Annotated in this window: 38 protein-coding genes (1 of these 38 running past the window's edge); 11 read left to right on the top strand and 27 right to left on the bottom strand. The window is 65.5% G+C overall.

Annotation, left to right across the window (positions count from 1 at the left end; all coding sequences use genetic code 11):
• The 5 genes from D0T12_RS31380 to D0T12_RS31360 form a co-directional block, all read left to right on the top strand.
• Positions 1-193: the end of a hypothetical protein gene (locus D0T12_RS31380; protein ID WP_117404256.1), read on the top strand. 197 nt of this gene lie to the left of the window's left edge; 193 of the gene's 390 nt are visible here — the last part of the coding sequence; its start codon lies beyond the left edge, outside the window; its stop codon occupies positions 191-193.
• An 11-nt stretch (positions 194-204) separates the two neighbouring features.
• Entirely contained in the window at positions 205-1,083 is an 879-nt protein-coding gene (locus tag D0T12_RS31375; RefSeq protein WP_117404254.1) for a hypothetical protein, read from the top strand.
• Positions 1,084-1,145: 62 nt separating this feature from the next.
• Entirely contained in the window at positions 1,146-2,015 is an 870-nt protein-coding gene (locus tag D0T12_RS31370) for an exonuclease/endonuclease/phosphatase family protein (protein WP_117404252.1), read from the top strand.
• Positions 2,012-2,917 carry a hypothetical protein gene (locus D0T12_RS31365; RefSeq protein WP_117404250.1) on the top strand — a complete coding sequence of 302 codons (906 nt, stop codon included), beginning with the start codon at positions 2,012-2,014 and terminating at the stop codon, positions 2,915-2,917. Before D0T12_RS31370 ends, D0T12_RS31365 begins: the two co-directional genes overlap by 4 nt.
• A 134-nt stretch (positions 2,918-3,051) precedes the next feature.
• Complete coding sequence (locus tag D0T12_RS31360) at positions 3,052-3,390, top strand: hypothetical protein (protein ID WP_117404248.1); 339 nt, start codon at positions 3,052-3,054, stop codon at positions 3,388-3,390.
• A 270-nt stretch (positions 3,391-3,660) separates the two neighbouring features.
• Here D0T12_RS31360 and D0T12_RS31355 read toward each other — a convergent pair whose 3' ends face one another.
• From D0T12_RS31355 to D0T12_RS31310, 11 genes are all read right to left on the bottom strand, one after another.
• Positions 3,661-5,022, bottom strand: a complete 1,362-nt coding sequence (locus D0T12_RS31355; RefSeq protein ID WP_117404246.1) for a hypothetical protein — start codon at positions 5,020-5,022, stop codon at positions 3,661-3,663.
• Between the two features lie 422 nt (positions 5,023-5,444).
• Positions 5,445-7,544 (bottom strand): thiopeptide-type bacteriocin biosynthesis protein, encoded by a 2,100-nt coding sequence (locus tag D0T12_RS31350; RefSeq protein WP_233526405.1) that lies wholly within the window; start codon positions 7,542-7,544, stop codon positions 5,445-5,447.
• A 23-nt stretch (positions 7,545-7,567) separates the two neighbouring features.
• Positions 7,568-8,809 (bottom strand): lanthionine synthetase C family protein, encoded by a 1,242-nt coding sequence (locus tag D0T12_RS31345; RefSeq protein ID WP_199487829.1) that lies wholly within the window; start codon positions 8,807-8,809, stop codon positions 7,568-7,570.
• A gap of 1 nt (position 8,810) precedes the next feature.
• Positions 8,811-11,882, bottom strand: coding sequence for a lantibiotic dehydratase (locus D0T12_RS31340; protein WP_117404242.1), 3,072 nt, complete (start codon positions 11,880-11,882; stop codon positions 8,811-8,813).
• Between the two features lie 71 nt (positions 11,883-11,953).
• Complete coding sequence (locus D0T12_RS31335) at positions 11,954-12,154, bottom strand: FxLD family lanthipeptide (protein ID WP_117404240.1); 201 nt, start codon at positions 12,152-12,154, stop codon at positions 11,954-11,956.
• Between the two features lie 14 nt (positions 12,155-12,168).
• Positions 12,169-13,464: a methyltransferase, FxLD system gene (fxlM, locus tag D0T12_RS31330; protein WP_117404238.1), complete on the bottom strand. Its 1,296-nt coding sequence runs from the start codon at positions 13,462-13,464 to the stop codon at positions 12,169-12,171.
• 191 nt (positions 13,465-13,655) lie between these two features.
• A complete protein-coding gene (locus D0T12_RS31325; RefSeq protein ID WP_117404236.1) occupies positions 13,656-13,946 on the bottom strand; it encodes a hypothetical protein in 291 nt (96 codons plus the stop codon).
• 3 nt (positions 13,947-13,949) lie between these two features.
• Positions 13,950-15,002, bottom strand: a complete 1,053-nt coding sequence (locus tag D0T12_RS31320; RefSeq protein WP_158581694.1) for an alpha/beta hydrolase — start codon at positions 15,000-15,002, stop codon at positions 13,950-13,952.
• Between the two features lie 107 nt (positions 15,003-15,109).
• Positions 15,110-15,955 carry a helix-turn-helix domain-containing protein gene (locus tag D0T12_RS31315; RefSeq protein WP_158581693.1) on the bottom strand — a complete coding sequence of 282 codons (846 nt, stop codon included), beginning with the start codon at positions 15,953-15,955 and terminating at the stop codon, positions 15,110-15,112.
• A gap of 11 nt (positions 15,956-15,966) precedes the next feature.
• Entirely contained in the window at positions 15,967-16,473 is a 507-nt protein-coding gene (locus D0T12_RS35070; RefSeq protein ID WP_147339697.1) for a DUF6879 family protein, read from the bottom strand.
• Positions 16,454-16,720 (bottom strand): hypothetical protein, encoded by a 267-nt coding sequence (locus D0T12_RS31310; RefSeq protein WP_117404232.1) that lies wholly within the window; start codon positions 16,718-16,720, stop codon positions 16,454-16,456. The genes D0T12_RS35070 and D0T12_RS31310 overlap by 20 nt, the downstream gene beginning before the upstream one ends.
• Positions 16,721-17,146: 426 nt before the next feature.
• Between D0T12_RS31310 and D0T12_RS35665 the strand changes: the two genes are divergently transcribed.
• A complete protein-coding gene (locus D0T12_RS35665; protein ID WP_158581692.1) occupies positions 17,147-18,598 on the top strand; it encodes a hypothetical protein in 1,452 nt (483 codons plus the stop codon).
• A 1,124-nt stretch (positions 18,599-19,722) separates the two neighbouring features.
• Here D0T12_RS35665 and D0T12_RS31285 read toward each other — a convergent pair.
• Genes D0T12_RS31285 through D0T12_RS31270 form a run of 4 tightly spaced genes read right to left on the bottom strand, consistent with a single transcriptional unit; the run spans position 19,723 to position 27,909 of the window.
• Positions 19,723-22,938, bottom strand: coding sequence for a type I restriction endonuclease subunit R (locus tag D0T12_RS31285; RefSeq protein ID WP_117404229.1), 3,216 nt, complete (start codon positions 22,936-22,938; stop codon positions 19,723-19,725).
• Entirely contained in the window at positions 22,935-24,158 is a 1,224-nt protein-coding gene (locus D0T12_RS31280) for a restriction endonuclease subunit S (protein WP_117404228.1), read from the bottom strand. Before D0T12_RS31280 ends, D0T12_RS31285 begins: the two co-directional genes overlap by 4 nt.
• Positions 24,151-25,785 (bottom strand): class I SAM-dependent DNA methyltransferase, encoded by a 1,635-nt coding sequence (locus D0T12_RS31275; protein WP_117404226.1) that lies wholly within the window; start codon positions 25,783-25,785, stop codon positions 24,151-24,153. Before D0T12_RS31275 ends, D0T12_RS31280 begins: the two co-directional genes overlap by 8 nt.
• Positions 25,786-25,836: 51 nt before the next feature.
• The gene (locus D0T12_RS31270) at positions 25,837-27,909 is read right to left on the bottom strand and encodes an N-6 DNA methylase (RefSeq protein WP_233526404.1); all 2,073 of its coding nucleotides are present in this window, start codon (positions 27,907-27,909) and stop codon (positions 25,837-25,839) included.
• A 388-nt stretch (positions 27,910-28,297) separates the two neighbouring features.
• On the opposite strand from D0T12_RS31270, the gene D0T12_RS31265 reads away from it, so the two are divergent.
• Positions 28,298-30,250, top strand: a complete 1,953-nt coding sequence (locus D0T12_RS31265; protein ID WP_158581691.1) for an ATP-binding protein — start codon at positions 28,298-28,300, stop codon at positions 30,248-30,250.
• A 314-nt stretch (positions 30,251-30,564) separates the two neighbouring features.
• Here D0T12_RS31265 and D0T12_RS31260 read toward each other — a convergent pair whose 3' ends face one another.
• The 5 genes from D0T12_RS31260 to D0T12_RS31240 form a co-directional block, all read right to left on the bottom strand.
• Positions 30,565-33,378 carry a pPIWI_RE module domain-containing protein gene (locus D0T12_RS31260; RefSeq protein WP_199487814.1) on the bottom strand — a complete coding sequence of 938 codons (2,814 nt, stop codon included), beginning with the start codon at positions 33,376-33,378 and terminating at the stop codon, positions 30,565-30,567.
• 38 nt (positions 33,379-33,416) lie between these two features.
• Complete coding sequence (locus D0T12_RS31255; RefSeq protein ID WP_233526403.1) at positions 33,417-36,755, bottom strand: pPIWI_RE_Z domain-containing protein; 3,339 nt, start codon at positions 36,753-36,755, stop codon at positions 33,417-33,419.
• A gap of 61 nt (positions 36,756-36,816) precedes the next feature.
• A complete protein-coding gene (locus D0T12_RS31250; RefSeq protein WP_117404460.1) occupies positions 36,817-37,953 on the bottom strand; it encodes a pPIWI_RE_Y domain-containing protein in 1,137 nt (378 codons plus the stop codon).
• An 18-nt stretch (positions 37,954-37,971) separates the two neighbouring features.
• Positions 37,972-39,381 carry a PD-(D/E)XK nuclease family protein gene (locus tag D0T12_RS31245; RefSeq protein ID WP_199487813.1) on the bottom strand — a complete coding sequence of 470 codons (1,410 nt, stop codon included), beginning with the start codon at positions 39,379-39,381 and terminating at the stop codon, positions 37,972-37,974.
• A 623-nt stretch (positions 39,382-40,004) separates the two neighbouring features.
• Positions 40,005-40,760 carry an HNH endonuclease gene (locus D0T12_RS31240; RefSeq protein WP_147339695.1) on the bottom strand — a complete coding sequence of 252 codons (756 nt, stop codon included), beginning with the start codon at positions 40,758-40,760 and terminating at the stop codon, positions 40,005-40,007.
• Positions 40,761-41,063: 303 nt separating this feature from the next.
• On the opposite strand from D0T12_RS31240, the gene D0T12_RS31235 reads away from it, so the two are divergent.
• Positions 41,064-41,768, top strand: coding sequence for an endonuclease domain-containing protein (locus D0T12_RS31235; RefSeq protein ID WP_199487812.1), 705 nt, complete (start codon positions 41,064-41,066; stop codon positions 41,766-41,768).
• 3 nt (positions 41,769-41,771) lie between these two features.
• Here the strand turns inward: D0T12_RS31235 and D0T12_RS31230 are convergent, their stop codons facing one another.
• Both D0T12_RS31230 and D0T12_RS31225 read right to left on the bottom strand, forming a co-directional pair.
• On the bottom strand, positions 41,772-42,653 hold the full coding sequence (locus D0T12_RS31230; protein ID WP_233526402.1) for a DUF2637 domain-containing protein: 882 nt from the start codon (positions 42,651-42,653) through the stop codon (positions 41,772-41,774).
• Positions 42,654-42,926: 273 nt separating this feature from the next.
• Positions 42,927-44,258: a recombinase family protein gene (locus D0T12_RS31225; RefSeq protein WP_117404456.1), complete on the bottom strand. Its 1,332-nt coding sequence runs from the start codon at positions 44,256-44,258 to the stop codon at positions 42,927-42,929.
• Positions 44,259-44,614: 356 nt separating this feature from the next.
• Between D0T12_RS31225 and D0T12_RS31220 the strand changes: the two genes are divergently transcribed.
• The gene (locus D0T12_RS31220; RefSeq protein ID WP_117404214.1) at positions 44,615-45,265 is read left to right on the top strand and encodes a type IV toxin-antitoxin system AbiEi family antitoxin domain-containing protein; all 651 of its coding nucleotides are present in this window, start codon (positions 44,615-44,617) and stop codon (positions 45,263-45,265) included.
• A complete protein-coding gene (locus tag D0T12_RS31215) occupies positions 45,234-46,016 on the top strand; it encodes a nucleotidyl transferase AbiEii/AbiGii toxin family protein (protein WP_158581690.1) in 783 nt (260 codons plus the stop codon). Before D0T12_RS31220 ends, D0T12_RS31215 begins: the two co-directional genes overlap by 32 nt.
• 99 nt (positions 46,017-46,115) lie before the next feature.
• Here D0T12_RS31215 and recD2 read toward each other — a convergent pair whose 3' ends face one another.
• From recD2 to D0T12_RS31190, 5 genes are all read right to left on the bottom strand, one after another.
• Complete coding sequence (recD2, locus tag D0T12_RS31210; protein ID WP_158581689.1) at positions 46,116-48,416, bottom strand: SF1B family DNA helicase RecD2; 2,301 nt, start codon at positions 48,414-48,416, stop codon at positions 46,116-46,118.
• A 182-nt stretch (positions 48,417-48,598) separates the two neighbouring features.
• Positions 48,599-51,415 (bottom strand): RNaseH domain-containing protein, encoded by a 2,817-nt coding sequence (locus tag D0T12_RS35660; RefSeq protein WP_158581688.1) that lies wholly within the window; start codon positions 51,413-51,415, stop codon positions 48,599-48,601.
• 25 nt (positions 51,416-51,440) lie between these two features.
• The gene (locus tag D0T12_RS31200) at positions 51,441-54,770 is read right to left on the bottom strand and encodes a hypothetical protein (RefSeq protein WP_117404208.1); all 3,330 of its coding nucleotides are present in this window, start codon (positions 54,768-54,770) and stop codon (positions 51,441-51,443) included.
• Positions 54,767-56,014, bottom strand: a complete 1,248-nt coding sequence (locus D0T12_RS31195) for a restriction endonuclease-related protein (protein WP_117404206.1) — start codon at positions 56,012-56,014, stop codon at positions 54,767-54,769. Before D0T12_RS31195 ends, D0T12_RS31200 begins: the two co-directional genes overlap by 4 nt.
• A 68-nt stretch (positions 56,015-56,082) precedes the next feature.
• Entirely contained in the window at positions 56,083-57,315 is a 1,233-nt protein-coding gene (locus tag D0T12_RS31190) for a transcriptional regulator (RefSeq protein ID WP_233526417.1), read from the bottom strand.
• 68 nt (positions 57,316-57,383) lie between these two features.
• Between D0T12_RS31190 and D0T12_RS35655 the strand changes: the two genes are divergently transcribed.
• Positions 57,384-57,548, top strand: a complete 165-nt coding sequence (locus D0T12_RS35655) for a hypothetical protein (protein ID WP_158581687.1) — start codon at positions 57,384-57,386, stop codon at positions 57,546-57,548.
• The last annotated feature ends 123 nt before the right edge of the window (positions 57,549-57,671 follow it).

Genomic DNA, 57,671 nt, shown 5'->3' with positions numbered 1-57,671 from the left:
CCTCTACCGCTACGGCGGAATGGGCGTGATCGGCAGCGACATCAACCACATCCCGCCCCGGCGACGCCGAGCCGAACTGGGAAAGCATCCTCACCTCCCGCGCCGGGCCGCAAGGGGACGGCCCGATCACGCACGCCGCTGGCTGAGCCGGCTCCTGTCCGCCGCATCGACGACGGACCCGCACCCCCATTGAAAGCCACACATATGGACCATCAAGATCCCTCACCCGGCACGCTGCTCCGGCTACGCCGGGGCGCCCACGAGTTCCTGCGCCGCTACGCCGCCAAGGCGTGGGAGCACGAACACAACGGTGAACGGTGGGATCTCGTCGTGCCGCCCGAGGTCGCCAAACTGCCCGAGCGCAAGCGCTACCGCGCCCACGCCCGCCAGGAGGCCCAGCGCCTGGCGGACGCCGCCCTCTACGACTTGGACCCCGACGCCACGCGCCACGCGGTCCAGTTCGGCGCCGCCATCCGCGAACACCGCCACCACGACGTGACCGCCCTGGTCGGCAGACCCGACGTTGTCGACACGCTGGACATCCAGCCACCCCATCCGGCGGGGTTCCTGCGCTGGCGCGACCCCGGCGGCATCAGCTACAACGCCCGCGGCGTGCCGATCACGGTCTGCCACTGGGGGCCCGCCGCCGGGCAGGGGGTCTGGATCGTGTGGTGGGCCGACAGCCGCGCCGTGATCAAGTCCTACGGCCACGAGAGCAAAGGCACGTGGGCAGAGTCGGTCCTGAGCGTCGGCAGCGCTCTGCCGTTCTTCGGGCCCCTGTGGTACAGCGACCAGCAGCTCATCTGGCCCTACCGCGACAGCACACCCGCACACGCCACCCGAAAGCCTGCGAGGCCAAGCGCTCCGGCCGGTGGCTCCGCCGCCGAGCCGATCACCGTCGACGACGACGTCATGGCTCAGCTCTACACCACGCTGGCCACCTGGTCGCTGCTGGCAGACCCGCCCCCCGGCATCCACCTCCACCAACACCCGCCCAGCGAGGCCGAACAGACCGCCGACCGCAACGCCGGCCTGACCACCCCTGCGATCACCATCGCCACCACGGTGAAGACCACGCACTGAATGCCAACCATCCACCGCCCGTCCTCCACCCGAGCGACCTCCCTGCCGGAAAGCGAACGTTCATGCCTGACAAGCCCGCCATCATCCGCGTCGGCGGATACAACCTCTTCGAGGGTGGCCTGCCCAAGCCCGCCACCGACCGCGACCAGGACGACGACTTCGGCCGTCCTCTCGACACCTCCCGCCTGCGCAAACAACTCGCGGTACTGTCGCGACTCAACCTCGACCTGCTCGGCCTCCAAGAAGCGACCTGGGGCGTGCACTCCCCCGACGTCACCAACTTCGTCTCCAGCGAACTCGGGATGTCCTGGCCCTACGTGGGCCGCTCACCCTTCTACGGCTGCGACCTGGCGGCCTTCGTCCGGCAGAGCGACCACCTCACCGTCGAAGACGTCACCCACCTGACCAGCCCGCCGTTCGTCCACAGCCTCCTCAACCTCAAGCTCCGCATCGACGGGCACCCACGGCCCATCCACTTCCTCATCGGCCACTGCGCCCCCAGCTCCCCCACCATCCGCATGGCCGAAGCCGAACTCCTCACCGTGCACCGCCACCTGGACCTGATCTACGTGGCCGACTTCAACGCCGCAGCGATCGGCGACAAACCAGATGCCCACGAGCACGATCTCGATCCCTACAAGGCGGCCAAGAAATTCGACACCAGCCCAGCCGAGGAACTCGCCGCCGCCGGCTTCCACGACATCGGCTACATCTGGGGCGACCGCACCCCGACCGTGGGACACGGCGACGACACGCTCGCCTACCGGTGCGACCGGATCTATACGACGCTGCCCACCGCGTGGATCACCGGTTTCGGAGTCGAGCGCGGCGCCGACGACCTGTCCGACCACCGCCCCGTCTGGGCCGAGCTCACCATCGGCCAAGAGCCGGGAGAAAAACACGATGGGCAGACGCACGGGAAAGCCCAATGACCGTGGATCCTCTCGACGTCGATCCGTTCGCGACCGCCGACCCAGCCGCGCGGATCGATCACCTGTATCGACTGCGCCGCGTCACCCACCGCTGCATCGTCCGCCACGGCGAAAGCCTGTGGTCTCACGAGCAGCGCTACTGCGGAAGGCTCACCGCGCCGACGAGTATCGAGAACCTCCCCGTCCCCCGACAGCCCGCAGCGATGACGGCCGACGAAGCGGCGCGGTTAACCGACGCGCACCTGTACCGCCTGGACGACGCCGCCACCGCCGCCGCCGTCATCTGCGGCGCCAGCATGGTCGACTACGCCGCCGACGTCGCCCCAGGGATCCGCCGAGGATGGACCTACGTGGAAGGGCCACCTGCCGAGGCCGGCTTGCTGCGATGGGCCGACGGCGTCGGCTACGACCGCGTCGGCGTGCCACTGACGGCTTGTCATTGGGGCCCCGCCCCCGAGGGGATATGGCTGTACTGGTGGGCCGACCACCGCACTGTCGCCCGCCACAACATGGCCCAGGCTGGCTGGACACGGCGCCAAGCCCAGCAAGCACTGCTGGATATGGGCCCGTTGACCTTCGGCGGAATCGGGACGACCCTCGCGCCCTGCCCAGACGCCGACCCGGCCACCGGCCCGGCCGCGGACGAATTCGCCGATCCGCCCGCGCATGACGCGCCGTCCTCGCAGGACCTCGCCGAACTGTTCGCGTTGACCGCGACCGTTATGGCCTCCTGGGCGCTGCTGACCACGCCCGGCGCCGCCCACCTGATCACGCACGAACCCGACCCAGGCGAGGCCGTCCGCGACCACCGCGCCGGGCTCACGCCCCGCCCCGCAACCCTGGCCACCGCGCCGATCGACACACGGCCCCTCCAACACCTGTACACCCAGGAGCAGGCGTGACCCAAGATCAAGCCCTGCAAGAGCAACATCCCCCGCGAGAGCAGGCCCTACCCGAACAGGCCGCGCGAGAGCAGGAGGCCCCGCGAGAGCAGGCTCCACAGGAGCAGGAAGCTGCGCCGGGGCAAAAGAGGGGCATGCTGACGGCATTGGACGCCTTGGCTGACCAGGCGGAGATCACGATGAAGATCGTGCGCAGCGGCCTGGACGACCTGCCCTTGTCCGGGGTCGTGGACGCGCTGGAGTTCCTGATGCACAACGTCGAGGTGCTGCATCAGATGGTATCGGCAGTGAACGAACGCGCGGCTCAGATCCGGGAACGGGAGGTCACCGAACGGCCCGCGGGGACCGCCCTGGAAACGATGGACGCGGCACTAGTGACCCTCGGCTACGGGCAAGAGACCGCGATGTCGATGCACCGCCTGCTATCACTGGGGCGCCGCGAACTGGTCCTCGTGGACGAGGGCGAAGTGTGAGGCCCCTGACCACCGACAAACGTCCTTCGAGCTCAAGCACCTGACGACAGGGCGCTCGTGTTCCCGCGAGAACAACTGGTCAAGCAATCATGGCTATCACGACGCAAGCAATCGTGCCGCCGCCCGGTTTAGGACCTTCCCCAGATCGCGCCTTGCCCCGGCGGGACGATGGGGTCGCACGGTCCGCCCCTGACGTCGCCAGGCGACGTGGACGGAAGCCCGCGGCGAGAGCGGCCCGCGCCGGATTGGTCACGCCGCCGGTCGGGCGAACTACGGCGTGCTTGTGGCCTGCTGGATCCGCAACAGGCAGGCACGGCGCATCATCTTCTCCAGGTCCACGAGGGCGACGTTCAGGCGAGCTGCGGGGGAACCGTCCAGCAGCGGGATCTGCGGGACCGGCCCAGGGTCGGCGTGAACTTCGTGATTGCGTCGCCGGTAGGAGCCTTTGGCAAGGGCCTCAATGGCGTCGGGGGCAGCGCCGAGGACGGGATCGGAGGCCAGCAGGTCGACCGCGTCCGCGGCGATCTGATCCCTTTTGGGGCTCCGGTCGGTCTTGGTGCGCCTCCGGTCGGCCCCGTGGATGAACAGCGCCTCGCCGGCGATCACCAGGTCGACCAGGCGGTCCTCGGGCTCGGCCAGGTCCCCGGCTGCCATCACCCGCCGGATCGCCATCTGCAGCGACCGGTCCCCCGTGACGCCGGGGTGCTCCAGCCGCTGCATGATGTCTTGAATCAAGGCCAGGTCGTCCGTGCTCCACAGGATCGTCGGGCGGCCCAGGTCGGGGGCCTGACTCCAACTGCGGTCGATGGTGCAACCGGGAGCGGCGTCGAAATCGTCGGGGTGCTGCATTTGCAGGTGGCGGCCCAGCGTCACCGAGCCCCCGCACACCAGCCGCAGCGCTATTAGCAGCCGCTTGGCGCATTTGTCCAGCCGAGCGGGCGGAGTCACGGCCGCGGTAGCGCCACCCGTGCAGACCGCGTGGGTGCTGAGGCGGACCAGAGCGCACTGGTAGAACCGCGACACCTCGCGGTACTGGGTGTTACCGCTGGCTTGGTCGGGCAACCCGGCTTCCACCACCGCCGACAGTTCAGCGTCGCTCATCAGCCGGATGCCGAGCCCGGCACCGAGGTCAATGGTGCGGTCGCCGGCTAGGTCGAATCCCAGCAGCGGCACCACCTGCACCAGCCGCACCGCCGGCTCCAGTAGCCCCGCCTCGATATCGGCGTAGCACTCCTGGAACACCGCGCGGTCCCACACATAGCCGCCCGCACGGGTCACCAGCGGTTCCAGCAGATGCCGATACAGCATCTCGGTCAACGACCGGTTGGTGCGGGAGAACTCAAACCCCACCAGCGTGTCCACCCGGCCTCCCAGGTCCGGGTGAGCGGCGAGCGCATCACGAAACGCCGCCATCGGCTCCAGCCGATCCCACCACCCGCCGGTCGACAACGGCAGCGGAGGACGCCACCGCCGACGCCGCACGACCACCAGCGTCTCCTGCCCGCTACGGCGCCACCCCGGACCCTTCTCCGGCACGAACACCGGCTCGGCCTCGATCGCCGCCAACGCCGTCAGCGCCGCCTGCATCACCGCCGCGGCGGCTTCCTGCACTATGGCGTACCGGATCGGCATCCTCGAACCCCTTAACTGCTCACCCACCACTCGGCACCGCCGAGGCCCGCACCGGAGGCGAACAGATCAGGATCGCAGTCTGATGCCCCACCCGCACGTGGTTTCCGCCCCCCATGCGCGCCCGCGACCATCGCTGTCAGCTCTCCCGCAGGCGTCCGGCCAAGCCCCCGGCATCTGTAGGAGCCCTGGCGTCCGAGAGCCGAGCCTCCTTGCACGAGTCGATGTGCAGGCCGAGCAGCGACCACAACGGTGGGTGATCGCATCGAGGCGACGAGGAGGGCCTGCCCGAGCATGGCCAGCGCGCCCCAGCGCCGGATCCCAATGAACAACGAACTGCACCCTATGCCGCCAGGTTCGCTCTGGTATCGAGGGGCTCCTCAGTGAATCCGCCGTAGTTGTCGTGGCGGGGAGGACTGTGGGCGTCATCTGTAGAGAGCATCTTGAAGGGCCTTACCGGCTATTTCGAGCGAACCTTTCAGATCTGCTAGAAGGTTGGGCTCGATACCTGCCTGTCCGAGAGCGGCTCGTTCTACGAGCGCTGTAAGAGTCATGCTTTGGACGGGGCGAAGGCTTTCTTTGTTGGGGTGCTTTAGTACATCTCGGGCGGCGAAGGCGTCGCCGGATCTGGACGCAGCTTGGGCGACCTCGGTGTACAGGCGGCTCGCGTGGGTGGTGTCGAGTGCGGCGGCGAGGTCGACTGCGGCCAGGCCGAGTCGGGTTTGGGTTGTGGCTCTCTTTGGGTCCGGTCGATGGATGGTGCGGCGAGTGGTGATCAGTAGCGAGGGAAGAATGCTGGGGTCCGGCCGCGCCGAAGCGAGGTCGACGAAGACGCGAAGGCAGTGCGCGGTTGCTTGGTCCCATGGGGCGCTGAGGTTGGCCGTTGGGATGGCGCAGTGTGCGGCGTCGAAGTCATCGTTCATTGTGTGGCTGATGATTGCCATCTGGGTGGCTTCATCGATTCCTTCGCCGGGCACCGCATGTTCTGCGGCATTGCTGGCTGCTCGCTGCCATTGCTGGGCGGCTACCAGGGCCCGGGTGCCGTCCTCGCGAAGGACGGTCCTGAGCCATGGGGCCACGTGGGTGCGGGCGGTAGTGGAGGTGGTGAAGCCGTCAAAGCGGACTGGTGTGCCGTGGACGTCGACATCGCCGCCGTGCTGGACCGCGCGGTGGAGTTGGCGGAGGGTTTGGTAGGCCCGTTCTGGGTTGTGGGCACGAAGGTCGAGGCGGGCGAGGTTCACGATGGGCTGGAGCGCGGCGATGGTCGTGCGGCCGGACAGTGGCCAGGCCGGCTGGAAGATCTGGAACTGTCGTTCGCACAGTTCGATCGCCAGGTCGGTGAGCGCGCAGTCGGAGGCGATGAGCGCGGCCAGGTTCCAGGCGGTGCAGGCGCGGTCGATCCGTTCTTCTGCGTCGTCTGGTTCGTGGCAGGTGGAGGCGTAGTGGTTCACCTGGCGTACGCGGTCGTGGAGGCTTATGCCGCGGGGTCTGGACTGGATGATCAGTGGGAATCGGCAGGCAATCTGGACGAGGTCGACAGGAGCGCTTGCCGGGGCTTTGATACTGCGGTGGGCTGCGGGGGGCGTGACTTCGGGTGGTGGTCCTAGGATCGCGGTCCGGGCGGCCCAGGCCAGGATGCTTTGCTGGCGGGCGGGGAGTCCGAGCCGGTTCCAGTGGAAGATGATGTGGTAGCTCAGAACGTGCCGGAGTCCTCGCTGGAGCTTTCCGGTTCGGGCACGGGAGCCGAGGTTCTGCCCGGCGAGGCGAAAGGATCCTGCCCAGTCCGCAGCGTGGGTAAGAGGTCCGTCGGCGTTGAAGAGCGCTCCGGCCTCGGAGGTGTCGGCGAGCATCAGAGTTCGAAGGCTGTCAGCCATCGCGTCGAGTTTGCGGGTGGGGACGTCGGGGGGAAGTGGTCGCTCGTGGGCGACGCGGTGCCAGACGTCGCCTTGTTCGTACCATTCCAGTCCGGCCGCGTGCATCAGTGTGCTGCATAGCAGGAGGGACAGTTCGCGGCGTCCGAGTCCGGTGTTGTTTCCGGCGAGGAGCCGCAGGATGGCTCGGCTGTCGTCGTGGAAGAGTTGGTGCGCGGCGGCCATGCCATCTTCGCCGCCGAAGGCGGCGGTCTCGGCCTCGTACACACCGGGCCACCAGCTGTGGATCGTCTTGCGCTGAGCGAGGTGGTCCAGCGCGGTTCCGATCGGGTCCTGGCGGGGGTCGGCCGCGGGGCCGGGGCGGAGGCGCAGCCTCCAACAGGGGTGCTTGCGCATGAACCACCACGTGCTGATCAGTCCTTCGGCTTCGGCTTGGTGCAGCAGCGGAGCCAGATCAGTCACGGCGTCCTTTTCGCTGGCGTCCCAGTCGGAGAAGCGGACGTAGATCTGCCGCCAGGTCGCCGCCTCCTGTTCGGAGAGGGCCTGTCGCCCGCCCAGCCGGTAGGTTTCGACGGCTTGAGCCAGGTCGGTTTGCTCCAGTCCGGCCGCGGTGGCCGTGTCGGCGAGGGACGCGCCGGCCAGGACGGCGATCACGGCTTGCTCGGTGGGTGACCCGACTAGCTGATCAGCAGGCATCTGTCCCATCCCGAAGTCGGTGCGGCGTTACTGGCGGCGGTGGTGAGAGCGAGTGCGGTGCCGGCGTTGCCTTCGAGAAATCCACTTCCCCGCGTCGCGTCGGGGCGCGCATACCGGCCGAGGCGGTCAGTCAGAGCGGGAAGGCAGGCGGCAAGCGCGGGTGCTGTGGCGTCTTGGGCTGCTCGCCAGGCGGTCTGGTAGAGCCCGGCGTGGCCGTGACAGATGCCGGGTTGGGTGATCTTGGCTTGCTGGGCCGGGTCGTGGAGGCAGCGTAGGAGCGCTTGTTCGTAGGCGTATTGAAGAGGGGGGTTTGCGGTTGCCAGGGCGGCGAGTTGACCGGCGCGGGCGATCCCGGGGGTGCCGTAGCACCAGCTCGGCCGGTGGGGGCCGAGTTGACGGGGGCGGCGGGCTCGCAGTTCGGCGAGTGTGATCCACTCTGGCCACCATGGACCCTTGTCGGAGTCCTGCCGCCATTGGTCCAGCCAGGCGGTGATGCGGTGGATGGCGTCGGCGTGGCCGTCGACCATCACGCCGCGTCGTGCGGCGTGGCTGAGCAGAGCCAACGGGCCGGTGATCCCGTGGGCGAATCCAAAGTTGCCGTGTCCGGCACGGAACTGCGGGGACTCGCGGCGGTGTGGATCGTGTCTAACCCACCAGCCAGGGACGCCGCGGCCGTCCGGCCCAGGAACGGGGTGAGTGAGGGTGACCAGATAGGTCAGCACCCGTTCCATGGCGCTGCCGGCGGGATCACGCTGCAGCAGCAGGGCGCCGATGCCCGTCAGACCGAAGAAAACGTCGTACTCGTGGAATCCGGGGAACTCTCCGCGCTCGGCCCGGGCTGCGGCTGAGTCGACACGATCATGGGCGAGTGCCGCCACATGACGGTCGACGTCAGCAAGGCCGTTCTGGTACTGCTCGGCTGACCCAGCGGCGGTGTCGAGCATGAAGGAGATGGCCGGGGCGCCGAGATAGAGGCTCGCGGTGGGGGCCGCGCTGACTTCCCCGCTGACGGCATGCGAGATCCAGGTGTGTGCGTGCCGCCAGCTTCCCCGGCCGCATCGGGCGCGTTCGATGTGAAGCAGAGCGGTCCCAGCGGCTCCTTTATGGAGGGCCTGGTTGAGCCAGGGCTGGTCGGCTGGCGAAGGTCCGGGGGTGGCGAGCAGCGCGGCGTACTGGTCCGCGGCGTCAGCCAGGTCGGAGCGGGTCACGGTGAGGGCGCTCACGTCATCGCTCCCTGTGGGAGGCCGTGTAGCGGAGGGCGCAGGCCCGTACAAGCCTGTTGGTGACTCGTTCTTGATCGACGTCAACACCGACCGCGCGATTATGGTGCAGGTGCAGCAAGGAATGGAGAACACCGAGGACATCGCGCCGTTCGTCGAACTGCTTGCGGTAGCTGGTGAGAGCGTCGGCGCGCCGACCCCATTCCCCGGTCGCTTCGAAGCCGCCGGGTAGGGCTTGCAGGTTCGCCCATTGGCGGTCGGGGTCGGCCAGGGCGAGGGCCTGGGCACGGAGCTCGGGGTCCAGGAGGCCGTGCTGTTGCGGGAGTTCCTGGATCAGCCAGCGCAGGCTCTCGCTCCGGGCGCCGGTGAGGCTGATCGCCAGATCGACCATGCTGACCGCGGCGAGCGCTTGCGGCCGGATGCCCGCCTTGGTGGCGGTGATGATCTGGGCGATGGCGGCGCGGGAATCGGCGGCGAAGACTTGTAGGGCGGCGTCCATCGCCGCGCCGTGGCCGTAGCGGCCGGTTTGGGGTTGGTAGGTGGCGAGGGTGATGTGGGAGACGAGGCGTTCGCGGCGCAGGCCGGCTGCCCAGTCACTGACCTTCTCGGCGGCGGTGCCATAGGCCGCAGGCGATGAGAGGCCAAGGTAGAGGGCGAGGTACGGATCGACCTCGGGACGCCGGATCTCGCGGTGTCGCCGGAACCACCAGGGCGGCGGGTCCTGGCCGAAGGCGTCAATGAGCTTAGCCGTGTGCTCGGTCAGCACTTCATCGAAGCGCGCCGGGTGGCCGTGGATCTGCACGTACAAAACGGACGATCGTCCAGGTAAGGCGTGGTTCTCGGGCGGGCAGCGGCGCCAATCGCCGCGCGGTCGTACGGGGCCTGTGGCCCTGGTGAAGGGGATGACGATTTCGTGAGCGCGGCCGATCCATGCCAGCTCATCAGGCGCGAAGGTCTCACGGAGTTCGAGACGACCGGCGCTCCGCAGACGCGTGCGCAGGAGCAGCCGGTGAAGCCGATGGCTCAGGTCGACCGGTTGCCGCCGATCATGATCGACCATCGCGACGTGTTCGGGCACCCGCCACCGTTCCCGCCAGGCATCGAGGCCCTTGCTCCACTCCGCTGCCGGGGCATCGTGGCCGGGTAGATCATCGGCGGACAGCAGCCACCGCGCCGGCGCGAGGATCGTGCGCCGGTAGCGGACGCGAGGCAGGAAGGGCATCTGAGCGGCGACACCGAAGTGGAACGCCTTGTATACCGCGCACCGAGAAGTGGAGACCTCGGCAAGGAACCGCGCGAGCGGAGGAGTATGGACCCCGGCTTCCAGCGCGTGCGCGACGCGCGGCTCGACACGCTGCCCGGTGGATATCCGCACGAGCTGGAACCGATCCTTGTCCGCCGTGACGGCGAGATCGACCAAAGGGATATGGTCTGGCCCGCAGGGGCGGTGCTCTCCAAGCGCGATCACCGTGGGGAGGAACTGCTGGGTTCGGGTGATGTTCTCGTTGCGGCGCCGTCGCGGCGGAAAAGTCAACTGCACGGCGACCGTGTCCGGCCCCGATAACGCGAAGCTCTGTGCAAGCAGGTCCCTGCTGTCGCCAGGCGGCAGGTGCGCGTGCCGACCGATCATGCTGCTGCCGGGCCGAGGCGTGCCAGTCACCCGCAGCACGAACCGTCCACGATTCAACGCCTCCAGCGACGCGGCGCCGACCTCCACCGCGATCTCGACCCGCGACGGCAGGCTCACCCCGGTAGCGTGGTCGGACGAGAGTCGCTCGATCACCTGGTCGGTCAAGACGATCTCGTCATCCCCGCTCATCGTGGCGTTCTGGATCAGCGCGAGCATCTGCTCCTCGCGTTCGGTCACAGCCCGGAGGGCGCGCCCCCATGGTGAGCCGAGATATTCCGCTGGCAGCCCCAGTCCGCTGTCGGCGACCAGTTCCAGGACCGGCACCACGGCGCCCGTTCCGTACCGGGCCAAGAACCGGGTGTGGTAGTCGCGCCAGGCCGGATAGCCGAACGGGTACGGCGACAACCGGTAGAGGAGGTCAACGGCGTCACGGGCTTCCCTGGCGACCTGTTCGGGAAGTTGCACTTCACAGTCCAAGAGCGTGTCGATCGCCAGTGGCGTGGAGGCCACCTGGCTTACGGTTTTCATCTCCTGCGTCACTCTCGCCCACGCAGGTTCGATCGCCGGGCTGTTCGCCGAGATCGAACGATGCACCCTGGACAAGCTGTCCACGAGGCCGTTGATCGCGGGGATGTCGTAGGCCCTTGCGGCTCGGAGCTCGCTACAGACGTGGCCGAGGGCGTCCGTGCAGGTCATGGGTGCTTGAAGGCTGCTGATCAACACGTTCTGTTGCAGCAGCCCGATCAGCATGCCCTTGATCTGTTCATTGCTAGCGGCGGGGAACTCATCGGCGAGCCGGGTTGTGAGTTCGCCGAACGGGACAGGTCGGCGAGCTGCTTCCACTGCGGCGCGCACGGGTCGGCTGTGGCGCACCGACACCTCGACGGGGGCCAGGCCCTGGGTCGCGCCGTCGGGTGCTGGCCCGGGGACGACGAACCGTCCGCCCCGCACGTACCCGGCGTTGTTAGCGATCACCGGCAACCGTCCCACCAGTTCCGGATTCTTGTGCAGGGCCGCGAGCACGTCGCCGATCCAGCTCGCATCAGCGCGGACCACCGCTTGATGGTCCGGCCCCCAGGCCACTACGGGTGAGCGACCGAACCGCGCCACAGCCACGCCCGCGAACAGGCCGAACGGGGTGGGGCGGCGGTGCCACCTCAGCAGGTACGACGCCATAGCGATCACCGCACGGCGTACCTGCCGCGGGTCGGGGTGCTCGCTGGAGGTGAGGGCGTTGACGGCCTCGATCAATGCCGGGCTCGCGGTGACCACGGCAGCGTGAATCTCGGGTCGTTGAGCGACTTGGGACAGCCAGGCGACCGCACGGGCGGCGAACCTTGGATCGTCAGGGTCGAGGTCGGCGGGCAAGTCCAGCCTGCCAGGTGCAGTGCTCGCGCGCAGCAGGGCCGCGCCCGTCCATCGGTAGTCCGCTGGTCGTGCCGCCACCTTCCCACCTCCCGGGCTCCCTCGGTGGCAGAAGGCGCCGGCACGCCCAGCGGCGTGCCGGCAGCCGCCCGTCAGGACGGGTCGTCGAACGTGGAGTTGCACGCGCTGGCGTTGCCCGAGCAGGTGTCACCGCAACCATCGTCGGTCGGGCAGTTCCCGCGGGCCGCTGGCGCGTAGGCGACGAGCACTCGCACGTCGAGGTCGAACTCGTCCTCCTCGGCAGGCCGCTCCGCGAGCGCCGTAGCGCCGCCCGAGGTCTGGCCGTGGACCATGCTGACCACTCTCCTCACTTAACGGGGGTTGCGGAACACCCCTGGCCGACCGCGGTAGTCGCCGCCTGCGGCCAGGAGATCAAGACCCGGCTATGCACCTTGTCGACGACGCGCCCGCAGGGCAGCAGGTCATCGGGCGTGCCAGCCGGGTAGATCCGGTACTGCGGGCCAGGGCCCCTACGGTGCTCCCTGCTCCAGACCCGCAACTGCTCGGCCACCGACTCGGCGAGCCGGGCGGCATCGGGACCGTAGGCGTGCACGCCGTACTCCAGCGCCTTGTGGCCGTCTTCGGTCGCCGGCCGGGTGGTCAAGTAGGCCAGGTTCCCGGCGTCGTCGACCACGGCCATCGCCGCCGAGGCGTTGCGCGGTGCGACCACGCCGGTGTCGCGGTCCTGATCCACCAGCACCATGCAGAAACCGGGGAAAGCGGTGGCCAGCCATATCTGCACGGTGTCCAGAAACTCGCCGAGACCGATGAAAGCGCCGCTCCAGACCTCGACTCGCGGGGTCTCGAACACACCCGCAAAGAGGCTGGGGTCAAGGTCGGTCCCGTCGTCGAACCGAAGGGTGACCTCGCCGTCGCGCATCACCAGCAGCATGGCCTGGTGAGCGCCCGCCCCCTGCACGGCCACGAACCCGAACATCTTGGAGGCCGTGCTGACCAGGTGGCCGTCGGCGTGCTCGAAGGTGATGACCCTGTGCAGGCCCCGGATGCGCAGGGCGGTGCTGAGGCGGCCCCCCTCGGCCAACTGCGCCGACCAGGCGGGAGGGATGTCCCACGCCCCCATCGTGACCAGGATCCGGTCGTAGGGCGCGTAGGCGGGCACGCCTTCCTCGGCGTCGCCGAGAATGACGTTCACCCATGAATACCCGGCCTTATCGAGCATCCGGCTGGCCCGGTCGGTCACTTCCGGGTCGATGTCGACCGTGGTGACCGTGCCGGACGGGCCGACGAGTTCAGCGAGCAGCGCCGCGTTGTATCCGCCACTTCCGATCTCCAGCACGTTCATGCCCGGCATGATCGCGGCCTGCTCCAGCATGAACGCCTGGACGTGCATGTCGGAGACCGAGCTCAGGGCGTTGCCCTCCTCATCCCGCTTGATGACGACCGCCCGGAACGGCTCGTAAGCCTCCTCCGGCGACACCTCAGGGATGAACAGGTGACGAGGCACCGTGCGCATCGCGTCGGCGACGGCGTCCGAGACGATCGTCCCGTTGCCGATGAGTTGATCCACGGCCCCCTCGCGCCAGGAGGCGACCTGGTCGCCGTCGGCCCCGCCGGTCTCGTTACTGTCGCTAGGCTCGGTCACGAACCCTTCCCATCTGCTGCCCGGATTCTGTCTGAGTCGATCTCGTTTGCGGACGGTCCATGCCCGACGGCTGCCTGGAGCGCTGCCGGATCTCGCCCCATCCACCAAAGCCTGTCCGAGGGGTGAAGCTTCACCTCGGTAATCGGTCTACAGGCATCCCCGGAGTGTCGGGCTATGACGTGGGCGAACATCTACCAGCAACCCCCGGCACCGGCTGCCGTGCGTTCCTTCACCCACGTGATTGCCTCATGCAGATGCTCCGCGTCGGCCGGCGCGACCGGTTCGTACAGCCACACTCGGTCACCGTCGTCGGCGCGGGGACCACAGCGCAACGTCACCGGCCGGTCTCCTTCGATGGTGAGCACGTCGCCTGCCAACTCGGAGCTGATGCCGTGCGCTCGCAGCGCGTTGTGGATGGCGCGCAGGCGGGTACGCCCGGCGACCTCGATCTGGTCCGTGCGGCGCGGGGTGTCAATGCCCATCGGTCACTCCTGGTCGGCGGCCAGTGCGGCGCACATGTCAGTGACCGCATCGACGATCAGTTCGGGTTCGTCCCACTGCACGTTGTGACCGGCGCGCTCGGCGACGATGAGCTTGGAGCTATACGACAGGCTCGCCAGATCAGCCTGAATCCGCGCCCACACCTGCGCCCGACGACGAGCGAATTCGCTGACGGTCGCGTCCCAGCAGGGGTTGCAGGCGTAGCTGTCGGAGCTAGGTGAGGCGCTCGCGGAGATCACCACCAGCGGCATGCCGCCGAAGTGGCGCCGTTCACGCCGCAGGACCTCCGTACTTAGGACAACGCGTTCCATCACATCGGCGCGCCGCATGCCGCTCGTCAGCGCGGTGAACATCTCGGTTTCCACCAGGTCCGGTGGGACCTTCCGCCGGGCCTTATCGTGCAAGGAAGTGTCCACGCCGCTCCTGGTCCGCAGCCGCACCAGCCCGCGCGGTGTCAGCAGCCTCCTGGCCACGTCCTTCCACCAGCGCACCGGCCCGTACCGCCACCAACCGAACTCTTCGACTAGCCAGTCGTTGTTCTCGCTAGGGGCGTCCACCAACACCATCCCGGCGACCTGATCCGGATGCCGGTTGGCGTAAAGGCGGACCACCTCACCGCCCAGCGAGTGCCCGACGAACAAGAACGGGCCGCCTTCGCCAGCGGTGGTGAGAGTGTCGTGCAGCTCGTCGGCGATCCGCGACGGGGACCGCCACTCCCACCACGGCGCCGCTTGGCTCCAGCCGACCCCGGCCCGGTCGTACAGGACCACGTGATGATCGGGGACAAGAGCGCGCTGCACGTGGACCCAGTGGATTCCCGGACTGCTCATGCCGGGCACGATCACGACCGTGGGTGAGCCCTCGCCCTCGGTCCACACGTGTACCCGTCGGCCGTTCACCTCGACGATCCGGCCGGGTGGAGGGAATCGGCGCCGGTCAGCGCGTTCGCTCAACACTTGAAAGGTGGCGGAGGCGACAGGACCGGCGACGCCAAAGGCAGCAGCACAAGCGAGCAGGCGGCGGGAGGCGAAGTCCACGAGACCCCTTCCTCGTTGTGTTGAACCGCGTTTCGGATCTGTTCTGACAACGAGCATTCATCCGCCGCGGCCCGCAGGTCGAGGATGTTCCACCAGATTCCACGAACTCAGAGAAGCCGTCCGTGTGCGATCTCGATCAGCGTCCGTGCCGGGTCCCCGTAGACGGCCATACGACGCAGGCTGTCGAACACCTTCAAGTAGTAGGCGATCTGATCCTTGCGCCGCGTCTCCATCGCCACCGTCCAGCAGTCCGACCGGACGACGCTCTCATCGAACATGTAGAAGCCCTCCTTGGACAGCACGGTCCGGTCTGCGCGAGGAGGGATGATCCCGAACGCCACATGCGGCATCCGCGTGACTTCGATGAGGAAATCGAACTGTGCAGCCATCACCTCAGGGCCGCCATGTCCGATGTCCAGTACGCCGGCCTCGATCACAAAGTGGAAGGTGTTGCGCCCTGTCGGTGCCGTCAGGAGCGCTTGCCGGGCCATCTTCGCCCGCGCCGCCGAACGGGCCTCCTCGACCGGGCGGCCGTGCATCCGCGCCGACGTCAGCATCGCCGCCGCCGCGAAGTCCTCGGTCTGCAGGATGCCGGGGATCGCCGTGGACTCATAGACGCGCATCAGCGCCGTCGCCGCATGCTCATCGGTGCGCTGCGACTGGATATGGACCAACCCGGCCTTCATCTCCCGCTTGTGCTCGCGGAACATCCGGCTGACCTCCCGCCGGGCGGCGATCAGCTCAGGGATCTGCTCCGGCGCATCGCACGCCTGCGCCCACGTCCAGATGTCGGGCTCCCTGATGTTCTGCAGGCCGTTCTCAATCCGGGAGATCTTCTGCGGGCTGAAGCCGGTGGCGGCGGCGAGCTGCCGCCCGTTCAGTCTGGCGTCCAGGCGCAGGTCACGGAGCCGGATGCCGAGCGCTTCACGGGCGGCAGCCTTCGGGTCGGTCATCTGAGACGGGTTCAGGCCGGCGGCGTGTAGTCCTTGTGCGGCACAGCGACCGCCCACGCCGCTTCGAATGCCTCCCGGCACCGTGCTACCAGCGCCGGGTCGTCGTCCCATTGCTGCCCGGCCGGGCCGTCGTCGCCATCGTGCAGGTTGAACATGACGAACACCCCATCGATGACGAACATGTCGTTGCCCGGCAGGAACAGGCAGGACGCCAGGCGACGGGGCAGCCAGCGGATGTCCTCCCCGGCCTCGACCAGCTGGGAGGAGAACTCATAGGCCCCGCGCATGTACTCTGATACCGGCTCGGAGATCGCCTTGATCCGGCGCATCACGACCCCCGCGGCAGCCCGCGCCGCAGTCGTCTCCACCGCCTTCTCCCGCACCGCCTCCGCCGCCTCCGGATCAGCGGCACGCCGGCCGATGTCGATGCCGTACCGATCACGCAGCTCCAGCTTCCACCTGCTCGCGGTCGCGCCCGCGACAAGCTCGTTGCGCCGCTCAGCCGAGATCGACTCCATACTTCTCCTTCGCGTAGGCGCGGACGAACATATCCACAAGATCGTCGCCTACCTCCACCCCTGCCTCGGTCGGTGAGGGCTTGCGGAGCTGGGACCGGACATGCGGGTCGTCACGCAGCTCGCCCTGCCACAACCACGTGCCTCGGTTGGTGATCTGATGGACGGCAGGGCAGGTCTCCGCGGTTTCCGACTCCGGCCCGCAGTAGTAGGACAACATGATCGGGTCGTCGTCGCTCGGGTGTTCCACAGGATTCCACCTTTCGATCGGGCAACCCGACCTTCACCCGCCAAACGCCCTCGGTCAACACCTCAGGGCCGTGCTTCGTCTTCCTTGCGTTGCCTCGTTTCTCTCGCCACAGCACGCTGGGACTGCAAGGCCCCGAATCGGAAGAAGCAATGCCGCCACCTGCGCCACGCCACGCGATCCGCATCTGATCGTGGAAGGTGGCGGAGACCCTGAACAGTTATGGGGGCTGGACCAAGACGTTCACCGATCCCCCGCTCTGCGCCCCGACTATCGACCGCCTCACCTACAACCGGGCGATCATCGATACCGGCACCGACCCCTATCGCATCGCGGAGACCCGCGGCCGGGTCGAGCACAATACCGGCAGTGTGCGGGCCGGTTCCTCAATAGTCTGGTTGAGGGCCTGTACGCCGATATCGTGTTCACGTGGCCTCTACGCTTGTGCCCGTCCACGTGGGGGCCGTCGCGCCCTCCGAGAGGTTCCCCGCCGGGCCCTCAGGAGGGGATTTCCTCGGCAATCCCCACCCCCCGTCCACGCCACCGAGGGCGAGCCCACCAGAGCCCCTGACCTTTGCCAGTCCAGAGGTCGACTGGGCAAAGCACGATCTTGAACCGCGCTGGCTAGGGCGCGAGACCAGCGACTGCGCGGCGGCGTTCGACCCGAGCATCCTTCACAGACGCGGAGCCGACGAGCAGAATCGCTTACTTGAGGGAGCCCGCCAGCGCGGCGAGGTCGCCGTGATCGTCGCCACGATCGGCGTGCCGACCGATTCGCTCGGCCGCCCGACCGTACGGGGACACGGTCCCGGCCTCAACCAGTCGATCCACGTCAGCGGCATCGAAACCAGCATCACGAGCACCAAGCTGCCCATCGGCAGTGAACCACGCCTCGTCGCCGACCTTCCTGAGGCGGAACGTGATCTCGGAAAGCGGCTGTTGTCCAAGCCCCCCGAAGGGTGGTGGGGGCTCCGATTGGCCGGCGCGACACTGCAGCCAGGAGCCGGTGGCCCCGCCGTCACGCACGAACCCGAGGGCACGCTGGTGCCGATCTTGATCGATGGGCTGGGCGTGCCGGTGGTGGCGGTGTGGGTGTCACCGGAGGAGGACCAGCGGGTCTACGTCGTCCCTTATGGGACGGACCCGGATACGGTCCTGGCGTGGCTCGTCTCGCAGGCGCTTCCCGAATACGTCCCGGGGGCGCTTCGGCGGGTCCGGTCCCCGCGGCTTACCGATCCGAGTCTGCAGACCACGGCTGAGTCGCAGGCGCGTTCTGCGCTCGATGAGCTGAAGGCCCGGTATGCCGCCGACCTCGCGAGGCTCCAGGGCGAGTTGGACGCGGCGACAGCCGAAGCCGAACCAATCCGGTACGGGCTGCTGTACGGAACGGGAGCCACGTTGGAGAAGGCCACCGCCAACGTGCTGCGTGCGGCGGGGTTTAACGTGACCGACCTCGACGAGGAGCTGGGCAGGACGGCATCGGCTGACCTGCTGGTGACGTACGGGACAGAACGACGGATGATCGAGGTCAAGGCCGCCTCAGGGAGCGCGAGCGAGAAGTTCGCGGACTCCCTGGAACGCCACCTGTCGACGTGGCCCGAGCTTCGCCCGGCCGAGCCGATCAACGGGCCGGGTGTGCTGGTGGTGAACCACCAGCACAGGCTTCATCCCGATGAGCGGACCGCCGAGGTGTTCACCCGGCCGGAATTCGTCCGAGCCCTAAGGGTCGTGGTGTTGAGCAGCCGACAGCTGTTCGACTGGTGGGCCACAGCGGACTGGGAGGCGATCCGGGCCGCCGTGCTAGGGCAGACCGCCCCGCCTTCCGTAGCCAACCCTGCGACGGCAGGCCCAGAGTGGCGGCGCTGGCTGTTCAGAAAGTAGCCCGGGATCGCCGGGCCTCTGGTGCGGCTCGTGTGAACCCGCAGTCGAATGATCGCCAGCAGGCGGCATCTCCGGTCCACGACGAAGTGGACCTAGCTGGTCCGTCCGCCCCTCAATCAGCACGAGGCCGCCTTCAGGGAGACTTCCCGTCGGCATTAGATGTATCTCTGTTCCCCTCGCCCGGGGGCGTTTCCGGCGTCAGCAATGGCCACGACGTCGGTGGTGGGCCAAACGCGCGACGACCGGCTATGACTGTCAGACTGGCGATGGCAGCGTTGGCGCCACCACCAATCACAACGCTGAAACCGAACGGTGCCACTCGACCGAGAACGAGATTCCCTGCTTCGTTCCGTACTTTGTGACGAAGTGCTCTCCCAGGATCCTATTGATCTGACGCAGCCTCGCCACCGGCATCTTGGCGACGAGCTGACGTCCCCAGTGTGTCCCGTACGTTCTGCGACCTTGGGAATGGTGGCGGGGCCGATTCCGCCGAGCATGATACCCATCACGATTGTTCGGCGGCGCTCAATCTCGTCGATTGGGACTCCGTGGACTTCTGCGATCGAAAGCATGAACAGGGCGCTTAGCTCAAGTGATGACAGAGCCTCACCTGCCAGCATTGTCCGTGCGACTCCCGTGCCGACGCCAGGCGCGGCTGCGGCTATTCCAACTGCTGCACCCTTCATGGTCAAGGCGCTGACGTGCATCCGCTCCAAATTGCAAATTACCTGTGCCGGTGTCGCCGCTAGGTTTCGCTGGCGGGCCCGCGCGATGTTCTTGCTAACCAGTGGGCTCTGGATGTCGATTGCCTTGTCCAGCAGGTCGAGGACTCGCCGCCCACGTACGGCCGCTGCCGGGACCGGTCCGTCGAGGCCACCTTTCACCATGCTTTGAACTCCTTAGATCGCGACGTCCCAACCGAGTCTCCCCACTCGACCAGCCGAGCGGATCTTGCATCAGCTATGCCCAGCCGACGACCGCGGGAAGACAGCAACAGGAGCGGCCGACCCGTTAGTCGCGCTGCCCCTCTCTACAGGGAGGGGACGCCTTCGAGTGACTGATCAACAAAGCTGGGGGGGACGAGGCATGGCCGCCTGCTACGACAAGATTCCTGCCACCTACGGCTATGTCGCACCCGGCGCCCACTGGGTCGCGAAGGTCTCCATCTGCTTGAGGACCAGGTCGATGGCCTCGCGCTCCTCCTCGGGCGGGTAATCAAACCTGGCCAAGACCCGGCGGATACGGGTGCGAAGTTTGGCCCGCACGGGCTCGCGTGAGAGCCAGTCGACAGACAGGTTTCTACGGATGTCCGCGACCAGTGCCCTGGCGATCTCCGCAAGCTTTTCGTCACCGCCCTCCATCAACTCGGCCATGTTGCGGTGGGCGACAGCGTCGTAGAACGCTAGCTCCGCTTGGTTGAGGGGCGGGTCGAAGCGTTCGCCACGGCGGGCCTCTTCCGTCACCTGCCGGGCCAGCACGGCCAACTGGGCGATCACCTGGGCGCTGGTGAGCTGCTGCAGCACATAACGCCGCATCAAGTCTTCCAAGCGCTCAGAGAAGCTCTCGTGCCGGACGACGTTGTGCCTGGTCACCTCGCGCATCTTCTGCTCGATCATGCGTCGCAGGGCCTCGGTTACCAGATGCGGCGTCTCGGAGTTTTCCAGCTTGCGCAACTGCGCATCGTTGATGCGGGTGATATCCAGCCGGCCGATGCCAGCCTCTTCGTACAGGTCGGTGACCTTATCCGCGTCGACAACCGAGGCTGCGAGCGCCTTGAGGTAGCGCTGAACCTCTGCGGTCAGCGGCTGTCCCGTAGCCTCGCGGTCGGCGGCATCGAGCTTGACCATCCAGGCGCGCACCTCGCTGAAGAACGCGATGTCGCGGCGCCAGTCCGCCATGTCTTCACAGCGCTCGGCGATCTCTTTGCTCATGGCGCAGACTCGGTAGAAGCGGTCCAGTCGGGCGGCGCTCTCCTTAAAGCGGACCGACAGCGGTTTAGCACCGGGTTCCACCCTATTGCCGGGTGTCTGCGGGTCGCGCAAGTAGTTTGAGGTCAGGCGCAGGGCGCGCTTGCGGGGCGCAGGATGGGATGTGTCCGTGAGCAGTTCTTGCCAGCGCGAACCGGCGAGCAGGCCCTTGATGGTGGCGAGTTCGTTCCTGACTTCGGTGATAGCTCGCTCGATGTCCGCGCCAAGGATCTGCTCCTTCTGGTCTCTGCGCGTGTATTCCCGCAGGGCCTTAGCAAGGTTGTCGGTGAGAGGGGCATAGCCGACCAGCAGGCCGTCCTGCTTGCCGCGGAAGCGGCGATTGACGCGGGCCAGCGCCTGCATCAGGTTGGCGCCCTGCATCGGGCGGTCCATGTAGAGGGTGTGGATAGGTGGCGCGTCGTAGCCGGTGAGCAGCATCGAATGCACGATGAGCAGTTCCAGCGGGTCGTCGGGGTTCTTAGCGCGGGCCTGGACAACCTTCTGCTGGGACTTGCGCAGGGCGTGCTTGCGCAGGTGCCCCGGGTCGGCACGGTCACCGTGAAAGACAATCTTCATGACGCCTTCGTCGACCTCGTTGCTGGCCCACTCGGGGCGTCGTTCGGCAAGCGCGTCGAACACCCGGACGCAAATTTCCCGCGTAGCGCAGACGACCATCGCCTTACCGGGGCCTCCGATGTCCGGCCGCACCAGCTCCCGACGCTTCTCCCAGTGGGCAATCAGGTCGTCAGCGAGCGTCGCTATGCGGTCAGGCGCACCGTAGATCGTATTCATGGTAGCGGCGTAATGCATGGCGCGGCGGCGCTCGGCATCGTCCATCTTTTCGGTGAGGGCATTTGCCTGCTCATCAATCGTCGCCGGATCAACGTCGGGGGGAAGGGTCACGTCGATGACGCGCGGCTCGTGGAAGACCCGGACAGTGGCCCCGTCGTCGACAGCCCGCTTGAGGTCGTAGATGTCGATGTACTCACCGAACACCGCCCGGGTGTTGGCCTCGGCCTTGGAGATCGGAGTCCCGGTGAACGCGATGAACGTGGCGTACGGGAGGGCGTCGCGCAGGTGGCGGGCGTAACCGTCGAGGCTGTCGTAGTGGGAGCGGTGCGCCTCATCGACGATGGCGAGGAGGTTGCGGCGCTCCGACAGCAGTGGGTGGCTGATTCCCGCGTCCTTCTCCGCCTTGCTGAGGCTGAACTTCTGCAATGTGGTGAAGATGATCCCGCCGACGTTACGGCTCTTCAGCTCGGTGCGCAGCTCCTCGCGGGTGGTGACCTGGAGAGGCTCCTGCCCGAGGAGGACCTGGCTGTCGAGGAAGGTGTCGTATAGCTGGTCGTCAAGGTCGTTACGGTCGGTGATCACAACGATGGTGGGGTTGTTCAGAGCAGGGTGCCGGGAGACCAGCGCGGAGGTTTGCACCATCTCCTCGGACTTGCCAGCACCCTGGGTGTGCCAAACCACGCCGGCTTGGCCGCTGGCCTGCGAGGCCTTGACGATCTCCCTCACGGCCCAGGTGACCGCGAAGTACTGGTGAGGTTTGGCGATGCGCTTTCCGGTAGGGGTGAAGTTGACGAAATTGCGCGTCAGGGTCAGCAAGCGCGACCGGGTGAACAGGCCATGGAGCGCTAGGCTCATCGCCTCCAGACCGTCGTAGTCGGGCGCGTTGGTGTCGGCAGGCTCGCCTTCCTCGTTCACGTTCCACGGCGCGAAATGCTCGTACGGGGTGAAGACCGTGCCGTATTTGGCGGTGATGCCGTCCGAGACCAGGCACAGCACGTTATAGCGGAACGCGATCGGGAACTCCCTCACGTACGTCTGCAGCTGCGCGTGCGCGTCCTTAAGCGTCGCGTTTTCGTCGGCGGCGCTCTTCAGCTCGATGACAGCCAGAGGCAAGCCGTTGACGTACAGGACGATGTCGAAGCGGCGGTGACCGCCTTCAGCGTCCCGGACGGTGACCTGATTGGCGGCCAGGTAGGTGTTCGCGTTAGGGGCGCTGAAGTCGACCAGGCGGACGGTCGGGGTTTGCTCGGCACCGAAGTCGTCAGTGTAGGTGAGCCTGATGCCGGCAGTCAGATAGGCGTGCGCCTGCTTGTTCTCCGGGTACGGCTCGGTGGAGGCAGGATCAGTGGCGATGCGCAGGGCCTCGTGGACGGCCATGGCCGGCAGTTCAGGGTTCAGCCGCTCGATCGCCGACTGAAGCTCGTCGTGCAGAATCAGGTCATCCCAGTCCCTACGGTGCTCGGTCCCGGGAGCGATGCTCTTGCCCTCCCTGGATTCCCAGGCTAGCTCGGCGAGCTCCGCCATGGCGAGGCTCTCCCAGGTGGCCTCGGTCATCTTTCCGCCGAAATCAATGCCGGTCATACGGCGTCCTCCAAGATCCGTTCAGCGTCACGGACGCGGAGCTTGCCGGACATGAGCTGGGGAAGAAGGGTGCCGCGGAGGGCGGCGAGGCGCAGAGATTCCTGCTCGGCGCTAAGTGCTCGGTCCCAGAGTGGGCCAAGATGAGCATCAAGCTTCCGCGTCATTGCAACGCTCGGGGCCACCACAGGACCATCCAGGTGCCGACGCTGAATGTGGCCCATGGTGGTTGCCTTGTCTGCGGCAATGGCACGAAACTCCGCAAGCTTCGATCGGACAAGTTCGGCGACAAGCCACATTGGCCTATCACCTCGCGGAACCACTTTGAAAATGTGCTGATTGATGATCGCCTCTTGCCTATACCATCGGGCCACTGTAAGAGAGCCGGACCATGAGAAGAGGACATCGCCGGGGCGCGCTAGGTGCCTGTCAGGAACATCGATGTCGTTGTATACCGTCGAAGGTCCGGGACCGGAATTAATCTCCGCGATACGGACGACCATCCGGCCGGCACCAGACGCCCCCTTCGTAAAGGCTCGCCCATTAACGAAGTCCGCCATGCTTGAAAGTGCTTGCTCGGTAAACTCCCCCGGCATTTTCATGGCAACCTCTTGCATCGAGGCAGAAATTAGCGAGTCGGCAGTGATAGCGATCCTCTCATTGAGAGAAAGCTTGTCATCCAGTACCTCAAGTATCGCCGTGATGGCCTTACGATCCCGCTGAGGAGGCACGACGATGGGGATTTTTCGGACATCTCGCAGGTTCAGGGTCGCCTGAACAGTGGTGTTAAGGCGAGCCTGCATATATCGCTGCGCTACTTCGGCACTCAGACACGTTCTGATCCACTGGGCCGATACCTGGTTTGCAGCTCGGAGTACTCCTATGGCGCGTGCAACATTCCACCCGGCTAGCTCATCAGTGGCGATCGCCGTTTCTCCTACCGAACCGACAAGGGAAAGCAGTACTTCGCCTCCCCTAAGTCGGGTACGCGAATACTTTGCTTCAACCTCCGGACTGACCCGCAAAGGATCTCGCTGAACTACGCGTCCTCCTTTCAGGTCTTTTACACGAATGATAGGTATTCCGTCGGGTACTGATGCGCCCGGTTGGACAATTCCATAGGAAATACCTTTTGGCTCTAGAAGTTCCTCCAAGGCCACGTAAGTCCATTCCTCCGGCAAGGGAGGCAGGCTCGACACATCAGGCAGAGTGGCGTCAGCCATTGATGCTCCCCATTCGCTCACGCAACACCGCGTCCAGTCGCGCCGACTCGTCAAGCTGTGCGAACAGCTCTTTGGTCAGGCGAGCCACACGTTCCTCCACTGGCTCTGCATCTGGATCCTCCTCGGCCGCTGCCGTCCCGACATAGAGCCCCGGGGTCAGTATGTAATCGTGCTTTTCGATCTCCTGGAGGGATGCGCTGTAACAGTAGCCGGGTACGTCCTCATAAGAGAGGCCCTTGCCCTTGGCTGATTTGGTGCCGCGCCATGCGTGGTAGGTGTCGGAAATCTTCTCCAGGTCCTCGTCAGTGAGGATGCGTTCCGTGCGGTCGATCATCGTACCCATTGCCCGTGCGTCGATAAAGAGCACCCGGCCACGTTGATCGATTAGGGCCTTCGCGCCTTGGGGGCTCTTGTCCTTGGTGAGGAACCACAGGCACGCGGGAATCGCGGTGGTGCGAAACAGGTTGCCCGGCAGCGCAATCATGCACGCGACAAGGTCCGCTTCGACCAGTGCCGCCCGGATCTCCCCTTCGCCTGACTGCTTGGATGAGATGGATCCGTTCGATAGGACGACGCCCGCGCTGCCTCGGTCTCCCAACTTGGACACGATGTGCTGGAGCCAGGCGAAGTTGGCGTTGGACTGCGGCGGGACACCATACTTCCACCGCGGGTCGCCGGTCTTCCTCTCCCAGTCGGACATGTTGAACGGCGGGTTGGCCATGACGAAGTCGGCCTTGAGGTCGGGCATCTTGTCGTCGCCGAACGTGTCCGACCACCGATCACCGATGCCCTTGGGGTCCATGCCGTGGATGGCGAGGTTCATCTTCGCCAGCCGCCAGGTGCGCTCATTGGCCTCCTGGCCGTAGATCGCAATGTCGTGGGTGTGGTCCTTACCGCGCCGCCGAGCGACGAACTTGCCGCTCTGTACGAACATGCCACCCGAACCGCATGCGGGGTCGTACACCCGGCCCTCGTACGGCTCCAGAACCTCGACGATCAGTCGCACCACGCTCGCCGGCGTGTAGAACTCGCCAGCGCGTTTGCCCTCCGCTCGGGCGAAACGTTCCAGGAAGTACTCGTAGACCTCGCCGAGCACGTCCTGTGCCGGGCGGTCGCCGTGGCCGGTAAAGCGGGCGTCGCTGATGAGATCGACCAGTTCCTTGAGACGCTTCTGGTCCACGTTGTCGCGGTTGAAGATCTTTGGGAGGACTCCTTTGAGGGCCTTGTTTGCCTTCATCACCCCGTCCATGGCCTCGTCGAGGAGCTTGCCGACGCCGCCTTCGGTGCTGGAGGCGTTCTCGGCGATGTAATCCCAGCGAGCAGTCGGGGGCACCCAGAAGACGTTCTTCTCGGTGTACTCGTCCTTCTCCTCCAGGAACGCCGCCCGGCGATGCTCAGGAATCAACGCGAGCTCGGAGTCTGCGGCCAGCTCCCCCCGGCGTTCAACGAAGGCATCAGAGACATACTTCAGGAAGACCAGACCGAGCACGAACTCCTTGTACTGGGCGGCGTCCATGGAACCGCGGAGTTTGTCGGCGGCTTTCCAAAGGATGTCCTGGATCTCCTTGGTGCTGGAGACGCCGGGCAGTTCACCCTGTCCGGCGATGGGTCGCTTACGCGGAGGCATCGTTCCTACTTCCTTGAGACTGCATAACGGCGTGTGGTCGAGGAAAGGTGATCAACTGGAGTTCCATTCGCGTCGGTTCGTTGGCGTACTTTCGAGCGCGAGGGTTCCGTCCGCCAGCCCGGCGATGGTGAGCCGCCTGGCTTCGGCGAGCGCGTCGTCTTGGGCGCGCAGCAACTTCTCCCTACGTTCGATCTCGGCCAGCAGGCCGTCGAAACGCTCGACGTCGTCCGGATCGAGGTCGGGCACCTGGTAGTCCTCGATCCGACGGGCCGGCCGCACGGCGCTGGGGCTGCGGCCAGTGTCGCGGGCAGCCCCGAGCAGGGCGGCCAGGACACGCGGAGACAGTGGCCGATTGGCGTCGTGGACGACGCGGAGCACTCGGGCCGGGAAGGCAACTACGCTGAATCCCTCGTGGTCGACGTGCAGTCCGAGCCTGGGCGTCAACGTGTAGATGACGTCGCCGGGCTCGGTGAGGGTCACCCGCTCGTAGGCTGCGGCCAGCACCATCCGGTCCATGCGCCGCGCCCCGATGGGGTTGTCTCCTGTGACCTCTTCGGGGCCGAGCACGCTATGGTGACCGTCACCAGTGACAATGTGCTCCTTGTCGAGGCGGTAACCCTTGAGCTTGATGACCCTGCCCTCAGCGAGGAGCGCACCAAGGGTGGTCCGCTGAGGGATCCGGCCGGTGCGGCGCAGAACGCCGCCGCGGTACGAGCCGTGCGCGTCCTCGTATGACCGGGCCTGAGCCACCGCCCGTTCCAGCTGCGCCTCAGCATCGGCGATGAGGGTGGGGCGCTCGATGACCGCACGGGCCAGGATCGCTGAGGTGGGCGGCGCGGGCGGGGCCAACGGCCCACCGAAGGCGCGGTCCAGATTGGCGACGTCCACCGCGCGTCCGTAGCAGGGGTCGTGGCCTCCGAGTGCGCGGAAGCCCTCGGCACGCCAGAGGAGTACGTCCTCGGCCAACCGGGCACACACGTCGGCGGTCATTGTCTCAGCACTGATATCGGCGAGCAGCACTTTGCCGTTGGCGGCGGGGACGGGGTCGCGGGTGAGCACCCACAGCGCCGACCGGTAGCCGGGACGGTAGGGCAGTACACCGCCGGGCAGAGCGATCACCGCTTCGACGACGTTGCTGCGAAGCAGGGCCGACCGCAGCCGGGACTCTTCAGTGCCGCGCAAGGCGTCCACCAGAGCATCGGCGGGACCTAGCACCAGGGCCGTGGCGCCGGAGCCGAGCAGATCGGCGATGCGCTCGACGTCTTTCAAGGCGGCAAGCACTGAGCGTTCCTCGCCAGGCCGGTACGGAAGCTGGGTCACGATAAGGTCCGGGTCCGCCAAGCGCTCCTCAAGATCGACCCCGGCCTGCACGTCAAGGGCCAGCTCGTCGACGCCAGCAAGCAGCAGGCGGCGACATGCGATGCGGGCCAATTGCTCGTCGGGATCGGCGGCCAACACCGTGACGTTCTGCGTCGTGTTCTCGCGGTCGCCACTTTTGTGCAACAGCGCGGCCAACAGATCACCGGCGCGAGCATGAGGGTCAGCGAGGGTGACGGACTCGCCATGCTCCAGCCGGGCACGCAGATCGGTGAGCTGGACGAGCAGGTTTAGGACCTGCTCGGTGACGGCATCCGCGGTGAGCGCGTCCAATCCGAGACGGAAACGGGAGGCCAACAACCACTCGTATGCGCCGTGTTCGTCGTAGGCGGCTTCCACCAGGTCCTCGGCGAACCGGGCCAGCGGGGCGGCAGTAGCGACATCGACGGAGCGAAGTTCCCGCAGTACGAACTCGTCCTCGGCATCCAGCCGCTCAGCCCGGTGCATCACCGAAGCCCATACCGGCCGTTCATCGGCGGCGGCAGCTAGTAGTGGGCGCTCATCCAGCTTGCGCAGGCACAGCAGGCTGCCGAGAACCTCGACAAGCTGCCATGCGCTGAACCGGTCCGTCAGCGCCATGACGCTGAACAGAGCCATCTCGGACCGCAGTTCTGCAGGGTCGGCGTTGCCCAGGCCAGTCGAGGTCAGCCACTCGGCCACCTGTCCGCCATGGAACAGGGTCCGGCCAGCACTGTGCGCGACGGCAGCCGGGAAATCCGCATGCCGTCGACGCCAGGTAGTGACCACGGGACGCTTCACCCTGGCGAGAGCCGCAATCTCAGACATCGTAACGAGCGGTGCGGCTGTGAGAGGGGCCGATGAGGGCGGCACCAAACCGGGCCGGTGGAACATGGCGCGCGCTCCTCTCTGACTATCTCGCAACGGACCACTTGCCGACGCTGTCTGCCTTCTCGCGGCCACTCTGTCGTCGGGTATATCCGGACCCTACAACCGCTTCACCACTCGCGTACCGGGATTGTTTGATAACAGGGATTATCGGCCGATGCGAACGGATGATCGGCTGCAGCAAGCTCACAAGCGGCTCGGTGCTTGAACCTTCACCAAGAATCGGTCGCTGGCAGCGAATTCGTCTCGTTAGAAGGTGGACTACCTCTCGCCCCGTAGGCTGTGGGCAGTGGAGACCAAGCAGGTGCGCGCAGGCAGGGATACCATCCTCGGCTACGTGGAGCGCGCGAGTCCCGTCGACGTCCTCGCCGAGGCGATCTGGAACGCCCTCGATGCGGAGGCGAACAACGTCGAGACAACGGTCACGATCGGCGCCCTCGGTGCTCCCGAGGAGATCGTTGTCCGCGATGACGGACACGGGATGCCTCACCACCAGGCTCCTGACCTCTTCCTCACCCACGGCGAATCCTGGAAGCGGACGTCCGGGTTCTCTCCGAACATCAACCGTCCCATGCACGGCCATCTCGGTCGCGGCCGATTCCTCGCCTACGGCATCGCCGAGCGGGTCGAGTGGCGGTCAGTCTCAGCGGACGGAGACGCACTCAGCGAGACCGTGATACACGGGAACCGCGGGGCCCCCAACGAGTTCACCTTCGATGGACCGTGGCCGTCGTCCGGGCCTACGGGCACCACCGTCCGCATGAAAGCTCGCCAGACGCCACGTGTTGCCAGCATCGCAGACGGAGAGATCCACCTGCCATTGACCGCCCGACTAGCAGCGTCGCTGCTGGCCATGCCCAAGGTCACGGTGACATACCGCGGACAACCCCTCAAGCCACAAGCTCACATCACCCTTGAAAACGATCTCGACCTGGATCTTGACGCGGTGCCCCTTCATGGCAAGGCCCGGCCCCGGCTCCACATCGTCGAGTGGTCAGTCGACATGCGATCAAAGACCATCTATCTGTGCGACGAGCGGGGCGGAGTCGTCACCGAGCACAAAGTCGGCCGCATGCCTCCAGCCCCGATCCACTGGACCGCCTACCTGCACTGGGACGGGTTCCGTGATCCCGATCTGATGAGCCCGGCCGATCTCCGCGTGCCCGAGATGAGGCACGGTGAGTTGCTTGCAGCCGCTCAACGTGCACTCGCGGACTACCTGAATCGCCGGCTGGACGAGCAAAAGGGCAGCATCCTGGCCGAGTGGAAAGCCGAGGGGGTCTATCCCTACCAAGGTGAGCCGAACAACGCCGCCGAAGAGGTCGAGCGGGAGATCTTCGACATCGTCGCGGTAGTAGCCAGCCCGGCCGTCGGCCGAGACGTCAAGCAAAAGGAACTGTCCCTCCGACTGCTCCAAGAGGCCACCCGCGCGGAGCCGTCACGTACGAACCGCATCCTCAACGCGGTACTCGACCTCAGCGAGGACGAACAGGAAATCCTGACCGATCTACTAGAGCGCACCAAGCTCGCCTCCATCATCCGGGCCGCCCAGACAATCGCGGACCGCTCCGACTTCCTGCACGGGCTGCGCGAATTGCTGTACGCCGACGAGACCAAGACCGTCTTCCGCGAGGTCGACCAACTCCACCCCATGCTGGTGAACGAGCCGTGGATCTTCGGCGACGAGTGGAACCTGGCTCTCTCAGAGACAGGGCTGACCCGCGTCGTGCGAACACTGATCACCCGACGTGGCGACGTGGAGTTTGCGTCCACCCCCGTGGTGCTGCCGTCGGGCAGGAGCGGGCGTGTAGACATGGTCTTCTCTCGCCACCTGCCCGAGAGCGAACGCACCCGGCACCTGGTTGTCGAACTCAAGCGCCCTATGCGGCTCACCATGACGGAGTTCGGCCAGATCAACGACTACGCATCCGCCATCACCGCCCATCCCGAGGTCCAGGGAACGCCACACGACTGGGACTTCTGGCTCGTGGGTACCGAGATCAACGAGGCAGTGCGCAACCTGTACAGCGATCCTGCTCGACCTGGCCTGACCACCAACAATCCCCGCTACAGGATCTGGGTCATGTCGTGGGGTCAACTGCTCGATCATGCTGACCGCAAAGTCCACGCGTTTCGCTCCGCCCTCGAACTAGTCTCAACCGACCAGACCAGCCGCGACTACCTCAAACGCAAGCACGCAGAGTTCATCCCGCAGTCAACTCCTGACGTCGAGAACGAGTAACGTCGCACACGGTTCTATCAGTGTTTCGTTCCGCCGATGAACTGGACGCTTTCACGGGACCTCGACAACGCCCCAGGACGCTACCTGCCATCAAAGGAGTGGGCACACCCGCATCGAAATGGCCAATGCAATCTTCGAGTACCTGGAGACCTTCCACAACGGCCGACGCCGCCACAACGTACTGAATCCTCACTCCGATCGAGTACGAGAGGATCTACCAGACCCGACACCCAGCATGAAATTCCGGGCCCCGGCATTACGAAACACGGGGCACAGCACCGGTTACCTGGCGGCTGGACACCTCGGCTCCACGATCACGAGTGATCTATGGGTTCTATGTCGAGCATCAATTGCTCGCTGGGCGATTCCTCACTGCTGGTATCGGTGATGGTTTCAACTTCTTCCTGCGGGAGGGCGTAGTGGTCCGCTAGTTTGGCCAGGTGCAGGGCCAGCGGCAGGCCGAGGACGTCCCGATAGTCGTCACAAAGACGTTGCTGATGGACGAACATCGCCCATTTTTCGGGATCGTCTCCAGGCTGCATGCAGGCTACTACCAGTTCGAGGAGTTCTGGGTTCCAGGCGTTCTTGGTGGGCTTGAACTCGCTGTAGCCCTTGTCGTTGACGTGGGAAGTGAGCTTGGCCATCTCCGAGCTAACCGGGTGCGTGCTAGCCCTATCAGCTGAGCTGTAGAAAACATGGTAACTGTCTTGTGCGACCCAAAGCCCCTTGGCAATGCCGCCGCGCTGCTTACCTTCATGCTTTTCGGAGAGCAGCTCCGCCGGCGCCCACCATTCCGCAGTCTCGTCTCGCTCGCTGTCGGCGACCCGGATGAATCTAAGCTGCTTTCCGATCAGACCGATCCTCTGCAGGGGACCGCTGTCGAAACCGATGCGGTCTTGAACCAGACCGCGGTTGAGGAGCCATGGCCACCTGTAACGGATGTTCTGGGCTCGAACGAGCACCAGCGTGGGGCTGCCGCGCATCGCGCTCAGGGTCTTCTTGACAAACGCCGCCGTTGCTGCGGACTGCTGGGCAGCGGTCTTGAGTTCGGCCTTGCTGATGTGGCTGGTGAGGCTTCGCAGGAGTTGCGGGTACGGCACCCATTCGGACATGTCCGCTGTTTTTCCCATGATGCATTTTTGGCCAGGACGAAGGAGGACCGCGATGGGAGTGAACTGGGCTCTGTTGGTGGGACCGTCGGAACGGCGCTTCACCAGCCAGAAAGCAAGCTGATTCAGGTTTTCCGGTATGGAGTCCCCTAGTGAGTGGAGGGGAACGAAACGCATTCCTGTCTGCCGCAGACCGTCCAGCCACGCGGCCTCGGCCCGGAAGACGGCGTCCGCCTCAGCCTCGTCGGGTTCCATGTCCGGGTCGAGGGGGCGGAAGAACTGGCTGACGAGACCCGCATCCGCGAGGCCGAGGCGGATGGCGTACTTCGGGTCGGCCCTGCGCTTGGACTTGGCGAACCGTTCCTTGCCGTCCAGCTCAACGAAGGCGACCTGGGCACCCGGCATCTTCACCTTCAATTTCTTGATGAAAGCCGCGACGGCATGACGGCGAGATGTGATCTGTTGGTTGTGCTCTCCGCCCTTGGCTGGCGGGCTGTCGCCTCCGAGGGGAGCCGCGAGTTCCCCGATCGGCAGTGCGTGGACCTTTACCTCGATTTCTTCGGTTCGCCACGTCCACGTCTCGGGGCCATCCTCGACCCGGTGCGAAACGAGGTCGAGCCCGCGTTCTGCTGCCTGGATGATCCGGTTTCGCATGCCCTCCGTCTGGTAGAGCACTACGGCCACAAATGGAAGGCCATCGATGGCTTCGGCCAAGTGTTTTCTGCGCCGGAGCGCATTGCGTCCGCTGATGGCTTCGTTTTCCGCGAGGATGGCGGCCAGTTTCTCTTCGGGAAGCTCTTTCTTGGGAATGGATCGACGCTTTTCCAACTGCTTCTTGGCCGGCTTGCTATATCTACTTCGTGTGAGGAGTGGGACGGGCAGGAAGTCCGGTGCCAGCGCCTGTTCCGCCCATTCTGTTAGTCTGCGTCGTTCGCTGGGCATGAGGCCCGTGCCGATGGCGTGGTAGCCCATGGCGGCGTGGTGACTTACGGCCACGGCTATATTATCGTCATTGGGTCCGTCGATCCAGCGATCGGCTTCCTTGACCAGGCGGTCCACGGGAGGAAGCTGGTCAAGCGCGGAGACCCCGAGCAGCATTCCCTGTGGCCCTCCGTGCCTCCAATCCGTGGTGCCGCGATTCCATTCCATCATGGCGACGGAGAACCGGTGCGGTGTTGGCCCGTCCGGGATCAGCGACTCATCCGGGAGGAGGTATACCGACACGCCTCCTTCGGTGGGCATCCATACCTGACCGCGGACAAAGCGGCGAATGCCGGTGCTCAGGTGGATCCGAGGGACAGGTGAGAACGGAACGGTGCGCAGGCTGAGCCGGATGTAGGCGGAGTAGTACCAGGTCTTCTTGCCGTCGTCGTCCTTGTTGTTGGACTGGTAGGTCCGTGGGGGCCAGGACATGAGCTCGGCGCCGCCGACCTTGGCGTCGCCGGCCACCTGGCGGAACTGCAGGGTCTTTCCGTTGTGCTCGTAGGCGGGTTGCGCAGCGATCCGAGCAGCGAGGACATCGGGAAGCAGCCGGTAGAGGTGGGAGGCTGGCAGGGAGGTGCCGCCCGCTGATGTCGTCTGCTCCAGGAGGTCGACGTTGGCGGGTTGCCAGGTGAGGCCGCTCGCGTCGAGTAGTCGGAAGGTCTTGTGGAGCAGACTGGCCGATTCCGGATCCTCTGGCTTCTGTTGCAGGTCTCGAAGCCAGGCGCCCACGAAGCTGTTGATGATTCGGGTCGGATACGGGCTGGCGGCGTAGAGCCATGGCTGATCCGTACCGAAGGTCGCGTTGTGATCGACGGATAGCAGGTCCGGTGCCAGGGCCCGCATGAGCTGGTTGATGCTCTTGGTCGGTATGAGCTGACGCCGTTCCGCCTGTTGAGGTGTCATCCCGTGCTGGTAGAGGCGCCTGATGGGCGCCTCCCAGTCGGCCGGCAGGGCGAGGGTGTGCATGGGGACCTTGAAGGCGTCCCGGTCAGGGTTATGCCAGTATGACGCGGACCGGATCTGCTGGTACTCCACTACGTACCCTTCATGGTGACCTGTGTGGGGACATCGGCTTAGTTCATGTCGATGAGCGCTCGGTAGAGCGGCTCGTAGAGTTCCTGGACAAGCGATCGGTCGAGCGCAGACAGGTCAGGATCGCCGTTGAAGTAGGGGGCGAGGACCTCGCGCATGCTGGCCAGGAGACTCGTGTCCGCGGTGTCGGTGGCGTGGAATCCGGCCTCGCGTGGGGAGAACGCCGCGTCAACGAAGACCACTCGGGCAGGGACGCCCCCGCGGACGAGGCGGCCAATGACCTGCCAGATGACCACGAGTTGGTCCCACGTGAATGCGATCTTCTCGTCTTCACGCAGGCTCGACCATGCCAGTCGCCTGGTGAGGAGGCGGTTCCACAGCTTGCGTGCCCGACCTCGAAACTCTTTCCCGGCCTGGTCGGGCGTTCCGGCGGCGAGCGCTGCCTGGCGGAATAGACCGTCATGGTCCCGCAGTTGGCGCACAGCCCAGTCGTTGATCGCCTGAATGGCGAGGGAGATGTCATCGGGCCGGGGATGAGGCCGGGCGAGAAAGTAGACGCTTCCGATGGCGGCCTTCCCGTCCTTCAGGACGATGTTGTGGCCTCGCTCGACGGCGAGCAGCGGTGCGACCAGGATCTCACCGCCGGTTCTGGCGAAGGAGGCGACGTTCCCGCGGGACAGCGTCCGCACCGCTGGGTTCTCCGGCATGCGTGCCCATGAGGTGTCCGCGTCTGCATCATCGGGGATTAGCAGGGTGACCCGGCCGTTCCACTCGGGGATCTGATTCAAGAACTCTGCGGCACGGCGGGCCTCGACGTAGCTGCCAACTAGGAGCAGGATCCGACGCCGCTCGGGGTCCTCGATCTCGGCAAGCTCGGCGTCGAGCATACTCACCGAATCAATCAGGCTTCGGTCGGGGACGGCGAGTTGGTGGAGCATCTGGAGCAGCGCCTCGGGGCGTTCCTCGGGGTCACATCCGGACAACTTCACCGGTCTGTCACTACCTGGCCAGTAGAGGAACTCCTTGCGGAACTCGGTGGCCAGGACGGCTTCGATTTCCTCGTCGAGCGGACGCAAGATCGCCCCGACTGGGACGTGCAGGTGATACCTGCTCGATGTGCCCGCCCAACTCGTCGCCGACATGAGCAATACGTTCGGGCCAGGCCGCCCGTCTACGATGGCGAGGTCGCCGAGCCGGGCGAGGAGTTCCCGACCGACGCCGTTGCAGCGGAAGAACCGGAGTTCGCCGCTCCGGTCACCGTCGCGTTCCCGGTCGTCATGTCGGAACTGAAATCCCAGAACGTTGCCCATCGGGGATTCAGGAATGACGGGCTCGTAGTCCTTGGGGGGCCTTCGGGACAGGGCGTTGGAGGTGGCTTCGAGGTTCATGGCCGCCTCGACCCGCGGCCAGAGGGTTGTCATGAAGTCGAGTCGGCTGTGGAGAGCGGCGAGGAGCAACGTGAACTCAAAGCGGATCGCCTGCATGTCGAGCCGGTCAAGGATGTCTGGTTTGGGGCCGACGATGCCCGTGAGAGTGAAGCGGAGTCGATCACGAGTACGTGAGCCGTGCGGGGCGTGAAGGAGTTCGAGGGCGAGATGCACGAAGGTGTTGACGAGTTCGGCGACATCATCCGATTCGTCCTTGGGCCGGGTCTCGTGCAGTGGATCGTCGCGGAATCGAGAGAGCGCCTCCTCCACTAGCCGGGCTTGCGGCGACGGGTCGATTTCATCGCTCTCGGGGAACCAGCTGTCGATGAGCAGTGAGTGCAGTGTGAAGGCGCTGAAGTAGTCGACGCTGATCCATTTCCTTAGTTCCTCGTCCTTGACGAGCAGTGCGTAGAGCCGATCGGTGGCCGCGCTGACGGTGTTGACCGCGTTGGTCCAGTCGTCGACGTCCCGAGCCGAGAGTTGCAGACGTCCGTCTCTGGCCATCTGCTGGAACTTGTGGACGGCGACCTCGTCGAACCATGAGTTCGGAGACCTGCCGACCAGGGTGCTGGCGGGGGCGAACGCCGTATCGAGCTGCATCTGTACCCGGTCGGCCTCATCGACGATCACCAGGTCACTCAGTCGGCACGCCAGTTCCAGGTACCGCAGTTGTTCGACGTGCAGGTGCTGGGGTACTGCGCTGTGCACCAGGCTGGCGGGGGTCGCGACCCAGACCTGCGCGTCCACGAGTTCGCGCGCGCCGTGATGCCGCGGGCAGCTGTTCCACAGCGGACACAGGCGCCGTTTTGGCTTCGGCTGGGACGCCGGCGGGGCATCGCCTTCGAGCGTTGTTTCGGCCGGGGCCTCCTCCGGCTCGGGGACGGTGTAGAGCGAGGTGCAGGGAGCCTCACGGATGCCCAGTGGTGCTCTGGCCTCCATACCCCGTAACGCGTCCACCGGGCAGGCGCTGCTCAGGTAGGCGAACCCTGGATGATCATGAGCGAGCATGGTGACGGCACCGGCGGTGGCCGTTCGCCGGTGCAGCCGGCTGATGTTGCGTTCCCTGGTGGAGTGGCCGAGAACGGGGGCGGCTCGCACGCCCAGCCGGTTAAACTGGTCGACGATCGTGAGCGTCTCGGCGACGTCGCCGACCACGATGGTGATGCGCCGCCCCATCTGTGTCGCGGCTTGGAAGGCCAGAATGTCGCGGATCGTGGACTTACCGGCGCCGACCATTCCCACAAGGTGCAGCAGGCGATCGACGCGCAGCTTGCCCTTGCGGGTGAATCTGCCCGCCTCCTCATCACGCACGAGGAGTTTGACGCGGTTGAGCCGCCAGGTCCATCTGTTGCGTGGGCCATCGGGGTGGCCTTCCTCGATGGCATCCATCTTGTGGGCGGCCTCTTCGAGTTCCTCCCAGGTGACCTCGACGGGTTCGCCTCGTCCAGCGGGTAGCGCTCCGAGCGGATGTGCCCGGGGGGTGGAGTCGGTCAGCAGCTCGCTGGTGAAAGTGACCGAGAATTCCCGGTCTTGGGCGCGGAAGGTGTGCTCCTCGGCGTCGGCCATGGGAATCTCGCGCGTGGCGTAGACCGGGGCGGTGGTCAGCAACTCCTCGTAGACCTGGAAGCGGCGTGCGGCCCGAGCCGGTTCGCGACGGCGGGGTATGTCGTCCAGGCCGTCCAGGTCGTAGCCGCGCAGTTCCTGGGGGACCTTGAGATAGTCGTCGAGGCCGTCACGCCATGCCTTGCGGCGTCTGAGGTCCCAGAGGTAGTGACGCGCCCGCAGGATGGGCAACCGCTGGTCCTCGCTGTGGACGTCCCCGAAGGTTTCCGCATACGGGTAGCCGCCCAGCAACGTCCAGGCGTCCGCAGCGGTCCTGGTGGGCATGATGCACGTCAGAAGGTAAAGCCCAAGTTCGACGTCGAGGAGATCGCCGGGCCGGAACGTGTCCATCTTCCTCGGCCACACTTCGTTGAGCTGGGAGGGCGAACAACGCCGGTGCCAGCCACTACGGTCACGCACGCCAACCTCCTGGCCTGTTCCGCGCCGATGAGACCAGCTTCAAGAACGCCTGGTCGTCGAGCAGGGTGATCTGATCGGATATCGCCTCGGGAAGGTGACGGGCGAAGATGCGCCCGTAGGCGTCGTTCTCGGCGAACCGGTAACGGGGAACGACGAGGAACGCCCGGTCGAACGGCGGATCGGTGCGAAACGGCTTCGTTGTCCGGGCGAGCAGGACCGGGTTAACCCGGTCCTTGACGTCCACGGCCCACGCCTGGCCGTTGGGAAGAACCAGCCTGAGGTCGTAGGCGTCATAGTTCGGCCACATCTGGGGCTTGATCCCGAACTTGGAGATGAGCGCCTGTTCCAGGTCCGTCTCCGCGAGCCCCGGGCTGGTGATGAACATGCGCAAGGGCCTGCTGAGCTGGAGCACGCCTCCTTTATTTCCGCGCAGCGGAGTCCCGCGGCTGGTCTTGCCATCCCGCCGGCAACGGTCGAGCTCGCAGCGGAAGCCACCTCGGCTCGTCGGCACCATCAGGCAGCGGCACCGCTCACACTGCATGTACACACCGTTCCGCTGATAGGAGGCAGGGGCGGTCTCGTAACAACGCTTGAGAATGGCGTGAAGCAAGAGCCCAAACTCCAGATCTCCGCCGAGCTCAGCGAGTTCGGCACCCATGAGTACCGGCCGCGTTGTCAGGTGACGCCGGAAGGCCGTGTAGGCATCGGGTGCCTGAGCCGCACGGCAGACCGCGATAGCATCCAGAAGACGATCGTTCTCGAACAACTCGGCCGCGGGGTCGGCGGCGTTCACCTCCCACTCCAAGCACGTCTGGGTGGGGGTGCGCGTCTCCTTGTCGACGAGCAGGCCGTCCCCTCCGAGCAGTTCCTCAGGGAGTGACACCGGCCAGCGCTCAAGTGGCAGCTCACTCGCCCAGGAGATCATCTCGGCGACGCTGCCCGGAGGATCGACCTCACGTTCGAGGCAACGCAGAACCAGATGGTTATAGGCGTTCTGGACCTTGGCCGGGTAGACCGGGTTGGGCACGGCGCGCTGCCGGGATAGCGTGACCATGGCGGTGGCGATCAAGCGCATGAGAACTTCGCCGTCGAAGAAGCTCGGCGCAGTGGCCGGAGTAGTCTCGGCCATCACACGGGCCCTTCATCCTCAGAGGTCTGCGGCTGAGTAGCTGGCACACCACCTGGATACAGGGCACCACTGACACTCTTGGCCCGGTCGAGCCTCGAAGGTCTCGTCTTCCCGCCACGGTGTGGCATAGCGCCGGAGCACCGCCAGCGCCTTCTCCAGACGGTCCGGCTCGGAGGGGTCGATGGTGTGCAGGTCAGACCCCGTCGGCCGGAGGACCTCCACTTCCACTCGGGAGCCGCTCGGATCACCGCCAAGCGCACCCCGCGCAAGTGCCACAACCCCCAGAGCGAGCTGCGGGAACTCATCCAGCAGATCGTCGTGGAACCAGCGTTCCTTCTGCGTCGTCTTGAGCTCCCTCCACACCCAGGAGCCGTCCTCACGGTAGAGAAGGTCGGGCTTGGCAACGACGACGACCTGCGCCGCCGTGTCGTGGAAGGCGCGCTTCGCCTCCGTCTCAGCACGTTCAACGAGGTCTCCCGCCTGGAAAGGACAGGCGTCCACATGGTGATGAAGCATCCGCAGACCGGTATCTGCCAGCTCATCCGGAACCCGCCATCGCTCCTTCGTCCAATTCCGTCCCGGAGAGGGCATGTCTGCCGCAGCACATGCGGGGTGGCCGTCACGGCGGTGCAGGGATTCGATCCAGTGGTGAACCGCTTGGCCGAGCTTGGCCGAATCGCTGTACTCCCCCTCCTTGGGAAGATGCAACGATCTCAGGTGTGCCTGCGCAGGGCAGTCCCTGTAATACCGGAGATCGCTCACGGAGACCTTGCGGAGCGAGGCCGCTCGTGATGGCAAGCCGAGGATCCCGGGTACTCGTGGCAACGCTGTGCAGGCGGTCCTCTGTTTGCACTCGAAACACGAGGGACCTGTGGACAGGCCGCCGGACGATACGACCCTGGCGACGTGCGGGTGTCCGTACGTGCGGTAATAGTCCTCGGCGTCTTCGACACTGCCTTCGAACTCGACGCTCACCTGTCCATCAGCCAGACCGACTTCCACGATCCTTATACGGCGGACCCGTTGCGGTGCCGCGCCAAGTATCGGGAAGCACTCACTCCACGGCTTCGGCCAAGCTGCCGGACGCCCGTGAGCGGCCACATAAGCCGCAATGCCTATCTCGCCGGGAGGCGAGCCCTTGACCGTTCCGTGCCGCAGCCTCCGGTACTCACGAACGCTCCCATCCAGCGATTCATATCGTCGCCACCACGCATACAATTCCCAGAAATTTTCCTCGTTCCGCTGGACGACCCAGTAAGGCTGAACCGGCTTGAGACTCTCGCCCTTACAATGCTCCCAATAAAGGCGGACCGCATGGTCCGCATAGCGAAGGTGACCAGCGTGGATGGCGGGAGAACATCCGCGCAATCCGGCCAGCGCGAACTCAAGTGGAGTCTCGTCGAACTCGATCTCGTCCAGAGCATCCATGATCGGGCCGAGCGTGAAGGTCTCCAGGCGGGACCTCGGCAAACGTGAACGCACCGCCGTACGCAATGCCGGGCGCGCTTTCGCCGCAGCGAAAGACGGGCACGAGTTCTCTTCATCACCTCCGGTGCCCGGTCCCACCCGCAACAGATGCTCATCCCCGACCAACCACGGGGGCTTCCGCCATCGGCCGTCCACCGCTCCCCCAAGCATGTCGCCGCAGGCCGCGCAACCTGCGCTCCCGAAGCCAAGCTGTGACCCGGATTGCCAATAGGAAATCACAGCAACTAGATCAACACGGCGAAACCTTCACAGTCCGCCCGTAAGGGCCGGTCGTGCTCGTGCACTCTGCCACCACAACGAGCGCACGACCAGGCTAAACACCGAAGTTCGGCGCTGGCTGGGCTGCCGTATCCGGCCACGCCACGACAGTGCTCGGAGCCTTGTAGAGTCGCTGCTACTCGACAGCTATCGGCCCAGATGGCGGGTTGCTCCCGGCCTGCCAGCACGGACGCCCCAACGCTCGCAGCGCCCGACGCGCTACGCGTGCCGCCGTCACTGAGGCCTTTCCAAGAGCTCTGCTCCGCGGTGCGCGGGCTCGCAGGCTGCGCGTTTCGTCCCAGCCGCTACATATATCCCCGCGCGTTCTGAAGCTGTTGAACGATGCCTTGCAACTGAACGACGAGGTCGGGGATGTTCGAGAGCTCCGACGCCGCAGCGTTGAGGGCCTCGGCGGTGTCGTGCAGGTTCTGGTTCTGGAGCACGTTCGCGGCATGCCAGAGCCCACCCACCGTGTCCTCGTTCACATTGGGCCTGAGGGTGGTGGCGGCGTCGTGGAGCATCGAGACGACGTCAGGATCGAGAACGGAACCGTGGGTGCGGAGGTAGTTCAGCTCTTCGAGCATGTCCCGCAGGACGCGGGCAGCCTCGAAGTCCACTTCCTCAAAGCGCTTGATGGCTTCGTCAATGCGCTTGTCACGTGCAACGATTGCCTCCAAGATCATTTCTAGGAGGCGTTCCTCGGTGAGGTCGCGAACTCCGCGCAATGCAGCGCCTTCCGGTCCCTCCCGCTGCGCCTTCCACTCCTGGAGGAGTTCGATCGAATACTTCTCCGGCTCAACCCTGTCAACCAAGGTGTGATGGGGGTGGCAGAGCAAGATGAGGTTCGAGAAGGACTTGCGTTCCTCGGGGTCCATCTTGATGAACCGAGGGCCGTTCCGCTTCGCGGCCACGATGTGGGCGATCTGTAGGTTGTTGACCGGTCGGTCCTCGACAAACCGGACGACCGGTTCATTGCAGTCTGGCCAGTAGCAGCGCCTACCGCACAGGGCATGCAAGGCTGCTGCAACTCCAGCGGTGTAGCTGCGCTCGCGCTCTGCCATGGCTCTCCCTCGACGAGGTTCTGTCGGTGCCCCAATTGTGACTCTGAACACTGACAGAACTTCACTGCCTAGCAGTACTCGTGGCTGAGCGTGGCGCCCGCGTTACTTCTCCGAGCGCGCCGACGGCCCGGTGCGCAGGCCCGCGAACACGGCCCGGTGTACCAATTCGCCACACTTTCTCCACCGTTTCTGCGCCGACCACCGTCTGTCAGACCCGCGTGTCACTGTGGAGAGATGCAAGGCCGTGTGCCAGAGGTGCGCATTGTTAACGGTGACGTGGTCACGGCACCCGGAGTGGGCCCGGTGCCGAGGGTGTGGCTTCCGCTGGACGGCCAGGTCGTCGCGAAGATCCCGCCGCTGAAGGGCAACTACCGGTGGCTGCACAGGACCGTGCGCATCCGTTCCCCGCACTTGGACGGCGACCGGTGGCATCTGCCGCGCAACTGCCTGAACAGGCTGGTGATGGCAGCGGTCGACCGGTACGGCTACATCGTGGTGTGGCGGGACATGTCGAGGCTGTCGCGATGCACCAGGGCGTGCCTGGAGGCGACGGGGGTCGAATGTGACTGTTCGTGCCTGGGGGCGTACCACGGGGAGGACTCGGTCGGCTGGTTCGAGCGGGTCGGGGACATGATGGTGGCCGACCGTGGCGAGTTCACCCGCACCGCCATGGTCTATGGCACGCGAGGGAACGAAGTGGACCCCGTGATCTACCGTGGCGAGTTGCGGGGGCGCATATACCGCGTGGATCGTGCTGGCCGCAAGGGATGGCCTTTTGCTTCGCAGTTCATGTGCGCGGGCTGCATGAGCGTGCGGGCACGTGTGTGGGACCACTGCCACACGCACGGGTTCGTTCGCGCCCCATTGTGCAACACCTGCAACACTCGCCACTGGGGCGGGTGGCAGCCCCAGCACGGCCGGGCCATACCGAGCCGCAACCTCGATACCAGCTACTACCGCTGCTGCCCCCACTACGGCGACGAGTGGCAAGCGCCGTGCAGCGCGTAGCGCCTATGAAGCGACGACATCGAGCCGCCCGGCGCGGCCGGCCTGCTTAACCAGCCGTCCCCAGCGCTCGCTGCGCCCGAACTGGCTGCCGATCGCCTTCCCCGGCGGCAGGTCCCCCGCAGGCGTGCGGTGGGCCACCGCCCAATGCCACGCTCGCCGCTGGATGTCCACATCGCTTGTCCTGTCCATGTGAGACGAGGACCGCTGTGCCCGTGCGTCATTGGCTGCGTCCTTCTGTTGCGGCAACGCTGAAGAACGTATGAGGTCGAAGACTCGATCGGTATGAGGTTTCTCTGAGGTCTTGGGGCGGGAAGCTGGACTTCTCAGGCTTTCCTCTGAGGGCGTCGGAGCCGAGCGGAGAGCCCTAAGAGAGTCCTCAGAAAATCTATGAGTCGCCGCAGAGATTCTATGATCGTTCTCAGAGGTCCTATGTGGCACCTCGGAGCTGACACTGACGTCAGCGTTGTCGCACTCGGTTTTCCCGACGGAGGTGTGCCTGATTTGCCGCATCAGCAGTTCATAGGCGCCGATGAGGGCGCAACTGGGCCAGGCGGCGATGAGGCGGCCGACCACCGACGGTTCGGCGACAGCGACATTGGCGGCCAGGCTGGCGGCGCTGCCCAGCACCAGCAGCGTCCACGGGAGCAGTCCGCTGCGGCGGCCTTGCCGGGAGTCGACCAACAGCGACATCGAGGCCACCACGATCATCCCGTCCACGCTGACCGGCAGCAGCGCCGCCGTCCAGGACGTTTCGCCGTAGCGCAGCACCAGCTGGTACATGTGTTTGTAACTGATCACTGCGGCGATACCAGCCAGCACAATCACGCTGACCATGGAGGCCCAGCGAATCACCCGGTCTGCGAGGGAAAGCTCTGCGTTCATCATGGCCGCTCAGCTCTCCGCCTCGTCGACCAGGGCCTCGGCGTTTAGCGGGACATTGCCTAGGGGAAGGACAATATATGGGGATTTGGTTCGAGTCCCCCCTCGGACACGCAAGATCATGCATAGCTCCGCAAAACTATACAGAATTCTACCAAGACTAAGCTCCGAGACAACCCTCACGAGCTGGGTCTTTTGCTTGCGGCGTGAATGTCGCCGCTACCCAAAATTAAGCTCCCCGCATAAGCATTCACCATCCTGTATCAATTCGTTCTCGGCTCATAGCAGGCGGATGGCGATCTCCCCTTGGTCGCCGTGAACGGTGAGCATCTGGGCGCGATGGTCGTACCTCAGCGTCAGCCCCAACTCCCGGCACGTCGCCACCTGGCCCGGCACATCGCTCGGAATGTCAGCGTCCTCAAAGGAGCGATGTAACGTCGACTCGATCTTGAAGCGGATCAGAAGTGCCGCCAGATGCGGAACGATCTTGTCTTCGCGGACGAAGACGCTGCGCGGCAGGTCCGTCCCGGTAGCGCGGAGGTGGTGGCAGCGGTAGTTGGCACGCCCGTTGTTCCAAGCACCCTCCATCCGCCGACCACACAACGCACAGCACAACAGCCCACGAAGGAGGTACGTCCGACGCGCCTGGCGCAGTGCGCGGGTGCGCTGGGCGTGTTCGAAGTCATCCACACTCACGATCGCCGGATGTGCCCGCCGCTGTGAGGACACCCATGCCTCGTGCGGATTCCACCGCATCACCGTCCGCGTGCCCAATCCGACGTTGTGGGGGTCGATGAGCACCTCGGTCTTGGACTGCTTGTTCCACACCTCGAACCCCGTGTAGCGCGGATTCCTCAGCAACGCCAGCACTGTCCCCACCGTCCAGCCCGCTCCATCCCGATGCCGGTTACGGGCACGATCATGCGCCGAGGGACACGGAATGCGGTCGGCGTCCAACACTCCGGCGATACGCCGCGCGCCGTATCCCGCAAGACGCAGGGCGAAGATCTGCTCCACGATCGGCGCCGCCCGCGGGTCGAGTTCCAGCCGATGGCTCCGCGCCCCCAACGCCGCCATCGCCGGGTTGGGATGCGGGCCCGCATCAGCAAGCCGGTACCCATAAGGCGGCCTCCCGCCCAGGAAACGTCCCTCGAACTCGGCCTGAGCCGACATCGCCGCGCGGACCCGGACCTGGATGCGCCGCCGCTCGGCCTTGGACATGCCCGCATACACCGACATGATCAAACAGTGCGCCTCGGAGTCTGGATCGATCGCACCTCCGATCTCCGGAACCCACAGCCCCACCCGGAAGTGGACGAACAGCGGAAAGATCAACCCGAACTGATTGTCGTAGAAGACCCGCTGCGGCTCCCCGACCACCACGGCATCAAACCCGCGATCGGGATCCTCAAGCGCCTCCAGCAACCGCCCCGACTCCGGCCGCCGCTGCCACGCCACCGCCCGAGACTGCCCCGCATCGAAGAACTCCGCCACAATCCGCCCACGACCGGCAACCAGCCGCTCAGCACGCGACAACTGCCACCGACGCGACTCCACCGGATCCTGAAGATCCTCCGTCGACACCCGCCCCAGAAACGCGAACCTGACCATCACTGCCTCCCAGCCCCCGCGCACCACCTCCCCACCATGTACTTCCAGGATGCATCGCCCCTCGACAAGGCAACGACCGGGCCGGCCGGGCGACGGTGTCCTAGGGCACATCCTGGCCACACCACCCCACCTCCCACGACCACGTAACTGGCTTCGTCGTCGGTTTGCGGAGCTGAGCCTCTTGACCCGAGATCTGAAGAAGCCCAGAGATCTCCGTCCGCCTACTGCGAGGCGGGAGAGCAGGTCCGGTGCGCTTCATTCCACCCTCGTCACTATGACCAACGTAGGGTTTCGGCCTACGCTAGTTATACTCTGACCGCTGATGAGTGGGTCAGTGCTCCGTTGGAGGTGATGTCATGGCGGACACGACGGTGGGGTTGCCGCCGAAGCTTGCACGGCGCCGTAATGCTGTCCTCCGCCCCCGGGATGCCGCCGATGTCTACGCTCATCCGCGTCCTGAGTTGGCCCGGCTGGCTCGCCGCGGAGCGTTGCGCTCCCTGGCGAGCGGCTACTACATGGTGGTGCCGCAACGACGGCTAGGGGATGTGCGATGGCGACCCGATCTGCACTCCGCGGCGCTAGGGGTGGCGATAGCCGACTACGGACTGGATCACGTGGCGCTGATGGGGACAAGCGCGGCCCGCCATCACGGCGCACTACCCCGCGCCGTCGCTGTCGCCGTGGTCGCCATACCCCGGCAGCGGCCCGCCTTGGACGTTGACATAGGCCAGATCGTGTTCGTCCGGCGGCGGGTGGATCGGCTCGACGTGGAAAGATTCGAGACCGAACTCGCCGTCGGCTGGGTGACGACTGTAGAGCAGACACTGCTCGACGTGGCCGCCCGTCCAACACTGGGCGGACTGACGGAGCAGTCGGCCGCCGAGGCGATCCGAGCCCTTGCAGTGCGAGCGGACTGGGAACGCGTCGCTGAACTAGCCCGGGGCCAGCGCAAGCGGCGCGCCTACGACACAGCCCGTGAACTTAGCGGCCGAGGCCAGCATGCTTGACCCGGACGAGCTCGCTGACGTCGCGGCCGAGTTCGGTGTCGACGATGATCAGGTAAGGCGCGATCACCTCATCAGCCACATATTGCACGCGCTGGCCAACATTCAAGCCGACCAACTACTGTTCTTCGGCGGAACAGCCCTCGCCCGCACACACGTCCTCAACGGTCGTCTGTCAGAAGACATCGATCTCAGCTGTCCCAATCGCGCAGCCACAGCAGCAATCGTGCAACGTGAACTGCCGCGCGCTCTCCGCCGCGAATTCCCCGCCGCAGACTGGGCAGTGCAGCCGGTTGGACTACGGGACATCGAGCCGGCTCTTCTCCAGACCCGCGATGGCCTCCAAGTACGAATCCAACTTCTCTCAGCGGAGCACATGTTCAACTGGCCCGCCGAAACCCGCCCCATCGACGTCCGCTATACAGACGTCCCCGCAATTACGCTTCGGGTACCGACCCTGCCCGCATTCGTTGCCATGAAGACCATCGCCTGGGCAGACCGGCGCGCCGAACGAGACCTTTACGATCTGGACGCCCTCGCAAGGCAGGGAGCGATCAATAAGCAAGCAGCTGACTTGGCTGCTGCCGCTACGGGCGTGCGAGTGGCCCCCCACATGTTCGATCACCCACCTGGTGATCAAAGATGGAGAGAACAACTCGCCCATCAAACTCGCCAACTTCCAGACCCGGCCGAATGCCTAGCCCGAGTCCGGAGAGCCTATAGTTGCGTCACGCAATGGTTCGATCATGAATAGAAAATTGGATAAGGGCCAACCTACTCGGCCATCCCAACCCCTACGATCCACATGAGTATTAATCGCTGGCACCGCTTCGGCCGGCCCATCGCGCTGGAGTCACCACCGGAGCTGGCCTGTCGTCTGGGAGCGAGGAGCGGGCTTCCGACCAGGGGCGGCGTGGAGGATGCGGTGAGCCAGGGCGGTGCGGCGACGGTCGGTGCGGTTGGTAGTCACGGCCCGCTGCACAGCTTCCGGGTGGCCGATGATCATGACGCCCTTTCGGGCTCTGGTGACCGCGGTGTAGAGCAGGTTTCGCTGCAGCAGGATGCCAGCGCTGCTGAGCATGGGCACGATCACGTACGGGTATTCGCTGCCTTGGGAGCGGTGCACGGTGAGTGCGTAGGCGTGTATCAGCTCATCGAGCTCGGTGAACGGGTAGTCGGCCTCATCGCCGTCGGTGAAGGTGACCGTGAAGTGCCCATTCTCGGGGTCGAGGGCGGTGATGGTGCCGCTAGAGCCGTTGAAGATGCCGTCTTCGCCGCGGTCTGGGTTGTTGCGGATCTGCTGCACTCGGTCGTGGAGGCGGAAGGGGATGCCTTCGTAGTAGGCCTCCGGCTTGCCGTCAGAGGGTGGGTTGAGACGCTCTTGGAGCCGCAGGTTCAGGTCGATCACTCCTGCCGCGTCTTTCCGGCGTGGGCACAGGACCTGGATGTCGGATGCCGCGACGCCCAGGTGGCTGGGCATGAGGTCGGCGACGAGTTCCACGACGCGTTCCGCGACGGTCTCAGCGTCGGCCATTTCGCGCAGCCAGAACGAGGCGGGGTCGTCCTGCGGCATCTGGCCGCGCAGTATCTGGTGGGCGTTGGTGACGATGGCGCTTCCGGTGCCATCTTGGCGGAACACCCGGGTCAGCCGGGTTCGGGGAATGTGCTCGACCGCCAGCATGTCGCGTAGGACCAGGCCGGGGCCGACGCTTGGCAGTTGGTCAGTATCGCCGACCAACAGCAGGTGACAGCCATCTCTGATGGCTGCGGCCAGTCGACGGGCCAGGTTGACATCGAGCATCGAGGACTCGTCGATGACGACGAGATCGGCGGACTCCAGTAGTCCTTCGTGGTCAAACAGGGAGTCACCCTGGGCCGGTCTGATCAGGCGGTGGATCGTGGTCGCCGCGAACCCGGTGGTCTCCTCAAGGCGTTTGGCGGCCTTGCCGGTGGGTGCTGCCAGGGCCACTACCGCTTCGACATTGTCGGCGAGTTCCACCAAGGTGCGCAGGGTGTGGGTCTTGCCGCAACCGGGTCCGCCGGTCAGGACCGACAGCGGTCGGGTCAACGCGGTGTGCACGGCCTGCCGTTGTTCGTCGGAAAGCCCTGCGGTCTCCTGGGAGGTCAGAGCGGCGCAGGCCTCGTCCCAGTCGGCCAGTCCCGCGAGCAGGGAGGGAGCTGCCGAGATGCGACGGAGGTGCTCGGCCAGCTTGGTCTCGTCGTAGTGCCACTGCGGCAGCATGACGATCTCGGTGTCGGAGAGTTCGCCGGAGCCGTCCGGCACCGGCAGCGTCTCGCTCACCGCCTCCCCCGCCACGCACAATAGGTCAAGTGCGTGCCGAAGGACGGAGGCGCTAACCAAGTCGGCGGTGGCCGGGTCGTCGTCGGTGAGGAGTTGGCGAGTGCGGGTGAGCAGGACGGATGTCGGCAGATGACAGTCGCCCGTGCGTCCGGCTTGGTCGAGCACGTGGAGAATGGCTGCCTGCAGACGGCTGTCTGAATGTTTGGGCACACCGACCGCCAACGCGATCCGGTCGGCCTGGACGAAGCCCACGCCGCGTACGTCCCGGCACAGGCGGTACGGCGTGGTCTGGACCACCTGCATCGGATCGGCGTCGGTCTTGGTGTAGGTGGTGTAGATCTTCACTGCGAGCGCAGGGGTGATGCCGAGGCTTTGCAAGAAAATTATGATCTTGGCGATCGACTTTTGCTGCTGCCACGCGGCGGTGATCGTCTGGACCCGTTTGGGGCCGATCAAATGGACTTTCAGCAGCCGCTCGGGCTCTTCGTCGATGACCTTCAAAGTGTCGGCGCCAAATACGTTCACGATCGCGCCGGCAAGGACCGGGCCGATCCCGGCGACCATCCCGGACGCAAGGTACAGCCGGATCGCCCGCTCGTCCGCGGGCATAGTCCGCTCGCACTCGGCGACACGGAACTGCCTCCCATACCGCGCATGCCGTACCCAGTGCCCACTCAGCCGCAGGCTCTCCCCAGGACGGACACCGAACAGGGCCTTGCCCATCGCGGTGACCTCTGCCTCACATTCACCCGTGGCCAGCCGCAGCACCGTGCGCTCATCGAAGCTAACGTGCAAGATGTGGTCAACGACCCCCTCCACCGTTTCCCAAGCGGCCATCGTTGGCTCGGACATTGAGCCCCCTTCTTGGGTGCTGGTCTCGTCGAGGCCGTCGTCGGCGCGCCGTTCGGTGGTTGAAAGCCAGGCTGGGCGACCGAGCCGTTGAGGAGGGGAAAATACACGAAACGAATGTGTCCCCATCGAGCGCCGTTTTGGCGGAACCATGGCTCCGGCGGTGGGCCTTGTGTCTAACGTCTCTACTCCACGGGGGAGCTATGGGGGTTGTCCGCCCCCGGCTCTTCTGTTGGCTTCTCCTCTGGTGTTACGGTGCGCCGATATTGCGGGTGGTCGAGGTCCATCTGCTTCGCGGCATGGAGAGGAACGGGGAAACGTGAGCGCCCGTCCCAGAACTGGGCCTGGTGGCAGAGCTTCGCCGTCACGATGGCGAGCGCCTCGGCGGAGACACCCTCGGCGCAAGCGAGCGGGTAGATCTCACTGGCCGTCATGGAATACCAGTTCTCCGGCATCTCGCCCTTGCGGCGTTCTTCCTTCTTCTCTGAAAATACGGATCGCTTGGCGTCCCACCGGGTGTACTTCGCACCCAGTCTGCGCGCATTGCCCCCATCGTACGCGCGCGGAACATTGCAGAAGATCCACACCGGGGAGCCGATGTCAGTGGTGACCTGGTAGAGGGTCGTTGCGGTTTCCTGCTCACTGGGGTCGCGGTCCTTGGCCTTGAAAACCCGGCTGGTACTGACTGGCTGCGGAATTTCCTCGTCGTCGATGTTGATGCGGATGACGGCTTGAGGCCGCTCGTCGCCGTTCAGGGTGATGCCGGGGAGCCAGTAACGGCTCTTGCCGTCCTGGGGCGATCCGCCCTGGTGCACGTTTTGCAACCCGTCCCACATACGGCGTGACGCCTGCTCGTCCACGGTGACGACGTACGGGATGCCGTCCAGGTCTTCGGCGAGGTCCGCGAGGGCACGTTCGACGGTCTCGGCCGCCTCGTCCCAGCGCTGCCGATAGTTCTTTTTGTCGCCGGTGTTCTCCGGGTACGCGCTGGCGTGGAAGGCCGGTTGCGCGAGGCGGTAGGGCTGCCACGTCGGCCGGGTGGAGCTCCAGCCAAGCATGGTCCAGGTCCCATCGACGGCCGTCGGGGGGATGAGGGCTGACGCGGTGATGACCACTTTAGGTTGGCCGAACTCGCCTTTGCGTCTGTTCTGTTGTCTCACATGGATCCCGACATGCGCGATCTGGTCGACCGGATAGCCGCCCTTTTCGGGGCTGAGGGCATTGGCGATGCGATCGTCAATCACACCGAGAGAACGGTAGAGGTCGAGAAGGGCCATCTCGGCAGGGTGATCCTTCTCCTTGGGCTGGATGGGACCCTTCTCGTCCTTGCCTTTGAGGTATTGGGTAGGCACGTCAAGGTCCGCGAGGATCTTTTTGGTTTGCGGTTTGGCGTCGATGTCCTCGGGGCTCGTCTCGTCGTCGGTGTCGTCGGCGGTGGGGATCTCGGTCTCGCACCAGGCTCCGACGAGGACTCCGTTCTGGGACTGGAGCGGCGTCTCGACGGCTTTGAGCGCCTCCTTGCGGCTGCCGGCCGGTCCAGGGATGAGGAAATCCGGAACCCGATGAAACACCGCGGTGATCTGGTCGCTGTGCAGGCTAAGTTCCTCGCCCTCCCGCGGGTCGAGGCCGTCGGGCGGGAGATCGAAGGTCTTGCAGAAGGTGTCGAGCATCCGCAGTCGGGTCTCGTCCTGGTACCACAGGCAGACAAGGCTCAGCTTCTCGAACCCGGCGGCCTTGACGGACGCGAAGATGGATCCCGGAGTGGGGAAGAGGCTGCCCCGCGGCCGGATCGGGCCGAGTGTCTTCGGATCCGGGTGCAGAGCGCGCTCCTCCTTGCGGCGCTCGTACTCCCGATTTGAAATGTTCTCTGGGTCGGTGGGCCGGTGCGGCAGGCTCATGCGCACTTCGCGCATCTCCAGGGGCTCGGCCCGGTCGGCGAAGACCTTGGTGAAGTGCTGGTGCAGCAGCCGCAGGTGCTGCATGCCAGGCCCGACCCCGATGGGGAAGGAGTAATTCTTAGGTAGGACGGGCCAGACCTGCCCGGGGTGCTCGCGAGGGAAGCGGGCAGGTGCCTTGTTCGCCCTCGCGTCGGCGAGAAGCCGCTGCTCGCTTCTCGATCGCTCGTCGATGGTGCGCAAAATGGAGTAGTCCATCTCCAGGCGGCCGAGGGCCTGGAGCGCCAGGCAATTGATGCTGCGGGCACCACCACGTCCGTTAAGAGCGACCTCCAGCAGGGGCCGGTCCGGTCCGGGCTGCTCAGCGATGACCGTGGCCGAGAAGACGAGCGAGGAGGAGATGCGGGTTACCCGGGAGCTCAGGAGCAGAACAGGGCTCGTGATGTTGGGCAGCGTCTTCAGCTTCAACGCGGTTCGGGAGAGGGCGTAGCGGCCCCCTTGTTCGTTCTGCCACGGATCGTCGAAGGCCACGACACCACCTGTGGTGTCGGGCCGCAGGGTGATGGTCCTGCTGTCGGAGATCACCCAAGGCTCGGAGGAGAAGCGCTGGGACAGGTCCCAGGCGACCGTCTTATAGAGCCAGCCGGGGGCGGTGGGCTGGGTGTTGCCGGGCTGAAGGAACGCGGCCAGCAGGTGCCTGTGTTCGGGAGTGTCAGCGATCCGCTTGGCAAGCTCTGGGGGTGCGGTGAGGTCGATCGTGCCGATGTCCTGCCCGAGGGCCAGGTGGTAGGTGAGGGTGAAGACCCGGCGGAGCAGGTTCCCGTTGATCGGGCGGAGCGATGCGAGGAACGGCGCCCGACGGTTCGGATCGAAGTGGACGTAGCCGCCGCCCATCATGCTCAGAACCGTGGTGGCAATGGAATAAGGCGCCTGGGCCGAGTCGTTCTTGAACCTCTTCTTGCACAGGAGGTCGAAGTCGTCCCAGAGTTTCCAGGTCGTCTCATCGAAATGCCGTACGTAGACGGCAGCATCGCCGACCAGCTCAGGGGTGCAGCGGAAGGCGAGGGAGTTGAGGTACTTGCCGGGGACGCGATCCTGCTCGGTCACGTGCCGCCCTCTCTTCTGAGTCTCGTCAGTTGCCCGGTGCCTCGGGCGTATGGGGTTCGATTCCGGCGTAGGCGAGGAAGGCGTTGAGTGCCTCCCCGTACAGGTCGTTCATGCGTTGCCGGGTTTCGGGGGTCCACAGAGAGTGGATTCGTCGCAGGACCGTCTCCAGGTCGGCGCTCCAGGTGTCCTCGTGGAAGGCGTAGTCGACCATGTGGAGCACGGCCTCGGTGCCGCCGCGGCGAGCTCGGCCGGCGAGTTGAATGAGGTCAACGATCATGCCCGCGACCACTTCGTTCTGCAGGGACTTGTGCATGGCCGTGAACTGAGGGGCAGTGCGCAGAAGGAGCGCCAGCCGGTCCAAGGCCGCATCGCTGGCTTCGGCCAGGGCCCGCGACGGGTCCGAAGCGCCGCCCGCCGGCAATGCCCGCAGGCCGGCGGCGTTGATGCTGCCGTACATCTCGGCAGGTTCGCTCAGCAGCGCGAGAGGGCGGACACACAGGTAGACGGATCGGACAGCGGAGCGAGTTCCCTTGACGATGTTGAGCCCACGGGCGATCAGCGGCAGCGGAACGACGAGGATCTTCCCGTGGCGCGGGAAGTCCTCGAATTCCTCGGCGGTTAGGCGTACGGCCACGTTCTCTCTGGGCAATTCAGGATTGCCGCTGTGCCGGTCCTCGGCCCGGACGGCCAGACACAGCCCGCCTTTGTATTTCCCGGCCCTGGTGATGCCGTGGGAAATCCACGAGCACTGCTCGTAGGAGTTGGCGACGACCAGGACATGCGCTCGATCGGGGTCCTTGGCGGCTGTGCGTTCGAGTTCTCGGTGGATGTGCTCGTCGTACAGGTTGCCACCGAGTTCAATGAGAGCGTCCTTCTTGCGGCTGGCGTGGGTGCCCGAGACCACGATGGGCTGGCCGAATAGGGGGTGCCCCTCGCCGTAGTCGATGCGGTGCTTCCTGGCTCGAATGGACTTGGCCTGGGCGTCGGTCATCCACCAGCGCACGGGGGCGTGGAGGTGCTCGCGGACCGCCTGGGGGAAGTAGGCGGTGGCCGACAGCCCCATCACCGGCCGCTCGACGCCTGCCAGGACCAGCGAGACAATGCCGCCCAGTTCGGCGGTGAAGGTGTGCGGATCGCCGGCGATGGTCTGGGAGACCAGGGCCGCGTTCTTCTCCTTGTCGTCGAGTCCAGTGACGCGGTAGCCGGTGATAGAGCGACCCAGCATTCCGAGTGGGAGCACGGAGGAGATGGCGGAGGCCTGCAAGTTCTCTGCGATCTTGTGAGCCGAGCGCAACCCAGAGGAACGGTAGCCGTGGGCCTTCCCCTGAAGGACGGACAGCGCCTCATCCAACTCGATCATGACGGTGCGGGTGACGAGCAGGTTGATGGCCTGTGCGCGCTTATGCGGATCTTTGATCCGCTCTTCGAGGAGCCGGTGCAGTTCGATCTTGACCGTGTCCAGTAGGTGCTCGCCGCGTGGCGTCACGAGCGCGCTGAGTGCGTCCCTGACGCAGTGCCAGTCGGGTTCGGGCAGGCTCGCCTGACCGGTGAGCGGATCGTGGCGCTGATAGCGGGCCGGCATGAGGGCATTGAGTTGCTGAAAGATCTCGGTGGGGATGTCCGTCCCATCGCCCGCATCGGCTTCCGGCCACAACAGCCGAAGGAGGGTGCGGTCCCGTCCACGCGCCAAGTGCCAGCGGGTGCTCGTCTGGTCCGGGATGCGTTCCTGGGCCCGGGCGTCCTCCGATGCGTGCAGGCTGAGTGCGTTCTTGCAGATACTCAGCAGCAGGAATTCGGCCATGAGCCGGACATGGTTGACGGCGGGCAGGAGGTTGTGCTCGTCGTCGATACGCAGCCGCTTGGAGTCGGTGTCCACCTCTTGAGGCGCGGCCGACCAGTGTCGACGAGAGTGCAGGACGATCTCGGAGGCGCACTTGTCGACAGCTCGGGATTGAAACTGGTCCACCTCATCGACGATGACCGTGTGGCAGGTCCGCAGCGCGAACTCGGCCGCGGTCATGCCACGCACGGGTCGACCGTCGAGGTTGATGCCGATTCGCAGGTTGCCCTGCATGAACGCGTAGTGGTTCATGATGATGACGTTGGCGTCGGCCGCCTCGTAGACCGGAGCGTACTTCTCGCAGGTCGGAATCCAAGGGCAGGCGGCTGCCCCCACGCTCTGTCCATGCAGTGAGAGGCAGGGCTCCCGGCCCGGCGGGTAGTCACCAGTGCTTTCCAGGAACGTCTTCTGGGCGCATCCGTACGCCAGGGGATCGATGTCCCGTTCGGCGCGTTCGCCCCACTCGCCGGGCGCGTCCGCGGACTCATTGATCAGCGAGACGAGTTTGAGTGCGCGATCATGCATCCCCGAGGAAGACATCAGGTGCGCACAGGCGGGCTCGTGCTCGATATGCCCGGCGCGGTGCAGGTGGGCCAGGTCCTCCCGGACGTTCCAGGTCATCGCCAGGCAAGCCTTGATGTCGGGCAGGACGATCGCGACACGCAGGCTGTGGGCGGCGAACCACACGGCCATCACGCGGACAAGGACGCTTTTGCCAGTGCCGGTCGGTGCGTTGAAGATCTCCAATCCGCCGGCGGTCAGCGTCAGCGCCTCCGCCGGGGACACGGTGTCCGTGGTCTGCAGCAAGTCGAAGAGTTGCCCGAGGATACGGTGCAGGTAGCGCCCGTCCTCTGGAAAGCGCTCGTCGATGAGCTTCGCGAGGGCGAGCAGTTCCTCCGTGGGAATGCGCAGGTCGGCCTGGTACGGAACCGTCGAGACGTGTGGGAGGTGCTCGTGGCTGAGCGCCTCGGTGAACTGGGGGTAGGTGGGGATGGTCAGTCGTCCGTGGACCTGTCCCACATCCTTGACGAAGATCTCCCCGGTGCGCCACGTCCCTGGACCGGCGAATGGTGGCGGCTTGGGCCGAGCGCTGGGGCGACGGAAGCGGGCGGTCATCCGATCGACGTAGCCGAGCAGATCGCCCCCGAGCCTGGGGAACGCGGCATCAGCCGTGAAGGGGTTCTCCCCGACGAGTTCGAAGGCCGCCAGAACAGATGGGGCACCCGAATCGGCCGCGTCCAGCCGAGCCAGCAGTGAGCGAGCCGCCACCGAGAACTTTCGAACGTCGACGAGTTCGTCGGGAGCGATGGAACAGACCAACGCGATCCGCTGCTTCTCCTCGTGAGACAGTTCTCCCCACTTGTCCCAGGCCCGGTACTTCCCAGAAAGGAGGAACGCCGCCTGGGCGAACGGCGCGGCGCTACGGGAGTCACCGTCAACGGTCAGAGGGAAGTAGTGGGCGGCGAGGGCCAGGGCGGTATAGACCGCGGTCTCCGGAATCCGCATGTCACTCATGTCCAGCTCACCCCGGCTTTCTCACACACCATCTCGCCGAACGCGGATGCCGTGGCCACTCGCATGTCGTACTTCTCGCAGACCCCCGAAAGCAGGTGCACCTGGCCGGCCCGGTAGTCCGGCACCACGAGCCAGTCGGCTCCGCCGCGGTCGCCTTCCTGGGCATGGATGAGCTTCGCCAGTGTCGGTGCCGAGGTGTAGTCCTTGACATCGACCTTGAGCCGCGTCTTCTTGCCCCGCTTCGCACTTATCTCGACGAGCAGGTCGTAGGCGTCCAGCCCTGGCCACAGTGAGACCCTCAGCCCTCGTTCGGCCAGCCGATCGTGCAGGTCCAGTTCTGGCAGGCCGGGAATGGTTGTATAGCGCCAGATTCCCCGACTGAGGGCCTTGTGGCCCTTGGCAGGAACAGCCTGTGGAACATCTCCGAGGTCCGGAGAGAGGATGGCCTCGCGGCCGCTTGGGCGAGGCGGCGAGGGTTCGGGCAGCAGGTCCGGTGCGCTGGCGTCGGTCGGCAATCGGAACAGGTATGAGGCTCCCATGTCCGCGTGGGGCGTGTGCCAACAACGTGCGACTCCCACAGCGGTTCCCGCGTTCTTCCGTACGACGATCCGCATGGGCCACTTGCAGATCGGACACGGGTACCACCAGCCCTGGTACAGGGAGTCATAGGGAATCTCCCGGTAGAAGTCCGCGACCAGTGGGGGCAGTCGAAGCTCGCACAAGTCATCCACGGGCCCTGCGGGGCAGCGGATCAGGTCCGTGCGCCCAGCCTCGTACACGCGCTGCTCGCCCTGCTTGCGCAGCAGTGTGAAGGCCGTCTCCTGATCGATTTCCGACTGGAGCTCCCGGTCGTTTACCGTACCCGCGAACGTATCGAGCTTGCGGAGCGTGTGCAGCAGCATCCGCTGCTCAAGATCCAGATCAAAGGCGTCCTCGGTGATCTGCCCGTCTCGGTCGACGACCATCATCCCGTCTAGATCCAGTGGGGTCACCCCCTCAGGCAGCAGGGCAGCCAAATCCCCTTTGAGTGCCTTCCGGAACTCGCCGAACTGCAGGCGGGGGCTATCCGGTCCGCGTGCCGCGTTCATCGTGCCGTGGCATTCCATCAGTGTTTCCAGGCGCCGCTGCGGGCTCAACCCGGGGGCGGTCATCGCCTTGGCCGCGCGCAGCGCAGCCCGGGTCACCAGGTAGCGGACCCGGACGTCATCAAGCGTCTTGGCGCCTTCGTCCGATGAACTGGTCACGGCTTACGAGCGTAGAGGGCGCCTCTGACAAACCGCGCCCGGAACGAAAATGGTGACAATTATGTCGTTTAGGCGGCGGGAGTACCAATTTCCGTGGTATCGACGTTTGGATAGAGTTCTCGGTAGATGTCGAGGTATTCGATCACGTGGCGCCGCCCCAGACGAGTCAACCGCCAACGGTACTCAGCGACATGGGTCCCCTCGGGCGCCATCACGGGCACCGAGTCGACCAGGCCGCGGCTCGGCCGCCCCCCGGCCTTGCTCCGGTAACCCACGCCGATGAAGAACAGCGAGCGGCCGGCCAGCTGATCGTCCTCCAACCCGGCGGGCTCAGCGGCAGCGACACGCGCCACGACCCCCCAGAGCCACTCCGACAGCAAATGGGTCGCCGGGTCCGGCTCACCCGGTTCGTCGAGCCCCGCCTGGGCGGCCGCACGACCACGTCGGCTGAGCTGAACGAGCACCCGTCCGACCTCTCCGATGGCGGGATGCTCGACCGAATCCTCGGTGATCACCAGCAGGCCCCGTCGTTCCAGCGCGTGCACCGTTTGCCCGGCACCCGGGTCATGGACACCTTTCTGACGCAACCGCTCCTGCAACCGGGTGTATCCCACCGCGGAGGGCGCTGCCTTGAAGGCCAACGGCAGTCTGCGCCACTCCGCGGCCCGAGGAACGGGCAGCCTCTGGACCCGGCGCATCCACATCTCGGTCTCCGTCATGCGATCGTCCCGCATGATCTCACCCAGATAGACCTGCTGACGCTCGTTCAAGGACTCCCATGTCGCCATCGCGGCTTTGGAAGGCTCGTGCCTGCGCTTGTTGGCCAGTGCTGGGGCCGGCTCATGTGGCCGCGTACGCATCCATGCGTCCATGACCATGCGAACCGGAACCCCGTAAGCCTTGGCAAAAGGGGCGAGAAGGCGCCCCGTCGCCTCGGGCTCCTGCCAGCGACGTCCACGGACCGGTTGGCCGCTCTCCAACGCTGAGATCTTGGGCGCCGAGACAGCCATTTCCCGACCGATCGGCGACGCCCGTAGCAGTTCAGCGGCCCGTTCCAAGGTCAGCCCCGCCGCGTATCTCAGGTCAACCAAGGTCTCCTGGCCTCGGGGAATGCCCGTCAGTCCCTCAAGATCACAACCTAGCGCTGCGGCCAGTTGCTCCAGACGCGACGGTGTTGGGGTATGTCTGCCCTCCTCGTAGAAAGAGATCATTCTGGGCGAAACTCCGACTCTCGCGGCCAAGGCCGCACGGGTAAGCCCCAGCTCCACGCGCCGGGCCGCCAGCCGCGATGGGTCGATCATGCGCAATGGAAGAGGCATAACCTCATACAAAGTGAAGGAAGACTTCAGTTCAAGTCACGCTGCACCCTGTGGAGAACTCCGGCGAGCTGACCGAGTTGCGCCAGAAGGTCCGAAGGCTCTGCGTCGAGGTCGAGAGCGTGGCCGAGGATCTCGATTCCGGAGCGGCGGACGATGTGCCGGGCGGGGGTCTCGTTGCCTTTGGCGTAGACCAGGTGGCCGACCGGGAGGCCTAGGTCCTGTTTAGAAAGTCCTGGTTCGGGCGGCATGTCGCGCCTGGATACGAGTGAGGTCTCCGGTAGATGGATCAACGACCAAGAAGACCATCACCACCGGAGACCTCGTGCCCAGCGTACCGA

This window comes from Actinomadura spongiicola (assembly GCF_003432485.1).
Classification (GTDB): Bacteria; Actinomycetota; Actinomycetes; order Streptosporangiales; family Streptosporangiaceae; genus Spirillospora; species Spirillospora spongiicola.
The sequence above is the reverse complement of the archived record's forward strand: the minus strand, read 5'-3'. Positions and strand labels throughout refer to the sequence as shown.

Bases quoted from the DNA above. Each gene is read 5' to 3' on its own strand.
- D0T12_RS31375 (WP_117404254.1), top strand. From the start codon at position 205: ATGGACCATCAAGATCCCTCACCCGGCACGCTGCTCCGGCTACGCCGG.
- D0T12_RS31370 (WP_117404252.1), top strand. From the start codon at position 1,146: ATGCCTGACAAGCCCGCCATCATCCGCGTCGGCGGATACAACCTCTTC.
- D0T12_RS31365 (WP_117404250.1), top strand. From the start codon at position 2,012: ATGACCGTGGATCCTCTCGACGTCGATCCGTTCGCGACCGCCGACCCA.
- D0T12_RS31360 (WP_117404248.1), top strand. From the start codon at position 3,052: ATGCTGACGGCATTGGACGCCTTGGCTGACCAGGCGGAGATCACGATG.
- D0T12_RS31355 (WP_117404246.1), bottom strand. From the start codon at position 5,022: ATGCCGATCCGGTACGCCATAGTGCAGGAAGCCGCCGCGGCGGTGATG.
- D0T12_RS31335 (WP_117404240.1), bottom strand. From the start codon at position 12,154: ATGGTCCACGGCCAGACCTCGGGCGGCGCTACGGCGCTCGCGGAGCGG.
- D0T12_RS31325 (WP_117404236.1), bottom strand. From the start codon at position 13,946: ATGGGCATTGACACCCCGCGCCGCACGGACCAGATCGAGGTCGCCGGG.
- D0T12_RS31315 (WP_158581693.1), bottom strand. From the start codon at position 15,955: ATGACCGACCCGAAGGCTGCCGCCCGTGAAGCGCTCGGCATCCGGCTC.
- D0T12_RS35070 (WP_147339697.1), bottom strand. From the start codon at position 16,473: ATGGAGTCGATCTCGGCTGAGCGGCGCAACGAGCTTGTCGCGGGCGCG.
- D0T12_RS31285 (WP_117404229.1), bottom strand. From the start codon at position 22,938: ATGACCGGCATTGATTTCGGCGGAAAGATGACCGAGGCCACCTGGGAG.
- D0T12_RS31280 (WP_117404228.1), bottom strand. From the start codon at position 24,158: ATGGCTGACGCCACTCTGCCTGATGTGTCGAGCCTGCCTCCCTTGCCG.
- D0T12_RS31275 (WP_117404226.1), bottom strand. From the start codon at position 25,785: ATGCCTCCGCGTAAGCGACCCATCGCCGGACAGGGTGAACTGCCCGGC.
- D0T12_RS31255 (WP_233526403.1), bottom strand. From the start codon at position 36,755: ATGGACACGTTCCGGCCCGGCGATCTCCTCGACGTCGAACTTGGGCTT.
- D0T12_RS31250 (WP_117404460.1), bottom strand. From the start codon at position 37,953: ATGGCCGAGACTACTCCGGCCACTGCGCCGAGCTTCTTCGACGGCGAA.
- D0T12_RS31245 (WP_199487813.1), bottom strand. From the start codon at position 39,381: ATGGATGCTCTGGACGAGATCGAGTTCGACGAGACTCCACTTGAGTTC.
- D0T12_RS31240 (WP_147339695.1), bottom strand. From the start codon at position 40,760: ATGGCAGAGCGCGAGCGCAGCTACACCGCTGGAGTTGCAGCAGCCTTG.
- D0T12_RS31230 (WP_233526402.1), bottom strand. From the start codon at position 42,653: ATGATGAACGCAGAGCTTTCCCTCGCAGACCGGGTGATTCGCTGGGCC.
- D0T12_RS31225 (WP_117404456.1), bottom strand. From the start codon at position 44,258: ATGGTCAGGTTCGCGTTTCTGGGGCGGGTGTCGACGGAGGATCTTCAG.
- D0T12_RS31220 (WP_117404214.1), top strand. From the start codon at position 44,615: ATGGCGGACACGACGGTGGGGTTGCCGCCGAAGCTTGCACGGCGCCGT.
- recD2 (WP_158581689.1), bottom strand. From the start codon at position 48,416: ATGTCCGAGCCAACGATGGCCGCTTGGGAAACGGTGGAGGGGGTCGTT.
- D0T12_RS31200 (WP_117404208.1), bottom strand. From the start codon at position 54,770: ATGAGTGACATGCGGATTCCGGAGACCGCGGTCTATACCGCCCTGGCC.
- D0T12_RS31190 (WP_233526417.1), bottom strand. From the start codon at position 57,315: ATGATCGACCCATCGCGGCTGGCGGCCCGGCGCGTGGAGCTGGGGCTT.